Here is a 57,671-nt window from a genome sequence, read left to right on the forward strand (position 1 = left end):
GAAAATCCAGGACGCCCCGGTTCCCCCGCACCGCGCCGCCGCTTTGGCCGCCGCAAGATTTGCCGTTACTGTGCGGACAAAGGTGCAAAAATTGATTACAAAGATGTCGACAGCTTGCGTTACTACCTGTCGGAGCGTGGCAAGATCGTGCCCCGCCGGATTTCGGGCACCTGTGCGACCCATCAGCGCCATATTGCCGATGCGATCAAAAATGCCCGGCAGATTGCTCTGTTGCCCTATACCAATTCACATTCAGTCTGATTGGGTCTAACAGGGCGCTGATCTACGATCCGCACCGATCATAATACGTTTAAGCTACGGAGAAAATAGATGAATACAGATGTGATTCTGCGAGAAAATGTCGATGGCCTCGGAACCATCGGAGATATCATTAGTGTAAAGGCCGGTTATGCCAGAAACTATCTGGTGCCCCAGGGGCTGGCACACCTGGCCGATGCTCGTAACGTGAAGGCGCTTGAACATCAGAAGCGTCAACTTGCACGTAAACTGGAAAAGGTGACCAACGATGCCAATGCCCTTAAAGCTCGCATTGAGAAGGTGACCTGTAGCTTTAGCCAACGTGCCAGTGAAGAAGGTAAGCTCTTTGGTTCGGTGACTTCCATGGATCTGGAGGCCAAGCTGACCGATGCCGGCATCAGCATTGACCGTAAAAAAATTCAGCTTGGGGACCCGATCAAAACCCTGGGAGAACACCTGGTTAATATCAAGCTGGATGCCGGTGTTGTTGCTGAACTGAAGGTTGTGGTAACGCCGGAAGAAGCCTGATCCCTGGCTGGATTGCAATATCTTTACGAATCAAGGCTGCAGGGTATTATTCCGGCGGCCTTTTTTCGTCTATGACGGTGATGTTATGATGGTGCTGGTTAAGCAGCGAACGATTCCAGGAACGTTTGATCAGTGAAAGTGGGGCTGTCATGCTGATGATGAAGTGTCCAAAATGTCAGAACTATATTTGTTCTGCCTTGCTTGCTGAGTTACAGGTGATCGTCTGTGACCAGTGTCAGACGCAGGTTCCGGTTAACAATGTCCTGATTTCTTCCAACGGTTTTACCTTTGAGCGCAACGATCTGCTTAAGCGTTTCTATCGCTATCGTAAGCTTCTTGATGAGGTGATTGAGGAGCGCAATACCATGAGCACCAGGGGCAGTGCCTCTGATGTGAGTCTGCGCAGTATCGAGAAGTTCATGTCGGTATTGCAGGGGATGATGGCTGGGGCCAGGGATCACTACCGTTGCGAGTTTGCCCAACCCATTCCGGTTAAGCTACGGTATCTACAGCAGGAATGTGCCGGCACCATCTACAACATGAGCATGGATGGTGCCTGCATCGAAACTGCCGGCAGAAATCCGCTGCCACGGGTTAATGGGATTATCACCTTAAGCTTTCAATTGCCGCAGCAGGATCATACCCATATGATAACCGGTGAAGTCTGCTGGACCCAGAAGGGTGAGGGCGACGGCAAGCGCGGGCATCACTCAGGTGTGCGCTTCACCTGTTTAGATGAGCCTTCCCGCGATCTTCTCTGGCAGTATATTTCGACAATGGCGCAACAGAAATTGTCAGCAGAACAAAAATAGGATCCCGCCCCTTTCCCATTTGTTATCGATAAAAAAGGGCTGGCCCAAGTCCGGTGCCCAGTCTAATAGTTGATTCCCGCGGCCTGGATGCTCTTGGTATCATGAGCATGGCAGGGAGTGACGCCGTACACCATGCCGCAGTGCGGACAGCGATATTCCAGGGTCGTCATGGTGACGGTCTGATCACATCCACTGCAGACGATGTGAACCTCTTGCGGCAGACTGTAGTTTGAAAAACCCATCAGCCGCAATTTGTCCACTACCCTTGCTCCATCTCCTGCCTGTCCTTGACAGCCATCGTGCATTATATTTCTCCTCTAGAGTTGCTCCAACGTTTCACCGGAACGAATCCGGTTGCGTAACGCCAGAAGCTGGTTGTCCATTTCTTCGAGACGCTGCAGATTGCGGCGCTCCGCGTCGTTTGCGTTGATGACCTTGGCGATGCCACCATTTTTGATCACCAGTCGGCGATCACCCATCAGCGCCAGAATCGGATCGTGGGTCGCCATCAGGACGATTTTTTCTTCACGAATAAGCAGGTTCAGGGCCTTTTTGCGATCAATCCCGGCATTTTCGATTTCATCAATCAGGGCAATGGGGGATTTGCTCAAAAAGGCCATATCAGCGATCATCAATGCCCGCGACTGACCACCGCTCAAGGCGGTTACCGGAGTGTCGGGACGAAACTGCTCGCCGGCCAACAGATTCGCCTGTTCCAGAATTTGGGCAACCTTTTCCCGGGGGTTGGTCACCAGGCGGCTTTCGGCATGCATCTGGATGAATTCTTCAGCGGTCAGATCCATGACGAAGTTCATGTTCTGCGACAGTTGCGCCACCAGCTTGTGCTCAGTGGAAAAACGCCACTGACTGTCCGGTGCCTGATCGTTGATCAGGATTTTGCGTCCGGTCGGGGTGTCCCCCTGGGCCACCCATTCAATGTCGGCCAGCAGGCGGCTTTTGCCCGACCCGGTGGGGCCGACGATGCAGGTTACTTCCCCCGGTTGCAAGGTCAGTTCAACATCTTCAGCCTCTCCGGATTTATTGCGTCCACCGATGATGGTCAGGGACTCGACTTTGTCGAGGGGTTTGCGCAGGGCGAGCATGCCGTTCAGGAAATCATCAAGGCTGCGTCGAAGTTGCTCGCGGCTGAGGCCCAGATCCTCAAGCAGATCGGGGTTTAACTGATCAAGGTAGTGCTCAAGGCTGTCGTTGCTGGCAACCACCGTCAACCCGAACGAACTGAGAAAGTCCTCAATGTAAGGATGCTCAGCCAGGGTGGCGGGCAGGGGCTGCTGATACAGGGCTGCGTGTCTCATTAATTGTCCTCCATATCCATTTTGCGAACATTCCCGGTCTGATATTCCTCACCGATGCGGGTTTCACCGAGACAGTAGGAGCACAGGGCGGCCGGCATGGAGAAACGCAGGGTCTTGCCTTTTAAGGTGTCGATGTCGGAGGCGGCTTCAAACAGGCTGGTCAACTCAAATGCCCCCTGGCCGGTAATGCCGTTGATATTCATAATTACGGCGCCGGGGTTGACCTGCTTGACGCGGGAGGCAAAGACCTCGCGTTCGGCCTGAGAGACGATGTCGCCCTTGGTGATGACGACGATATCGGCAGATTTCAGCATCGGCCCGATTTTTCGTGGGGTATTGACCCCGCTTAAATTATCGATGACGCAGATGGCAGTAATGTCGTTGATGTGCGGTGAACAGCGATTGCACAGACCGGCACTTTCGCTGATCAGGTAATCACAATCATGTTCCTTGCCCCAGGTGACACACCCTTCAATATTGCTGACAAAATAGTGATCGGGGCACAGGGCACCCGAGAGCCCTTTTTTTACCAGTACCCCTTTTTTGGCATAGAGGCTGTCATCATCGGTGAGCAGGCAATCAAACTTGACGACGCCGATTTTATGATTGCGTGTCTGCAGGGCTTCGATAACGCGCAGGATAACCGAGGTTTTTCCCGCTGAGGGTGGGCCGGAGACCGTTAGAAATCGCATCTTAAGCTCCTTCAGTGATGCCCAGGGCATCTTCAAAGATCTTGTTGGTGTTATGGATCAGGGCGCCAATGTCATGCTGGTAGATATAGTCCCAGCCAATCCATTTCCACGGATGGTTTCCTTCCAGTTTATTGTCAACCTGGGGGTTGAGGGAAGGGAACAGACCTTTGTGGGCCAGTATTTCACCGACATCTCGACCACTTAAAAATTCGGCAATGGGGCGGGTTCTGTCAAGGGTAGAGCGCTTGGTCAGCATGAATATCGGGCTGACTACGGCACCATCCTCCGGCCAGATAATTTCCAGGCCTTTGACCATGCGCGCCATTTTGGTGAAGAAATAGGGCATGATGGTGACGTAGGGTTTGGCTTCGCTCACCCGTTTGGCATTTTTCACCATCTGTGACGGGTGCATCGATTTGAGCATACAGCGCCCCAGCTTTTTGACCCCTTCCTCACCATGCTCTTTATGGATTGCCAGTAAGATGGCATTGAAAAGATCGAAGTCGCCGACCGGTAGAGCGACCTGCTGGGCAAACTCCGGTTCGAGTAGATCGGCCCAGGTGCGCGGGATCGGCAGATCACCGCGCACATCATGATTAATCATGAAGACAGCGGGAACTGCGGCAACAATTGAGTAATCGCCTTTGGGATCACGGATATCAAGGCCGTCAAAATCGCGGTTGACGGCAACGCCGCTGATATCTTCAAATACCCCCTGATTTTTAAAGCGGCCAATGGTCTTGTGGTCGAAAAAAGTTTCAAAGCCGGCGGAAACAAAGATGTCCGGCAGCTTCTGCGGATCTTCAATGCTGCGAATATTGTCAGCAATCCAGTCAGCCCCAACCGAGGCAGCTTCCAGCTTGTAGCTGACCCGGTGGCCGGTTTCGGCAGTGAATTGTTCAATGAAAGCATCAAAGCCCTCCAGCAACGGCAGCCGGACCGGGCAGGGGAGCAGCCCGGCAATCCGAATATCGCCGTTATCATGGTTGGTTTTTTTCATGGTGATATCGGCTTGATTCCTGCTCAGGGCAATCTGGTCGCGCAGCAGGGCCATGAAGTTCTCGAGGTCATAGTTTTTTATCAGGGCGGCGCGCTCCAGTTTTAAAAAAGGAGCGATCGCGTTGCGTTGCTTTTCATCACGAAAGTTATCGAACCCGTTGGCAATGAAGACCTCCAGGGTCTCCGGCCAGTGCTGCAGAATATCTTTAATGGTCATGTCTTTATTGAGGATCATGGTGGTCATCTTGGTTCTCCTTGGCTGATGTGGGCCTGAGTGTAGGAGCAGTGCGGGTAAAATAAATTGATTCAGGTCAAGAAGAAAAAAAAGATTTTTCTGTTATGCTTTTGATCTATATCAATTTCTTTTTATTCAGATTGCGGCAATGTGGGCTTCAGGAAGCGATAGTAACAACAACCCACAACCAACCATTAAGTAAGGAGAGCGTTCTATGAGTATGTTCTGTTACCAGTGTCAGGAAACAGCAAAAGGAACCGGTTGCACCATCGCCGGTGTCTGTGGCAAGAAGGAAGATACCGCCGGCCTGCAGGATCTGCTGGTCTATACCCTTAAAGGACTGGCGGTTGTCGCCGAGGAAGCAAAGAAACAGAACAAGCTGGATCCGGCGATCGGGCTGTTCATCTGCCAGAGCTTCTTTGCTACTATTACCAACGCCAACTTTGATAACGCCCGCTTCGTTGATCTGATCAAGGCCTCTGTCGCCAAGCGTGACGCCCTGAAGGCAGCCATCGGTTACAGTAGTGACCTCGATGTTGTCAACTGGAACGGCCCCGAGAGCGATTACGCTGCCAAGGCGGCCGAGGTCGGCGTATTGTCCCAGCCCAACGAAGATGTGCGCTCCCTGCGCGAACTGCTGATCTATGGTCTTAAAGGGATGGCTGCTTACGCCGATCACGCTGCGGTGCTCGGTTTTGAGAAACCGGAAATCTATGATTTCATGATTTCAGCTCTGGCAACGACAACCCGCGATTTGAGCGTTGATGACATGGTCGGCCAGGTACTTAAGTGTGGTGAGGTTGCGGTCACCACCATGGCACTGCTTGATGAGGCCAACACCACCACCTACGGCAATCCTGAAATCACCACGGTGAACCTGGGCGTGCGCAATAACCCCGGCATTCTGATCTCCGGCCATGATCTCAAGGACATGGATGAGTTGCTCAAACAGACCGAAGGCACCGGGGTCGATGTGTATACCCACAGCGAAATGTTGCCGGCCAACTATTATCCTGCTTTCAAGAAGTACGATCACTTTGTCGGCAACTACGGCAACGCCTGGTGGCTGCAGGACAAGGAGTTCACCTCCTTTAACGGCCCGATCCTGATGACCACCAATTGTATTACCCCGGTAAAAGAAGCCTACAAGGATCGCATCTACACCACCGGCATGGCCGGCTGGCCGGGGGCGACCCATATCGCCGATCGTCCTGAAGGGGGCACCAAGGATTTCTCGGAAATTATTGCCAAGGCGAAAACCTGTGCCGCTCCGACCGAGATCGAGACCGGGACCATCGTGGGTGGCTTCGCCCATGCCCAGGTGATGGCCCTGGCCGACAAGGTGGTTGATGCCGTCAAGTCCGGAGCCCTCAAGCGCTTTGTGGTGATGGCCGGCTGTGACGGGCGTCAGCCTGGCCGAAGTTACTTCACTGAAGTAGCCGAGGCATTGCCGAGTGATACCGTCATTTTGACTGCAGGTTGTGCCAAATATCGCTACAACAAGCTCAACCTTGGTGATATCGGCGGCATCCCCCGGGTTCTCGATGCCGGTCAGTGCAACGATTCCTATTCACTGGCTTACATCGCGCTGCAGCTTAAGGAAGTGTTCGGCCTTGAGGATATCAACGATCTGCCAATCTCTTATGATATCGCCTGGTATGAACAGAAAGCAGTTGTCGTCCTGCTCGCCCTGCTCGCGTTAGGAGTCAAGCACATCCGTCTGGGACCGACCTTGCCGGCCTTCCTGTCACCGAACGTTGCCAAGGTGCTGGTGGAAAATTTCGATATCAAGCCGACGGGTGATGTCGCCAGTGATGTTGCTGCGATTATGGCAGGAAACTGATACAAAGATAAACCTCTAAGAAAAATTGTCAGCATCAACCCTGGTAATTACGCCGGGTTTGATTGGCAGGCAGCTATGGTAAAACGGGTGTCGGATTTTTTCCGGCACCCGTTTTACTTAATGCGTTGAAATGCCCGGTATTTTGGTGTTTTTTTAATAAAACTGTCCTTGAAGTTTTGAAGACTTGTTGTCAGAATGCGCGTGTTCAACATTTTTAATCTGAAGGGCGGCAGTTGAATCTATGGATAGGGACTGGTTGGAAGAGGGGCGGGAGCTGTGCATCGACTTTGCCAAGCGTGGAGGTGTTGTTCCAGCAGTTGTTCAGGACGTCGCCGATGGACGTATCCTGATGCTGGCCTATGTTAACCGCCAGGCACTGGAGGTCAGTCTGGAAAAAGGGATGGCCACTTTCTGGTCAACCTCGCGCGATGAGCTCTGGACCAAAGGGGAAACCTCCGGCGATTATCTCAAAATTATTGATATCTATATCGACTGTGATCAGGATGCGCTGATCTTCAGGGTTGCGCCTCAGGGGGGCGGGGCTTGTCATACCAGGCATCCTGAATCAGGGCAGACGCGCTCCAGCTGTTTTTATCGTAAACTTAATCTTGCGAATGGCAGTTTGCAGTTGCTTTAGCCGTTTCATAGAAAAGCTGACGTGGCTGTACAGAGCGTCCGGAGATGTGGACGCCGGTATTCTGAAAACGGTTCTTTTGCGCCGTGCTCGCGCCAGTCAGTCGGGTTGAAGCAGAGGGTCTTTTGGGGGCCCTCTTTTTGTTTTGTGTCGGTGCTTTTTCCTGTTATCTTGCCGACATCGTCAGTTGTTGGGAGAAAAATATGTCCGAATCATCTTCACATCGGTTGCCACCTCAGAATCTCGAAGCAGAAATGTCGGTACTGGGCGGGGTGATGCTGGAAAACGAGGCGCTCAACCGCGCCTTGGAAGTACTGGTGCCGAGTGATTTTTACCGTGAGAGTCACCGCAAAATATTCAATGCTCTGATTCGCCTGTCCGAGCGCAACGAGCCGGCTGACCTGGTGACCCTGACCGCAGAACTTAAAGCGCGTCAGGAGCTGGATGCTGCCGGCGGCAGTGGGTATCTGGCAACCCTGGTTGATTATGTGCCGACTGCTGCCAATATCTCCTATTACTGTAAACTGGTTAAAGAAAAGGCAGTGGCACGCAAGCTGATTGAAGTGTCAACCGATATCGCCACGCAAGGGTACGATGGCGGTGATATGGAAGAAATCCTTGATCGCGCCGAAAAGGCCATCTTTGAGATTGCTGAAAACCGTACCCGTCCTTCCTATTTTCCGGTTCGGGAAATTCTCAAGGACACCTTTCGTACCATTGAAAAACTCTATGAGCGCAAGGAATTGGTCACCGGCGTCCCCACCGGCTATCTTGATCTGGATAAAATGACCGCCGGTTTGCAGCCCAGTGATCTGATTATTATCGCTGCGCGACCATCCATGGGGAAAACCGCCTTTGCCCTTAACCTGATTGAATATGCCACTACCCATGACGACAACCCGCTGCCGGCGGTTGTGTTTTCCCTGGAAATGAGCAAGGAACAGCTGGTTCAGCGGATGCTCTGTTCGCTGGCCAAGGTTGATGCCGGCCGCTTGCGTACAGGCCACCTGGGGGAGTCAGACTGGCCTAAACTGACGATGGCAGCAGGCCAGCTCAGCGAAACCCAGATCTTTATCGATGACACCCCGGCGATTTCCGTGCTTGAATTGCGTTCCAAGGCCCGGCGTCTTAAGGCTGAGTACGGGCTGGGGTTGATTATTGTCGATTATCTGCAGTTGATGCGGGGCAGTAATCCGGAGAGTCGGCAGCAGGAAATTTCTGAGATTTCACGATCCTTAAAAGCGTTGGCCAAGGAATTGTCGGTGCCTGTTGTCGCGTTGTCACAGCTTAACCGCTCACTTGAAAGCCGGACCGACAAGCGCCCGGTGATGGCTGACCTGCGTGAATCGGGTGCTATTGAACAGGATGCCGACGTGATCATGTTTATCTATCGCGAAACGGTCTACTGTGAAGATTGCAAGAGCCGCGAAAAAACCTGTGAAAAAGGGCATGAAAAGGATGCGGAAATTATCGTCGGCAAGCAGCGTAACGGGCCGATCGGCACCGTTCATCTGACCTTCCGCGGCGAGTTTACCCGTTTTGAAAACCAGGCACGGCGCGAGGAAGGGTATTAGTACCACATGGTATTAATCACCGTTGGCGCGTTTGACCTCAATATTGAGCGTGTTGATTTTTTTGCGCAGGGTATTGCGATTAATCCCGAGAATTTCCGCGGCGCGTACCTGATTGCAGCGCGCTTTTTGCAGGACAATATTGATCAGCGGGCGTTCAATCTGATGCAGAACCATCTCATAGAGATTGTTCATCTCGGTTAAATCCATCTGTGCCAATGAGCTTTGGAGTTTACGACAGACCAGCGCTTCGAGTGAGTCCTCGTTGGGGTGCACCCCTTTCTGGGTGTCCAGATCAGGGAAATCCGTTGGTGTCAACACGTGATTGGGGCACAGCAGGGAAGCACGCTTAATGGTGTTTTCCAGTTCGCGCACATTGCCGGGCCAGTGGTGACCCTTGAGTAGCTCAAGTGCCTGGGGACTGCATTCAATGGCATCAATACCGAAATCCTGCCGCGCTTTCTGCAGAAAGAAGTCGACCAGGGCCGGAATATCCTCCCACCGCTCACGCAGCGCCGGCAATGCAATCGGGACGACGTTAAGGCGGTAGTAGAGATCCTCCCGAAAAGTTTTTGTCTCGACCTGTTCCGTCATGTTCTGATTGGTCGCGGCGACAATGCGGACGTTGACCTTGATGATTTGCTGGCCGCCGGTGCGGGTGATCTCCTTTTCCTGCAGTACCCGCAACAGCTTTGCCTGTAATTCCAGCGGCATGTCGCCGATCTCATCAAGAAAAAGGGTTCCCCCCTCGGCTTGTTCAAATTTTCCGGTCTTACGATCAGTGGCGCCGGTAAAGGCGCCCCGTTCATGACCGAACAGTTCATTTTCGAGTAATTCACGCGGAATGGCGGCACAATTCAGGGCAATAAATGGCTTGCCCAGGCGCGGGCTGTTCATGTGGATGGCGCGGGCGATCAGTTCCTTGCCGGTGCCGCTTTCACCGGTGATCAGCACAGTGACATCAGATCCTGCAACCCGGCCGAGGGTTTTGTAGACGGTCTGCATGGCCTGGCTGTTGCCGATGATGCTGCGACCGAAACTGTACTGGCTCTGAATTTCACTTTTAAGTTGATCGATCTGTTCGGTAACCTCTGCGGCTTTGGTGGCCTTTAAGATGATCGCATCCAGCGCGCTCAGATCGAAGGGTTTGGTCAGGTAATCGTAGGCGCCGTTTTTCATGGCGGTGACGGCATGTTCCATGGTTGCTTCGGCGGTCATGATGACAACCAGGGTGGCCGGATACTCTTCGCGAATAAATTTGAGAACGTCAAGGCCGTTTGTGCCGGGCATTTTGATGTCAAGAATGGCAAGATCGTAGCGGCGTTCTTGAACCATCTTCCTGGCCTGATTGCCGTCCTCAGCCACCTCAACATCGAAGCCCTGTTTTTTCAGGGCTTTGGAGAGAACCCAGCGGATGCTCTCTTCGTCATCGGCAACAAGAATGCGTGAAATAGCCATGGGTTTTTGCTCCTCGTTAGGTGCTTATTCGCCACGATCTGTGCGCAAGAGCGGAAGCGAGATCGTAACAATCGTGCCACCATCAGGATGTTCATCGAAGTGCAGCAAACCACCATGGTCGGCAACAATCTTCTGGCAAATTGGAAGTCCAAGGCCACTGCCACCTTCTTTGGTCGTATAAAAGGGTGTAAATACCTGTTCTATCTCCGTACGCGAGAGACCGGGGCCACGGTCGCTGATGCGTACCTGAACCAGGGGGGTTGGGCGAGAACCTTCGACACTGAGATAATATTCGCCATCGATTCTGGTTTCAATGGTTATCTCGGTATGATCGAAAGATGCTTCCCAGGCATTTTTGAGCAGGTTAAGAAACAGGCGGTTCAGCAGGTCGCTATCACCGTAGATAGGTGGAATGCTCGGGTCAAGGAGTAGCTTGAAATCGATGTGCTTAGCCTGGGCGCTGTGACGGTGGAGAGTGATCATCTCATTGAGCAACTTGTTGATGTTGACCGGCTCCAGACGGTTGCGGCGCGGAGCAGCGAGATCAAGCAGTTCGACAATGATGCGGTTGATACGCTCGCTTTCACGGATGATCAGGCCGGTGTATTCCTGCAGCTCAGGCTGTTCATTCAATTCCATCTGCAATAATTGCGCTGCACCTTTGATGCCTCCCAGGGGATTTTTGATTTCGTGGGCGAGTCCGGCAGCCATTGTGCCGACCATGGTGAGGCGGTCGGCATGGCGCACTGTCTCTTCCAGTGAGCGCACCTGGGTTAGATCGTGCATAATGACAATCGCCCCCTGTTGCTGCCCATCAGGGGCAAGGATCGGTGAGACACTGACACTTAAATGCCGCTTGCGACGGCGTCCCAGGGATTCAAAGGTTACGGCCTCGTGATCGGACAGGGAGCGCCCTTCACGCAGACAGGTTCTGGCAAGATCACAGAGGCTTTCCTGTTGCTGAAAACAGTCGCAAAATACCTTGCCCAGCGCCTGTCTTTCAGAAAGCCCGGTAAAATTCTGGGCCGCCGGATTAAAGAGGATAATCACCCCTGCTTGATTTATGGCAATAACCGCGTCTTCGATGTTGTCGATGATAGAATAGTAGTCTTCCAGCATCAGCCTGTTGGTCGGAGTCATCGGTGGTGATCCTGCTGAAAAAAATGATTTGTCAGGTCAACAAGTTGGGGAAGTTGTCGGCATGACTGAACCTCTGATCTGAAGTGACCGGCACCCTCCAGGCCACGCGCATACCAGCTGATATGCTTGCGCATTTCGAGTAGTGTTTTATCATCCCCAAACTGTTCGCGGTGCAGTTCAAGCTGGTGATGAATCATCGCCAGCTTGTCGGACACGCTCGGATAGGTGACCGGGTTGCCTTGCAGGGCATCATTGAGTTGTCTGATCAGCCACGGGTTACCATAGCCGCCACGGCCAATCATCAGCCCATCACAGCCGGTTTCATAGTACATGCGCAGGCCATCATCAACAGTCACAATGTCACCACTTCCAAACACTGGTATATTGAGGGCCTGCTTCAATTCACCGATATGTTTCCAGTCTGCCCGACCGGCAAAACCCTGGCAGCGGGTGCGCGGGTGAAGGGTAATGGCATCCACACCTTCCTCCTGGGCAATGTGACCAACTTCAAGGAAGTTAATATGATGGAGATCCCATCCCGATCGGATCTTGATAGTCAGAGGCCCGGTAACGCGCTGACGAACGGCCTTCAGGATGCGGGCGATCAAGCCGGGATTCTGCAGCAGGGCGCTGCCGGAACCGCTGCGAATGACTTTTTTTACCGGGCATCCCATATTCAGATCGACCAGAGCCGGTGCACCATCAATCCTCGCAACGGCCTCGGCAAGCACCAGCGGGTCACTGCCAAACAGCTGAATTCCCAGCGGATATTCATCGGGATGAGTGATCAGCAGTTGCTGTGTTCTGGCGCCATCACGAATCAAACCGTTGGCGCTGACCATCTCACTGAAGACCAGGCCGGCGCCGCAGGACTTCATAATGCGGCGATAGGGCAGGTTGGAAATCCCGGCCATGGGAGCCAGGATCACCGGGCTAGTGAGGGTCAGGGATTGTATAGTTAATGGATTTTTTTGCATAAATTTTGTGCATGGTATCATTGCTTCGGAAGCGCGCAAAGAAAAAAATCGGGGTGTTGTCGCCAAAACAACGGTAAAATACGAGGTTAGGCTCGGTGGATACAGTATACAATTTACAACTTGACAATCAAGGGGTATGTTGTTAGAACATCATTTGGGAAGTACAGCTGTTTGCAACCCCTCCGGTCGCCTCCTTGAGGTCCCGAGGTTCTGGCTTCCCGTGCATTTCTGGCATATCTGATCATGCTATGGATCGTAGGTTCTCGGTTCATGATCGTTGATCCATGTATTCCGCTAGGCGGAGTTTTTTTCCATGGCCCGTGAGGGCATCAATAAGCTGTTTATAACACCCACAAAAGGAGAGAGATCATGTCCACACTGAAGCAAGTACTGGCGCAAAAAATTGCAGATCATCGTCCTCGCACCACCAAACTTGTCAAAGAGTTCAGTGATGTCAGCCTTGGCGAAGTGACCATCGGTCAGGCCATTGGCGGCGCACGGGGCATCAAGTGTCTGGTAACTGACGTTTCTTATCTTGACCCGATGGAAGGTATCCGTTTCCGTGGCAAGACGATTCCTGAGACTTTCGAAGCCCTGCCCAAAGTACCAGGCAGCGAATACCCCTACGTTGAGGCCTTTTGGTACATGCTGCTGACCGGCGATGTGCCGACCATGGAGCAGACCCTTGAAGTCGTCGAAGACTGGAAGAAGCGTTCTCAGGTTCCTCAGTACGTCATCGACGTTCTGCGTGCTCTGCCCCGCGATTCCCATCCGATGGCCATGTTCTCCTCAGCGATCATCGCTATGCAGCGTGACTCAGTTTTTGCCGCAACCTATTCTTCCGGCAAGTTCAACAAAATGACCTGCTGGGAAGACATGTATGAAGATGCCAATAATATGATGGCCAAGCTTGGTCCTATTGGTGCCTACATCTACCGCATGAAGTATATGGGTGATACCCACATTGAAGCCGATCCGAAACTTGACATGGGTGGTAACTTTGCCCACATGATGGGTATCCCCGCGCCGTATGATAATGTTGCCCGCATGTACTTCATTGTCCATTCCGACCATGAGTCCGGCAACGTTTCTGCTCATACTACCCACCTGGTAGCTTCTGCTCTGTCTGATGCTTATTATGCCTACAGTGCCGGAATCAATGGCCTGGCCGGCCCACTCCACGGCCTGGCTAACGAGGAAGTGTTGCGCTGGACCCAGAATTTCATGAGTCATCTGGGCGGCGAAGTACCAACCAAAGAGGGCCTCAAAAAAGCTCTGTGGGATACCCTTAACAGTGGTCAGGTTATTCCCGGTTACGGTCATGCCGTTCTGCGTAAAACCGATCCCCGTTATTCGGTCCAGCGCGAGTTCTGTCTCAAGACCGAAGGTCTTAAAGACTACCCGCTGTTTAAACTGGTGAGCATGATTTTTGAAGTTGCCCCCGGCGTGCTCACCGAGCATGGCAAAGCCAAGAACCCCTGGCCGAACGTTGATGCTCAGTCCGGTGTTATCCAGTGGTACTATGGCGTAACCCAATATGAGTTCTACACCGTTCTGTTCGGTATTGGCCGTGCACTGGGTTGCCTCGCTAACATCACCTGGGACCGTGCTCTGGGTTATGGCCTTGAGCGTCCCAAGTCGGTTACCACTGAAATGCTTGAAAAAGCTGCTGGAATCAAGTAATCAGCCAACATATCAATTCATTATCGATGATTTTCGGGGGGCTCTTTTGAGCCCCCTGTTTTTTTTGGTTCATCGCATGACTGCTATGGCGGGTTAGGTTATAATTCGAAAAACGGCTGTCTGTCGAGCCGATAAGGTTAAAAGCCAATATCGCTACCAAAGCGAATAGTAATCAACCCCAAGGAGAATGATAATGATCAACAGATCTGTAATCCCGGCACTTGTTGTCACCGTGCTGGTCGGGTTAGGTGGATGTGCTGCCAACACAACCCACGAACAAACGAAAAAGGGCGCCGGTATCGGGGCTTTTCTTGGCGCCGCTTCTGGTGCCATCATTGGTTATCAGAGCGATAAAAAAAGTGGCGCGTTGCGTGGCGCCCTGATAGGCGGCGCCGCCGGTGGTGCTCTGGGTGCTGGTGTCGGTGCTTATATGGACAAGCAGCAGACCGAGTTTGAGCAGCAGCTTGCTGATGAGCAGGCTCAACATCAGATAGAAATTGAGCGGCAGCAGAATGAGATTCTTAAACTTACCATGAGCAGTGGGGTTGGTTTTGATTTTGACTCAGCGACGGTCAAGCCAAGCTTCTACTCTCCCCTCAACAAGATAGCTGATATTATGAATCGTTATCCGCAGACTGATATTGTCATTGTCGGTCACACCGACAGTGTTGGTAACCCGGATTACAACCTGGGCTTGTCCTTGCGTCGGGCCAATGCTGTCGCTGATTATCTGATGGATCAGGGGGTGGCGCGTTTCCGCCTGTCAACTGAGGGGCGCGGCCAGTTAGAGCCGATGGCTTCCAATGAGACAGCGACAGGCCGGGAGCAGAATCGGCGGGTGGAGATTTACGTTGTTCCAAACTGATTGTTGTAATCAACAGGATCTGACGATAAGAAAAAAAGAGCTTCTGACAACTTCAAGAAGCTCTTTTTTTTACCTTACTTTTTCTCTTTTTCCTTGCGCGTTGCGTAGATCAACAGCTTCTGATCAGTGAAGGTTTCAACTTCGCCGGCGAATGACTCAATTTTGAAAAAGTCATGCACCTTGGGCGATGCTTCCATGAAGAATTTGTTCAGTTCCTGGATTTTGACGCGGTTCAGTCCAGCTGTCTTTACCCATTCCTGAAAATCATGGACTTTTGGAATAATCAGCGTTTCCTGCAGGATCAGCTCGGCATCCTCAATCATCTGCCGCCATTCCCCGTCACTGAAAGCCTTGACGTGGGTGGGATTGCGCAACTGTTCCATGGTCTGGAAGAATTCTGCTATTTCAGGATCTTGCGGCAGCAGTGTGTCTATGATAACCATGCGCCCGCCGCGCCGTAAAACCCGATGAAATTCACGCAGGGCGCGGGGGACATCGGCGAAATGGTGTGAGGCGATGCGGCAGGTCAGCAGGGTAAAGGAACCGGCCGGAAAGGGAAGGTCTTCAGCGTCGGCCTCGCGAAAAATGACGTTGTCGACAAGACCCTCTTCGGCGATGTGTTCCTGAGCTTTTTTGAGCATCTGCATGGTCAGATCGGATGCAACAACCTGACGCACCATGGGGGAAAAAAACAGCGCCATATGACCACCGCCACAGGCAACATCGAGCATGTTATCATCCTGGGTTGGTTGCAGCAGCCGCGCCGCCTCCTCGAGATCCTGCCCGCCGGTAAAATGTGTTGCTTCAACAAAAGCAGTGGCTGTTCTGCCGAATTGCTCACGAATTCGATTTTTGAATTTTCTGTCCATTGGTACATCCTGTTGGGGTATGTTTTTTTTGCGCCAGTATAGCATCAGACTTTGCTATCTTAGCAGATATTGACCGGTGGAAATTGTTTTTGCCGTTAATTTTTTTGAAACCATTTTTTTTCTGCGGTTGCGGAGGTCAAGGATCTGATGCGGCGGAAGGATCAAGCGATGAAAAAATGTCTTGTGGGGCCGGAAACCAAACGCGTATTGCTACAGGGCCATCCCTGGGTGATCGCTGATCGCTACACCCGTCAATGGCCTGAAGTGATCAGCGGAGAACTGGTCATGCTGGTCGATGAGCAACGGCAACCTCTGGCGGTGGCAATCTGTGATCCACAAAGCCGTATCGTGGCCCGTCGTCTGCCTGGCGACCCGGAAAGAATCAGTACCCTCTGGCTGGAGAAACAATTTCAAGACTGCCTGACATTGCGTCACCACGCCCTGCTCGGTGATAGTGATTGCTATCGTCTGGTGAATGGAGAGGGAGACGGCCTGCCGGGAGTAACCGTTGATCGCTACGGTGACTACCTGATGCTGCAATTTTACACCACTGCATGGGAGGCTTATCAGAGTGAATTAGTGGCGGCACTGGCAAAGGTTTTTCAGCCAACCGGCATCTATCTGAAGTATCGTCCGCAACAAACCCGCAAACTCGAAGCTCAAAATCAAAGTCGCCAGAAAAATGAACTCCTGGCCGGATCTGCCGCGCCTGAGGTTTATCAGGTAAAGGAGGATGGCCTCTATTATCAGGTCAATCTTCGGCGTGGACTGCATACCGGCCTGTTTCCGGATCAGCGCCGTAATCGCCGGGAGTTAATGCCGCGGGTCGCAGGAATGCGGGTGCTTAACCTCTTTGCCTTTACCGGCGCCTTTTCAGTGGCTGCTGCGGCCGCAGGCGCCAGCCGAGTTACCAGCGTCGATGTGTCGGAAAAATATTTGGGCATAGCCCGTGAAAATTTCAGGACCAATCGGATTGACCCGCAACAACATGAATTTATTGTCGGTGACGTTTTTGCTGAATTGGCAAGGATGCAGACCGAAGGGCGCCGGTTCGATTGCATCCTGTTTGACCCCCCGTCTTTTTCAACAACCAAAAAAAGCCGGTTTTCTACTCAAGGAGGCACAGCCGATCTGGTATCAGCGGTGTTGCCATTATTGTCCGCGGGAGGCTTGCTGGTTGGATCGTCAAATCATCAGAAAGTATCCCTGGACGATTATCTCAAGGAATTGCGGCGCGGGACTGCCGAAGGAAATCGACTGAGAACTATTTTTGTCGGTGGTCAGCCCGAAGATTTCCCTTGCGATGTCGGTTTTCCGGAAGGGCGTTATCTCAAGTTTGTCATCAATGTGAAGGCATTTTAACGTCGACAAGGAGCCCTGTGTGAGCAGGATGTCCAAAAAACTTATGCTTCCCTTGGGGATCCTGCTGATAGGGACGGCTGCCCTGCTACTGGTGTGGCAGGTGAGCCGATGGGTCTACCAGGGCACTCTTGATGGGTTGATTGCCAGTGGTAATGACCGGATGACACTGTATACCGGAACACTGCGGAGCGCTCTCGATCATTATGCTTATCTGCCCTATGTCCTGTCGACGAATCAACAGGTGCATGATCTGTTACGGGGAACGCAAAGTGCTTCGGAGGTCAGTGTCGCTCTCGAACTTTTGAATAGGGAGGCAGGTTGCGAGGCGCTCTATATCATGAATGATCTGGGGACGACCCTGGCATCAAGCAACTGGCGCGATCCGCTTAGCTTTGTCGGTCATAATTACGGCTTTCGTCCCTACTTTTCGCGCTCTAAAGCAGGGGAGCAGGGACGCTATTTCGCTATTGGTGCCACTACCGGTCATCCGGGTTTTTTCATGTCCCACCCGATTCGACAGGGTGAGCGGGTTGTCGGGGTTGCCGCCGTCAAAGTTGATCTCACCGATCTTCAGGATGAATGGCGGGAAGGGGGAGAAACGGTCCTGGTCAGTGATACCAACGGCGTGTTTTTTCTTTCGAGTTATAACAACTGGAGATACCGGACCCTGGAACCTTTAACCGAGGCCCAGCGGATACTGATTCAGGCAACTCGCCAGTATGGACGGCAACCCCTTGAACTGCTTCCTCTGGAAGGGGTCGATCTGCTCGCTGACGGGCAACGGATCGTCACTTTGGAGGGAACCCGTTACCTGATGATGTCACGGTCGTTGTACGATCTCAGCTGGCAGATTCATTACCTGCTCCCCCTTGCGGCGGCGCAGGAACGCGCTCGTGCCGTGTTGATCATCGGGGTTGTCCTGTCGCTGCTGATTTTAGCTCTGGGGATGTACCTGCGGGAACGGCGGCAGAAACTGATTTCACGGCGTAAGGCACGGGATGCTGTGGCCCTGGCTGAAATGAATAAACGCCTGCAAGAAGAAATCGATGAGCACAACCGGACCGATAAAGCCCTGCGCGAGGCCCAGGCAGAGCTGGTTCAGTCGAGTAAGCTGGCCGCTCTGGGCCACATGGCGGCAGGCATCGTGCACGAATTAAATCAGCCGATCGCAGCGATCAGAACCCATGCTGCAAGTGGTCGTTTGCTGCTGGAACGACAGGAAAACGATAAATTACGGTCCACCTTGACGGCAATTACCAGAATGACCGAACACCTGGGTTCAATTACCGTGCAATTGAAAACCTTTGCGCGTAAATCGCCGACGGTACGAGAACCGATTGTCTTACAGGAGTGTCTTGAGGATGCGTTGTCGATGACGTCAGCCCTGATCAGCGAGGAAGGAGTCTCCCTGGTAAAAGATCTGCCGGATGCCCCCCTGGTGGTTCACGGGAACCGCGGACGTGTCAATCAGGTTCTGGTTAATCTGATCAGAAACGCCGTTGATGCGATGCAAGCTCAGGTGATCAAAAAATTACACATTTCCATGACCGCCGACCAACGGCAGGTCGCGCTATCAATAGCTGATAGTGGTGCCGGGATTCGTGATCAGGATCGGGAAGAAATTTTTACCCCCTTTTTTACCACCAAAGAAGTTGGTGAGGGGCTCGGGCTCGGGTTGTCGATTTCTTATCGGATTATCACCGACCTTGGCGGCTCGATTCGTGCCCTGAACAATAAAGAGGGTGGTACGACATTTATGGTGATTTTTCCAGGAGGTTCTGTAGTGGATGGTAGCGATGGTCGGTAACGGGTGCCTGGAAGTTATTCTGGTCGATGATGACGTTGAAATGCGGACAGCGACAGCGCAATGGTTTGAGCTTGCCGGCTACCAGGTCCGGAGCTACCCCCATGCCGTTTTGGCCTTGTCCGATATTGTTCAGGGGCTGCGGGGTGTTGTCGTCAGCGATGTGCGGATGCCGAAAATGGGGGGTATGGAGTTTCTGGAACAGGTTAATGGCGTTGATCCCGATATCCCGGTGGTGCTGATTACCGCCCATGGTGATGTTGCCATGGCGGTGGAGGCCATGCGCCAGGGAGCCTATGATTTCATTGAAAAACCTTTTGACCCGGAGCGACTGCTTGAAGTTATCCGCCGCGCTTGTGAGAAATATCGGTTAATTATGGAAAACCGTCAGCTGCGACGACGCCTGGCCGGCCCGGTTTCCATCGAACAGCGTCTGATCGGAACCAGTGCCGTCATGAAGCGGCTGCATGAGGAAATCCTCAATCTGGCGGATATCAACGCCGCGGTTCTGATTCAAGGAGAGACGGGAACCGGTAAGGAAGTTGTGGCACGTTGTCTGCACGATTTTGGAGCACGCCATGAACAGCGTTTTGTCGCTGTCAACTGCGCGGCGGTGCCGGACTCGGTATTTGAGAGTGAATTGTTTGGTTACGAAAAGGGGGCCTTTACCGGTGCTGATCAGCAGCGGATCGGGCGATTTGAATATGCCAACAAGGGCAGCCTGTTTCTTGATGAAATCGGATCCATGCCGCTCGCGCTGCAGGTAAAGGTGTTACGTGTTCTGCAGGAGCGTGAATTACTGAGGGTCGGCAGTAATGAATCTCACTCCCTTGATATCCGCCTGATCTGCGCTACCAATAAAAATCTGCGGGAAGAATGCGGCGCCGGGCGTTTTCGAGAAGACCTGTTTTATCGGATCAATGTGGTAGAATTAAACATTCCTCCCCTGCGGGAGCGGGGAGAAGACGTTTTACATCTGTTCGACTTTTTCGTTGGGCAGGCCGCCGAAGCTTACCGGCGCCCCTTTGTCACCCTCAGCAGTCATGACGCCGCTCTTTTGCTGGAGCATGACTGGCCGGGCAATGTCCGCGAGCTAAAAAACATGGCCGAGCGATTTGTTCTGTCATCACTACCTATGTCTCAGCGGCTGGCCTCCATGTTGTCCGGCTGTGAACAAGATGTTTCAGCAGCGCACAAGACCTCTTTGCAGGAGCTGATGCGGTTACATGAACGCGCGCTGCTGGATCATGCATTGTTGCGGCATCAGGGTGATGTTCAGGCGGTGATGGACGAACTGGGTCTGCCCAGGCGCACCCTCAATGAGAAAATGGTCCGGCACCAGCTCGATCGCAGGAATTATGTTGGGGGGTAAGCAGAATTCAAAATGCAGGAGTCGGCAAGATCTTGCCGATGGTTTTTGCAGAATGGGCAAGATCTTGCCGTGCTCTTTGTTTGTACACCCATAAACAGGTATAATGCCCTTTGGCACAATGATTGCTGTTTCACGGGAGCACATATAGAAAAGTGTTTTATTTTTTTAATGCTTCCATTAACCCAATTCCTTCAGGAGGAAAAGAATGAACAGATTGCGTTGGATTGCCTCGAGTTTGTGTCTGTTTGTGCTGATGTTTTCGTTTACACTGGTGACGCCTGAAAGGGTTGTTGCCTCAGAGCGCGACTATCTGTTGGCGACGGCATCGACAGGTGGTACCTATTATCCGGTAGGGGTTGCGCTTTCAACCTTGATTAAAGTCAAGCTGCAACCTTCTCAGCAAATTGGTATGTCGGCGATCAGCTCAGCCGGCTCAGGTGAAAATATCAAGCTGATGAACGACGGCGAGGTTCAGTTCGCTATTCTTCAGGGTCTTTACGGCGCCTGGGCCTGGAACGGCACCGGGGACTATGAGACTGTGGGTCCTCAGCGCGAGCTGCGCGCAGTGACCATGCTGTGGCAGAATGTTGAGCATTTTACCGTCCTCAAGCGTTTTGCCAAGACCGGCACCGCTGCTGATCTGGTCGCCATGAAGGGGGAGAACATGGCCATGGGGCCACGTAATTCAGGGACTCTCGGTTCCAACAAGACCCTTCTCGGGGGCCTTGGTGTTGATATTGAGACAGATTACAACCTGGCCTATGCCGGCTATGGTCCGTCCGCAGATGCCTTGCAGAATGGTCAGGTTGCCGGCATGAGTACCCCGGCCGGTGCTCCGGTCAGTGCGGTAACGCGGACTTTTGCGACTATGGGCGACGATGTTGTCGTGCTCGATTTTACCGACGAACAGATGATGCAGGCCGACAGTGGCATGGAACTCTGGACCCGTTATGTGATTCCCGCCGATACCTACCCGGGTCAGACCAAGGAGATCAATACCATTGCCCAGCCTAATTTCCTTGCTGTGCGCGCCGATATCGATGAGGATGCTGTTTACCAGATCACCAAAACAATCTATGAAAACCTGTCATTTCTTAATGCCATTCATAGCGCAACCAAGGTGATGGCGATCGAGAAGGCTCTCGCCGGTTTACCGATGCCATTGCATCCGGGTGCCTTGAAATACTACCGTGAGGTCGGTCTTAATATCCCCGCCCGCCTGATTGTTGAATAACCCTGATTTTCTCTTTACGACCGCCCGAACGGGCGGTCGTTTTTTTTCTTCGGAGCCGTCTGTATGTCTGTTAATGAAACCGAAGTCCATCCAATGGAAAGCTGGGCACTATTAATCATCGGGGTTGCAGTATCCTTGATGCATATCTGGTTTAATGTGTTTGCCGTGCTTTCCAGCCTTTGGCAAAATGCGCTGCACTTTGCCGGTTTTGCCCTACTGGCGGCTATTGCCTACCCCCTGCGTCGTAACGGGCCGTTATTGTTGCGCCTGTTTGATGTCTGCCTGGGAGTCATGGCGGCGGCTTCGGCGATTTTCCTGATTGCCCGGGAGGATGCCATCTATGCCCGTGGAATCTATCTGGTGCCGGCAGAGTGGGTCGCAGGGATTATTGTCGTTCTCTGCGCCATTGAATTCACCCGCCGGGTAGCCGGCTGGTTCATTCCGGCACTGATTGTCGTCGGGCTCACCTACGTCGGCTGGTGGGGGAGTGAGTTAACGGGCATGTTTCGTTTTGCCGGTCTTTCGCCTGAAACCCTGTTGTTCCGCAGCATCTATGGCGACGATGCGCTGTTCGGCACGATTGCCCAGATTTCCTCGTCATATGTTTTCATGTTTCTGCTGTTCGGCGCGTTTTTGTTGCGTTCCGGCGCCGGAGATTTTGTTATCGACATGGCGCGCGCGGTTGCCGGGCGGCTGGTTGGGGGGCCGGGCTTTGTGGCGGTCATCGCATCCGGGCTGATGGGAACCATTTCCGGCTCGGCGGTTGCCAATACCGCTTCGACCGGGGTTATTACGATTCCGCTGATGAAAAAAGCCGGTTTCCCGCCCAAGTTTGCTGCCGGCGCCGAAGCGGCCGCTTCGACGGGTGGGCAATTGATGCCGCCGATCATGGGTGCCGGTGCGTTTGTTATGGCAACGTACACCCAGATTCCCTATACCACCATTGTTCTGGTCAGTATTCTGCCGGCCTTTTTGTACTTTGCCAGCGTTGGTTTTTTTATCCGTATTGAAGCCAAACGCAGCTATGTGACGGCGTTAGACGACGAAAAAATTTCTTTTCTCGAGGTTATTAAAAAGGGAGGGATTGTTTTTTTGCTGCCTATCGGTATTTTGATCGGTCTGCTGGTTTACGGTTTTACCCCAACCTATGCTGCCGGTTACAGTATGATTGCGGTGGTCGTTTCTTCCTGGTTAACCCCCAACAAGATGGGTCCGAAGGCCATCATCGAAGCCATGGCCCTGGGGGCAAAAAACATGATCATGACAGCAATTTTGCTGTGCACCATCGGGCTGATCGTTAATGTTATTACCACCGCCGGTATCGGTAACACCTTCTCGTTGATGATCAATCAATGGGCCGGACACAGCCTGTTGATTGCTATTGGTCTGGTTGCTCTGGCGTCTCTGGTTCTGGGGATGGGTCTACCGGTAACCGCCGCTTATATCGTGTTGGGAACCCTTTCAGCCCCGGCTCTACAAGGATTGATCGCTGACGGGATGCTGGTGAAGGCGCTGGTCAGTGGCCAGATTCCGGAAGCGGCGAAGACCTTCTTTATGCTGGCGGTGCCGGAAAAGCTGGCACTGATTGGTGAACCCATGTCGGTGGCTACAGCGCGCTCTATTATCGACGCTGTTCCCTACGATATGGCCAATCTGGTGCGCGAATCGGTGCTCAGTGACCATACCCTCACCTTTGCCCTGCTGTCAGCGCACCTGATCGTTTTCTGGCTCAGCCAGGATTCCAACGTGACACCGCCGGTTGCTCTGGCAGCCTTTGCCGCCGCCGCGATTGCCGGTTCCAAGCCGATGATCACCGGTTTTTATTCATGGAAGCTGGCCAAGGGGCTCTATATTATCCCGCTGTTATTTGCCTATACTCCATTTATTGGAGGTTCATTGTTTCAGGATCTGTATATTTTCTTCTTTGCCCTTTTTGGTTTGTACGCTTTTGCGGCCGGCATTGAGGGATTCATGGAGGCCAGACTTAACCTGGTTTTTCGTGTGCTCACTTTGCTGTCTGCGGCGCTCTTGCTGTGGCCGACGGGCTGGTGGGTCAATGTCGGCGGCTGGTTGATGCTGATGACTATTATTGTCCTTAATAAGCGTAAGGATATCGCAGAAACAGCAAGAAAACTGGCTGCTGCCTGATTTATTTCCCCGTCTTTAATCCTTCTGCAACGCCCGGATCTGTCCGGGCGTTGTCATTAGCGGTGGACTTCCGGAACGCATCGGTTACAATCAAAACAGCTGAAAACGCTTATTTAGAGTAGTTGTTTAGTCGCTTTTTCTTTGTTGTTGAGGTTTAACTGTTCACCCGGTCACAAGGAGCGCCGCTATGATGGCGTCCGATTCGCATGACAACACTCAGCTGAACCCTGATCAGCTTGCGGTGCGCGAGACTGAAAGTTACCGCCTGACCCTGTGTCTGGCACGGGAGCAGATGGAATGTATTGCCGCGATTGAGTTGATCTCCCTGGTGCCGGAGGCGCTATCGTCGTCTCCGGTTGTTGAAGCACAGCCAACAGAAAGTCTGACGCCCGCGGCTGAGGCTACACCTGCAGATCATACAGAAGATGAAGATCGTCATCGCGTTGGCGCCACTGGGGAGAAATTGCTGAGTTCCGACGGGTTGATTGATCTTCTTAACCAGCACAACATAACTGACACCATTGATGAGGAGGCCATTAACTTTTTCTGTGCCTGCCTGGATCAGGGGCAGGAACCGCTACCGACGGTGGTTGCCCGGGGTGTCGAACCGCAACCAGGTGCTGACGGCTGGTTCGAGCTGCTGGTAAAGGTCAGCGGTGAGGATCATGAGTTCATTCCCGATGATAAAGGGCGGGTTGATCTGAAGCGCCTTAATGCCTACACCGAAATCGAACTGGAGCAGAAACTTGGCGTAATCCATCCCCCCGAGCCCGGTATTCCGGGATGCACTGTTCAGGGTCATAAGGTTGAAGCTCCGGCCGGTAAGCTCAGAACGATCATTGCCGGCGAAGGTGTACAGCTAAAGTATGGAGGGCGTATGGCCTTTGCTACCAGGCCCGGCCGTGCCCTGTTAGATAAAAACACCTTGAGTGTGGTTGATCAACTCGTGGTTCCGGGGCATATCGATTATCGCGTCGGGCACATCGATTTCCATGGGTTTGTTGAAGTCAAGGGAGATGTGCTCGATGATTTTGATGTGCGTTCTACCGGGGGAATTAAAGTCAGCGGTCATGTTGGGGCCTGTCATCTCCAGTCGCAAGGTTCGGTAGAGATCGGGGCGATGGCGGGTCGCGAAATCGGCCATATTTTTTGTCATGGAGATCTGCACGCCCGTTATCTGAATCAGGTGACAGTGGTCTGTTACGGCGATGTGGTAGTGACCAATGAAATACGTAATTCTCATATCCGTGCGACCGGTCATGTTGTGGTAGAACGCGGGGCGATTATCGGTGGTGAAGTGACTGCCCTGACCGGGGTTTCGGCAATGACCATCGGGGCGACCTCCGGTCAGCGCACCCGGATTGTTGCCGGCATTTATTTCCCTGATGCCGAACGCAGCGATTACATTCGCCGTCAGCTCGAGGTTATCGAACAACAGATGATTTCCATCAGTGCCGCCATCAAGCCGCTGATGCAACACCTGCACAAAGGATCAAAATTTATCAATGTCGTGCGCACCCGTCTGCAGATTCTCAATGATAACCTCGACTCTCTCCATAAGCAGAAAAATGCTTTCATCGCTGAGATGGCGTCATCACGCCCGGTGGAAATTGACATAAAAAATCCCAAGGTCAATGTCCAAAAAACTCTCAAGGACGGGACTGTTATTGTCCTTGGCAAGGCCAGGGAAGAAATCACCTTTGACCGCCAGGGACCGTTGTCGATCATAGAAAACACCCGTAGCGGTGGGCTGCGCTTTCTCTCCCTCTCCCCCTTGCCGATCCCTGCCGTACAACTTGAAGAAGAACAGCTTAAGCTGGAGGAGCAGGAACCCTCTTGATCCACCTGTGTTTTCGCACAATCCTGTTCCACTTTATCCTGATTGTATTGTCCACTCAGCGCTTCCTGTGCAATGATGGCGTTTTCCATTAATACTATCGACAAGGAGTCATTTCATGCGGATACGTATTATCCTGACAGTTCTTTTTTGTCTTATCACCACTCTGGCGAGTGCTGATTCGGTTGATATCGGCTTTAACAATGAAAGTTTTCACCTGGGGTACGAACGCCCGGTGGTTCAGGATGAATTTGGGGTAGTCACAGGCACTGCCGGTTTTCTTTACAATGATGATGAAGACACCACCCTGGGGCGCGTCGGAGCTGATTTTATCGGCAGTCCCGGCCAGTATCCGGGGGCCCGGTTGGGGATGGGCTTGCGTATCTATGGTGGATCAACCGCAAAAGATACCGATTTTATTCATCTGGCGTTGGGGTTGCGGGCATCTTATGCGCCCCCCCAGTTTGGTGGATTTGGTATTGACGGCGCAGTTTATCACGCGCCCAAGGTTTTCTCTTTTCGTGATGCGGATAACCTGACGCAAACAGAGATTGCCCTGACTTATGCCATGATTCCCAAGGTGCGCTTGAAGCTTGGTTATTACAATCTGCGCATTAAAGAAGACACCATGGGAAGAAAATGGACGATTGATGAAGGGTTGCGTATTGGTTTTACCGGGTATTTTTAAGCCGGACTGCTGGATTGAGTGGTGTTATTATTTTTCTGCTGATCCGGCAACTTACGCTTGACAATCCCTCTGGTTCTGACAGATAAAACACTGTCTTTTTGGCGCATCTGGTCCCGGCCTTAGTTGTGGCAGGGTATTACAAGGACAAATTCTTTAGAAATTCGAGGGCAGCAATGAATGGAAAACAGCTATTACTCAAGGCACTGAAGGAGCGTAAGGTTCGCTTCCTCTTTGGTTATACCGGTGGTGCCATTATGCCGGTTTTCGATGAAATGGAAAGAATGGGGGCCTTTGAGTTTGTCATGGCCCGCCATGAACAGGGTGCCGCCTTTATGGCGCAGGGCCTTTCCCGGGCCTCGTTGTCGACTCCGACACCGCAGATCGGTGTATGTCTGTCGACCTCCGGTCCCGGAGCGATGAACCTGGTAACCGGTATAGCTGACGCTCACATGGATTCAGTCCCCATGCTGGCAATTACCGGACAGGTAGCTACCGGGGTGATTGCTACCGATGCTTTTCAGGAAAGTGATGTCGTCGGCGTGATGATGCCGATCTGTAAGCAGACCTACATGCCTCTGGCGGCCGAAGATGTGGAAAAAACCGTACACGAAGCCTGTTACGTAGCAACCACCGGCCGTGGGGGGCCGGTTATTATCGATCTGCCCAAGGATATTCAGAACCAGCAGGCCGGCGACGATTATCGCTTTGATGCCAAAAAGTTTCGCCCCCAGCTGCCCGGTTATTTTTACACCCCAACTCCGGAACGTGAGCCGATCCGCCAGGCGATTGAGCTGATTAACAAGAGCGAAAGGCCCCTGATTTTCTGTGGGCATGGTGTTATCAACAGCAATGCCGGAGATCTGCTCCAGCGTTTCATCGAAAAGACCAACATTCCTGTTGCTTCCACCTTCCACGGCATTTCTGCAATTCCGGCCGATCATCCTCAGCACCTGGGGATGATGGGGATGCACGGTACGGTAGAGGCCAATCGTGCCATTATGGAAGCCGACCTGCTGATTGCCCTGGGGATGCGCTTTGACGACCGGGTGACCGGTAAGCTTGATGAATACGCCCGCAATGCAGCGGTGATTCACGTGGAGATTGATGCGTCAGAAATTGACAAAAATGTTCGCACTACGGTGGCAATCAACGCCGATGTCTATCGCACCCTGCATGTGTTGATGGGTGACCCCATGTTGACCTGTATTCCACGGCGGCGCTGGTGGGACAAACTCAACAGCTTTCGTGAGGTGATGAAAGAAGACCTGCGTGAAGAGATCGAGGTTGGTATCGGCAATGACAAAAAATTGCTGATGAAGGGCATTATCCATCGTCTGTCGGAAGTGACTAAAGGACGTGATCTGATTATTCCCGATGTCGGACAGCACCAGATGATGTGCGCGCGTTTTTATAATTACCAGACCAATAACAGCTGGTTCGGATCCGGTGGTGCCGGGACCATGGGATGCTCACTGCCGATGGCGATCGGCGTCAAGCTCGCCCGTCCGAAAGAACGGGTCTGGTCGATCAGCGGTGATGGCGGCTTCCAGATGAACTTCCAGGAACTGGGAACCATCATGGAAAAGAAGATTGATGTCAAAATCATCGTTCTTAATAACGGCTATCTGGGGATGGTGCGCCAGTGGCAGACGTTTTTCTTTGACGGTTGCTTTGCCGGTACACCGATGCAGAGCCCCGATTTCGGGTTGATCTCCCAGGCTTATGGTCTTCCTTATCGCAAGGTCGAACTGCTGGAGGATGTCGTGCCCGCCCTTGAGGAAGCGATCGCCTGTAAGGGTGCCATGGTTCTTGAGTTTATCTGTGATCCGGCTGAAGTGATCCTGCCGATGATCCCGGCTGGAGGCGGTTTCGGCGAAATGATTATCAGTCATCCCCATGCCCCGAAAAAAGATCAGAGCAAACAAGGAGAAGCTGCATGAAAAGGCGCGCCATACTTGCATTTACCCTTGATCACCCCGGGGTTCTAAATAAGATCTCGATGCTGATCCGCAAAAAAATGTACAATGTCGATACCCTGACGGTCTGTCGTGCGCGCATTCCCGGCGTTAGTCGGATGACCATTACCCTGCGCGAAAACGATCAGGCCAGGGTCGATCAGGTTGTCCGCCAACTGGAAAAGTTCACTGAAGTCATCTCGGTCAAAGAACTGGATACCGATCACAGTTACTGGCGTGAGGTGGCGATTATCAAGCTGGAAATCGACGCTTCAGTACTTGAGACCTTTCAGGGTCGCTACAATTTCGAGATTCTCGAACAGAAAAGCGACGATATCCATATCCTCCAGGTTGCCGGCTCAACCCGTCGTATCGATACGTTCCTGGATGAAGTCGGTCAGGAGCATATCGTTGAGATCGCCCGTACCGGGGTGACAGCGATGGAGAAATAAACGGCAAGCAGTGAGCAGAAAGCGGTGAGCGGTTCACAAATGATTGATTGTGGTATGCTGTCGGGGTGTGATGCTCGTAATTGCGTGTGTTACATCCCGATTTTTTTTACCCAGGGAGGTTTTCGATGAAACGACGCAGCAGCACCATTACCGGGGATCCCGGCGGCGCAAATTGGGTTGAACGTACTGCCGCGCGGACGATGTTGCGGGCGGTGCGTTTTAATGATGATGATTTTTCCAAGCCGCTGGTGGCACTGGCGATACCCTATACCAACGGTACCCCCTGTAACGATCATCTCCGCACCCTCGGTGATCTGCTCCAGGCTGAACTGGAAGCGGCCGGGGCCAAGGTGATTGTATTCGGCACGCCGGTGGTATCCGATGGTATCTCCATGGGAACCGAAGCGATGAAGTACTCTCTGGTCAGCCGTGAAGTCATTGCCGATGCTATCGAACTGATGACCGAAGGCTATCAGGTGGACGCGGTGGTGACCTTGTCCGGTTGTGACAAGACGATCCCGGCGGCACTGATGCCGATTGCCCGCAATGACCTGATCGGGTTGACCCTCTACGGCGGCAGTATCCGCCCTGGTCACCACGGCGGAAAGGATCTGAATATCGTCAGCGCCTTCGAAGGCATCGGAGCCTACAGCGCCGGCAAAATCGATGCTGACGAGCTTTGTCAGATAGAATGCCATGCCTGTCCCGGTGCCGGTTCCTGTGGTGGCATGTATACCGCCAATACCATGGCCGCCGCGATTGAAGCCCTGGGGATGAGTGTTCCCGGAGGGTCCTCGAATATGGCAGTGGAGCCTGATAATCAGCTGTCAATCGATAAACACGGTGATCTGCGCCGTACCGCTACAACCCTGATGGCATTACTTCAGAGCGGCATCGGTGCGCGGCAGATCATGACCCGCAAAGCCTTTGAAAATGCCCTGACCCTGGTGTGGGCGCTGGGTGGTTCGACCAACGCGGTCCTGCATCTGCTGGCCATCGCCCGCGAGGCCGACGTGCCTTTGACGCTGAGGGAAATGGCCGCTTTTACCGCCAGGGTGCCCTTAATCGGCAACTTCAAACCCTATGGTCGCTACCTGATGAACGATCTCCATCCCCTGGGCGGAGTCCCCATGGTGATGAAGCATCTGCTGGATGCCGGCTTGCTGCATGGCGATTGCCTGACCGTGACGGGAAAAACCCTGGCAGAGACCCTTCGCAACGCACCTGAACTGCCTGCCGGGCAGGATGTGGTTTTCCCGGTTTCCAGTCCCTATGCGGCTGCTGGAAAACACATTCGCATGTTGTTCGGTAATCTGGCTCCGGAAGGGTGCGTGCTCAAGCAGAGCGGCAAGGACCTTGCGACGATGCGTGGAACGGCGCGGGTCTATGAGCGCGAGGAAGAGGCCATGCAGGCGATTCTGGCAAACCGCATTAATCCGGGTGACATTGTCGTGATCCGTTATGAGGGCCCGCAAGGCGGCCCCGGCATGCGGGAGATGTTATCCCCTTCGGCGGCGTTGATGGGGGCCGGACTCGGCGACAGCGTTGCCCTGCTGACAGATGGTCGCTTCTCCGGAGGTACCCACGGTATCATGATCGGCCATATTTCTCCCGAAGCGCAGGTCGGCGGTCCCCTGGCGCTGGTGGTTGAAGGAGATCAGATTGAAATCGATCTGGATCATGAAGCGCTCAATCTGCTCGTGGATGATGCGACCCTGGCACAACGTCGCCAGGGCTGGCAAGCTCCTGCCCGGAAATTCCAGCGTGGTGTCCTGGCCAAATACGCGCGGCTGGTGTCATCGGCCTCAAGCGGCGCAGTGACATCGTAAATAACGGCATTTGCCATGAACTCCGCCAACGTTTTTTTATCAATACCTGATCACCTGCCGGATGAGCTGGTCGATCTTCTCGCAGCTAACGGTCAGGTGCGGATTGAGCGGATCGTTTCGCGGGGACACGCCTCGCCGCCAGATTTCTGGTACGATCAGCAGCAGGATGAGTTTGTGCTGCTGCTGCAGGGACAGGCGGAGCTTGAACTACTGGATCCGCAGGAACGATTGTTCCTGCAGGCGGGGGATTACCTGCTGATTCCGGCGCACCGCAAGCACCGTGTCGCCTTGACGAGCAGCGAAGTGGATTGTATCTGGCTGGCGGTTTTTTATCATGGGCACAAGTAGAGCAGGGTACCGGTGGGCAGATTGCAACCACTCAATTACTTCGAACATCATGGTTCTGTGTCTTTTCCTGTTTTTTGGTGCCGGCAGCTCCACCGCCGCCACAGCGGCGCCGACTGAGACCCTTGAACAAAAAGTTGGCCAGATGCTGATGGTTGGTTTTCGGGGAACGACCCTGGAAGATGACCATGGCATCCTGCGTGATATCCGTCGGCATCATCTCGGAGGGGTTATCCTCTTTGATTACGATGTGGTTCTTAAACAGACAGGTCGCAACCTCCGCTCGCCGGAGCAGCTGAAACATCTGATTGCATCCTTGCAGAATGCGGCAACAATACCGCTGCTGGTTGCCGTCGATCAGGAAGGTGGACGGGTTGCCCGATTGAAACCGGTATATGGTTTCGCATCAACGCCGTCCCATACCGAACTCGGGATGAGGGATGATCTGCAGGCAACCTATGCCGCCGGCGCAACGATTGCGGACGCGTTGGCCGCAACGGGTATCAACCTTAATTTTGCGCCGGTGGTGGATCTTTGCGTCAATCCTGATAATCCCGTAATTGCCCACCTTGAGCGCTGCTTTTCGAGTCAACCCGACGCCGTCATTCGCCATGCACAGCTGTTTATCCAGGCTCATAAGGATCATGGCGTGATATCTGTCGCCAAGCACTTCCCCGGCCACGGCAGCTCGCAGACGGATTCTCATCTGGGTTTTAGCGATGTCAGCGCCAGCTGGACACCTGCAGAGCTTTCCCCCTATGGTGCTCTGATTGGTGCTGGAGGTGTGAATGCGGTGATGACCGCGCATGTCTTCAATGCCACCCTCGATGCTGACCATCCCGCCACTCTGTCATATCCAATCATCACCGGCATTTTGCGCAACCAGCTCGATTTCGACGGGGTTGTCATTTCCGATGACTTGCAGATGGGCGCAATCAGAGAACATTACGTTCTAGATGATGCGGTGCGGCTGGCTCTCGAAGCTGGTGTAGATATCTTGCTGTTCGGCAACAACCTGGCGTATGATCCGGATATTGTGCCCAGGGTAGTAAATATCATCCGGGATCTGGTCGCAACCGGGGTCATCAGCGAAGGCCGGATTGATGAGTCGTATCGGCGGATTATGCGGATCAAAGGGGTTGTGGCCCGGTAGGGTGGAGTAGAGGGTAGGGGCGACTTGTGGTGTGCAGGGGGCGGAGCTTTTTTCGTTGGCAGATGAAAGTGGCAGATCACTGCCTCTTTTCACGAAAGGCAAAAAGCGCCCCCTCTCGCTGCGCTCCAAACCAGCCCCTTAGCGGGGCACTCAGCTCGGACGCGCTAACGCGTGCCGGCTAATGCATACGTTAGGTCTCTTCATGCAGTCTGTCGAAATTCGGGACGCGGTATCAGGCGACTTTGACACCATCTGCGCACTCAACCTCGCTGAGGTGCAGCATACGAGCCAGATGGACGTCGCTCGCCTAAACGACCTTCATCAGATTGCTAGGTATCACAGGGTTGGCTGTGTAGACGGGCATGTTGTTGCTTTTCTTTTGGCAATGCGAAACGACGCGCCATACGAGAACGACAACTTTGAGTGGTTTTCTCTCAAGTTCAGTCAATTCCTCTACATCGACAGAATTGTTGTCTCGTCGCAGTCGCGTGGCCTTCGTGTTGGCTCATTGCTCTACGACGACCTGTTCAATTTCGCCAGAACCCATGGTATCCCGCTAATCACCTGTGAGTACAATATTTCTCCGCCAAACGAACCTTCGCGGCTGTTCCATGATAAATTTGGGTTCAGGGAGTTTGGGGTTCAGTGGGTAGCCAGCGGTAGTAAAAAGGTTTCACTTCAGGCTGCAGAGACCTAGCCATGCGTTCAAGCGGAGCACGGGCCTACACTTCGCACTTCCGACTGCCGCGGGCCCGCGCCCTGTCAACTTAGGCGTAGGGCGGTAATATTTATATAAGCAATACGGAGTCACATATGAAAATCGTATTAATTGGCGGTGAAGGCACCATTGGCAAAAAAGTGAATGCCCATTTATCAAAAAAACACGAAGTAATCATCGCGGGAAGAAAAGCGGGTGATTTTATCGTGGATATTGCCGCCGCCGATTCTATACATTCAATGTATGAATCAATTGAAAATATTGATGCAATCGTTTGTATTGCAGGAGAAGCAAAATGGTCTGCTCTTGAATCAATGACCGAAGATGATTTTTACATAGGCATCAAAAGCAAACTAATGGGCCAAGTAAACCTCGTCAGAATCGGCCAGAAATATCTGAAATCTGGTGGGTCATTTACGCTTACCACCGGAATACTTGGAGATCATCCCGTTTCCCTGACAACTAGCGCTGCGATGGTTAATGGCGGAATCCACAGTTTTGTCAAAGCTGCTTCCCTGGAATTAAACAACGGCATGAGAATCAACGCCGTTTCTTCTGGGCTTGTTGAAGATGCCGTTGAAAAATACGCTGATTATTTTCCAGGACACAACCCAATCCCAATGCATAAAGTAATCAATGGTTATGTGAAGAGTATTGAAGGAAAAGGCACTGGGGAGATTATTAAAATGTATGACAACTGTTAAGTAAGCCTCCTGAAAAACTAATATCTTTAGGCTTTTAGTCTGCCGGGCGGGAAATGGCAGCTGCCTTTCACAAAATGCATAAACTGAATTGCGGTGGTGGCCTGAACCTCTCGTCACCACCTTTTTTCGAAGGCGCTGCGTCGGCAGTATTTGAGATTTTTACGACGCAGACATAACAAAGGCGGTCAGCTGGACGCAAAAGGCGTAGTGCTTTTGGTTCCCTCCACTGGCTGCGTGAAAGTTACTAAGTACCTGCCGGGCAACCTAGCGATTTTTCTTCAGCAGTTCTTTCTGCTTCTTGGTGTCGAGCACCATGGTCGCATCGAAATTGATCGGGTTGCGCGATTTGTCGACAAAACTGAATAACAGGCTGTGCTTGCCGATGATGATTTCGTCACCATCGAGCAGCTCGTACTTGACGATCTTCCTCTCATTGACGAAGGTCCCGTTGGTGCTGTTCAAATCTTCGATAAAGTAAGTGTTCATGACTTTTTTGACCGTGGCGTGAAAATTGGAAACCGCCATATTGTCGATCAGGATGTCGTTTTTCGGGTTGCGGCCGATGTTGAGCTGTTCGCTCTCGATTTCGTAACTGGCCAGGGTCTTGTTTTCGTATTTCAGTTCGATCTTTAACATGTTTCCTCCCTTTGTTTGACTTCTCATTTATCCCTCATTGTCACCATGAGAACGGTTACATTGTCTTTGCCGCCTGCCTGCAGGGCCTGTTTGATCAATTTGTCGCAGACAGCCTCTGGCTGTGGATTACGCGCTAGAACTGAGTGAATATCGGTATCCGAAAGCATCCCGGTCAGGCCGTCACTGCAGAGCAGGAAGCTGTCATTCTCCTGCAGCTGTTGCTCTTGCTGAAAAACGTCAAGTTGTTCGCTGGCACCGACGGCCTGCAACAGGAGGCCGCGCAGGTTGGAGTGGCCCGCCTCTGTTTCGCTGATGATCCCCTGGCGCAGCTGCTCTGCGACCAGTGTCTGATCTTTACTGAGCAGCTCAAGCTGTTGATCGCGCCAGCGGTAGAGACGGCTGTCGCCAACGTGTGCCAGCAGGGCCTGGCCGGCGTACAGCAGTAGCAGGGTCAGGGTAGTACCCATCCCGGACCAGGCCGGGTTTTCTGCCGCTGCCGTGGTAACCTCACGATGGGCCGCTTCGACCACCTCTGCCAGTTTCTGCTGTAGGACTTCCACCTGCGGCTGCTGTCGCAGCAGCGGTTCCAGTTGTCGGGTTACCGAGGTGATCGCCATGTGGCTGGCAATTTCGCCTGCTTTGTGGCCACCCATGCCGTCGGCGACGACGAACAGACCAAGGTGCTCGTCGGCGAAGAAGGAATCTTGGTTATTGCTGCGTGAGAGACCGACATCGGTCCTGCCGCAAGCGGTCAGTTTCATCCTTTCTCCATTTTCTGTTGCAGCTTTTCCAGCTCCATGACCACGATGCCGGCCGATTTATAGCGGCGCAACGGGGTCTTCTGCAGCAACTTAGCTAGTATTGCCAGGCAATCTGCGGGCAGCTTCGGCCGCAGTTCCTCCAGCGGACGATACTTACTGTTGGCAATATTGTACATCAGCGCGGCCATGCTTTCTCCCTGAAACGGTTTTTCACCGCTGAGCAGTTCGTACATCACCACGCCGAGGGAGAACAGATCGGAACGGCCATCAACCTTCTTGCCGGCGACCTGTTCCGGTGACATGTAGCTGGGGGTGCCGAGAATAATCCCGGTTTCAGTCCGCGAACTGCTGAGCATCCGGGCGATACCGAAATCGGTGACCTTGATCTGAGCGTCATCGAGGACGATGATGTTGGCCGGTTTGATGTCGCGATGCACCACGCCCTGCTGGTGAGCGTAGTCGAGAGCCTGGGCGACTTGCTTGAGGATCTTCACCACGCGCACAGGATCGAGCAGTTTCTTTGGTTGGCAGTAGTAGCTGAGTTCCTTGCCGTCGAGCCACTCCATTGCCAGATAGGCCAGATCATTTTCCTCGCCGACATCGTAGATGGTGACGATCTTCGGGTGACTGAGTTGGCCGGCCGCTTCCGCTTCGCGGAAGAAACGTTCTTTGACACTGGTCAGTTGATCCGGTTCGACCTGTGGGTAGGTCAGGGTCTTGATCGCTACCTGGCGGTTGATCTTCGGGTCGACACCAAGGTAGACAGTTCCCATCGCCCCCTGACCGAGTACTTTTTCGATCCGGTAGCGGCCGAGGGTCGGTTTTTCTCCCGGGCGGTCGAGGATCAGGGTGGCGTTCGGGTTGATCGCCGGCGGCGGGCTCTTTTCACCTACGTGCAACTGTTTGATGCGCGCCCTGGTGTCACGGAAGCGACCGCTGGCAAGCAGGTGCCGGTATGCTGTCAGTGCCTTGTGCGGCATCCGTTTGCGTTCGAAATCGATCCCGAGGTTATAAAGCATCTCTTTGCAGGAATCATCTTTCGGCTGAAACTGGAGAAACTGCTCCAGGGCCTGGTCAAGCCGGCCCTGTTCCTGCAGGGTGACTGCCAGCTGTCGGTGGTTGTCGAACATGTTGTGGCGGACAGTGCGGCGGCCAACCTTCCAGCGGACGATAAAAAAGCCACCGGAGCAAAGCAGCAGGGCGGGAGCGACCTGTAGCCGGTAACCGTAGTGGACCAGGCAGACAGCTACCGTCAACAGCCAGGTTGCGGCGAACAGGCCGAGGCTGATTAGCCCGGCCCGTGCGCTTAAACGGGGAACCAACAGCAACAGTAGAATCAGGAAGTAGACCAGTACCAGGGTTTCCAGCTGCCAACCCCAGCTTGGGCGGTGGGGCGGGTTCTGTGAGAGGAGGCTGGCGGTAGCTAAAGCGGCGAGTTCGCTGCTGCTGACCATGCCGCGGGTTGCCAGAGGCTGCCGGTCGGTGAAATCTTCACTGCTGCCGAGCAGGACCAGTTTTTCATCCAGCTTGCGATCGTCCAGCTCGCCGCTGAGCAGCTGTTTGACATTGTACTGCAGATAGGAGCGGCCACGACCGGAGAGGTCAAGCAGCAGCTGGTAGTCACGGTCGATACTGGTTTGCCAGGTTCTGTAAGTCAGCTGTCCTGGTTGTTCGGGCGCCGGCACTGTCAATTGGGATACCTGGTTCTGCAGCACCAGCTGCAGAGGCAGCGAGGGGAGCAGTTTGTCGTTGACCGGCAGCAGCAGCGGGTGGCGGCGAATTTGTCCGTCGGCGTCCACTGTGAACTGTAGGTGACCGAAGTTCGGGGTTGCCTCGAAAAAGATTTGCGCCGGTGGCAGGAAGTTATACTCCTGTTGCCGTTTGATTTGAAAACCGGCCAGCGGATTTTGCCGTTTCAGTAATAGTTGTTTCGGATCTGTCACAGGATCTGGTTGCTGGAGTAACTGCTGGTCCGGCAGTTTGCTTTTCAGTTCAGTAGAATATAAGGGCTCTACGGTTAACACTGGTCGCAGTGTTGCGAGCTGACTGGCGAGGGGGTCGTCAGTCTGTTGTTCTTGAAAGCTCAAAGGCTTGAGCAGGGCCAACCGTTGGACCCCAAGTTGCTGCAGTTTCCGGAGTATCTGTACCTGTTTTGTCCGTGAAGCAACAGCTTCACCCAATTGTTGACGGCTTTGCTGGTCGAGGGTCAGCAGAACGACCTGCGGGTTGACGCTGGTCTGGCGCACGGTTAGCAGCTGGTCATAGAGTGGCAGGTCGAGGCGGCGCAGTCGCGGGTCGTCAGTGAGCGAAGCGAGCAGCAGCAATAATGCCAGTGCCGAACAGAGTAACCAGCTGGAGGTAAGAAGGGCTTTAACGTGACGCATCAACGCTCCTGGAGTGTTGGCGATAAGTTATTAAAAAATAATCATACAGGATTTTTGGATCGATGGCAGTACTTATCTTTACCAAAGGGCAATGAAGTTCTTGGGAGTTGCGGGGGACAGGATATTTATCTTTGACACAAATCCCCTCTTTGCTAAAGTCACTCCATGGTCAGAATCGCACGCGTTATTGTTCCTGGATTTCCCCACCACATCACCTAATAAGGAAATCGTCGTCAGAAGGTGTTGATCCCGCAATGATTTTGATGGTTACCGTCTGGCAGAACAACTGCTTGAGGAAGGGTTATCCAGGTGAATCTGCTTTTTTATATGATGACGGTGCTGATCTGGGGTTCGACCTGGCTGGCGATCAAGTTTCAACTGGGCGTGGTTGATCCGTCCCAGTCGGTGGCCTACCGCTTTCTTCTGGCCGCACTGATGTTGTTTGCCTGGTGTGTGTTTCGCCGCCTGTCATTGCGTTTCGGCCGCCGTGCTCACGGCATGATTGCTCTGCAGGGGTTCTGCCTGTTTGCGCTTAATTACCTGCTGTTCTATCTGGCCGAATTACAGATCACCAGCGGCCTGGCAGCGGTGGTGTTTTCCACCATCGTGATTATGAATCTGCTCAATGGGCGCCTGTTTCTCGGTACTCCCGTCGAATGGAAGGTTCTGCTCGGTGGCGGTCTCGGATTGCTGGGACTGGTTCTGATGTTCTGGCCGGAGATGGTAGCAGTGGATTTTTCCGGGCCAGTGCTGCAGGGTCTGTTGCTCAGTGTTGCCGCCACCTATCTGGCTTCCCTTGGTAATATCATTTCGGCGCGCAATCAACAGCATGGTTTGCCGGTGGTGCAGACCAACACCATCGGTATGGCTTATGGAGGTTTGTGTATGCTGATTGTGGCGCTGGTCAGTGGGACGCCCTTTCGTATTGAGTTGACCTACTCCTATCTGCTGTCGCTTGGGTACCTGGCATTGTTCGGGTCGGTGATTGCTTTCGGCTGTTACTTAAGCCTGGTCGGCCGGATTGGCCCCGGACGGGCCGCCTATGCCACCCTGCTGTTCCCGCTGGTTGCTCTTGTGCTTTCAACCTTCTGGGAGGATTATCACTGGTCGGCCGAGGCGCTTGCCGGTATCGGACTGATTCTGGGAGGGAATTACCTGGCGCTTAAGAAAAAGAAGATGAAGGCTGCACCGGGCCTGGAAAAGAGCATAGCCCGGATTTGAACTATATGCTCAACACCTTCATCTTCGAATAATTATCACACCTTCCTTATCTCTAAGGCCCTGCGCACAACGCCGATTTTGTCTTTGTTGAATCAGCCGGCAACGCCTTAATGAACGTGGCCGCAGCTTCCACAGACAAATGCGGACTTTTCACCGGATTCCTTGACGGCTTCCGAGAACTGGTCTTTGACCGGACTCATCTGTTTGCCGGCTTTCTTGTCACCTTCAGGAATATTGTGGTGGCCACAATTGATGCAGATAAACGCTGATTTTTCACCGGATTCCTTGATAGCCTTGTCCAATTGATCGGTCATGATGCAACTCCTTTCTGATAGGTTGCGGACGCTTTACCGCCTTGACACGGGGCTTAGCAGATCGCGCATGGATTTCCTCTCAATCGATCATTGCCTTTCCATTCTATCATATCTGTCGTGATTGGCACGTACTTGGTCAGAGTCGATATGGCTTTTAGGAGTTGGTTCGATTCCAATAATTTCTCCTGGTGACTTGCCAAGGCCGGCGCTGCTGTTACAATTTAACGGTCTATCACTTTCTATCAGTTAAGGAGGATTTTCAAATGAAAGGAAACGAAAAGCTGATCAAATCACTGAATGCTCGCCTGGTTGAAGAACTGACAGCGATTAATCAGTACTTTGTTCACGCAGAGCTGTGCGAGGATTGGGGTTACGAAACCTTGCAGGCGACGATCAAGCAACGCTCTATTTCCGAAATGAAGCATGCTGAGAAACTGATCGAACGGATTCTTTTCCTTGAAGGGCAGCCGATCGTGTCCAAGCTTGACAAGATTTCCATCGGTAAATCTGTGGATCAGATGCATCAGTTCGATTTGTCTGCCGAAGACACTGCAATTAAGGGTTATAACGAGAGTATTCGTCTTGCTGCCGAAGTGGGGGACAATGGAACCAAGACCATCCTCGAAGAAATTCTCAAGGATGAGGAAGATCATCTTGACTGGTTGGAAACCCAGCAGGATCAAATCGAACAGATGGGGATTCAACTTTATCTGGCAGAGCAAATCAGATAGGACTGCTACTTTCTTTGCCTGTCAAGGTAAGGGCATTTAATTCCTTGCCATGGCAGGCAAAGAAAAATTCATCATTAAAACGCTCATGCATTATATGTACGGCATAGTCGGACAATAATCAGCCTCAGCGTTTTATCACCCCTTCCAGGGATTTTCAGTAGGCATCATCCACCTGGTCACCTTCAGACATGTAATGCCAAATTCACTTTCTTTGTAGTGCTCAGGCCGGAGCGCAATTTGCCTGGTGACTTGAGAGAAGCTGTTTTCCTGTTAGCGTTGTTGAGGGTAGCGGTTGCAAATAAAGTGCAGAATGTCACTGTGCTTGCAAGGGCTCAGGGGAAACACCCTGGAGAAAGGATGGCATGATGAGGATCTTTGTTACTGGCGGAACAGGGTTTGTCGGCAATGAGGTCATGCGCCAACTGGTAGCGCAGGGGTATGAGGTCGCTGCCTTGGTGCGTTCCGGTTCAGAGAGTAAACTGGACAGTGGCAATTCAAGCCTGGTAGAAATTCATTCAGGAGATGTAACCGATCCCGATAGTTTGCCGCGAGCCATGCAGGGCTGTGATGCTGTTATCCATCTGGTGGGAATCATCAGGGAATTTCCTGATAAAGGGGTAACCTTCAAGCGCCTGCATGTTGACGGCTCACGGCATGTTATTGATGCCGCTGTTGCTCTGGGAATCAAGCGTTTTCTGCACATGAGCGCAAACGGCGTCCGCCTGGAAGCCTCCAGCGATTACCATCAGAGCAAATGGCAGGCAGAACAGTTTTTGCGCGATACAGCGCTTGACTGGACCATTTTTCGTCCATCCTTGATTTTTGGTCGCGGGGGTGAATTTGTAGAAATGCTGGCGGGATTGATTCGTAAACTCCCGGTCGTTCCGGTTGTCGGGGATGGTCAATATCGTATTCAGCCGGTGAGTGTCCATCAGGTTGCCGAAACCTATGTCAAGGCTCTCACGCTACCGGAGGCCACCGGGCAGATTTATTATTTGGGGGGATCCAAAAGCTATACCTATGACGAAATTCTTGACCTGACGGGCAAGGCTCTTGGTAAAAACAAGGTCCACAAAATTCATCAACCGGTATCCATGGTCAAACCCTTCGTCAAGTTATTGGAAGGTTTTGAGAAATTTCCTTTGACGCAGAATCAGTTGACCATGCTGCTTGAAGGTAATGAAGGTGATATTCAAAACTGGTCAGAGACTTTTTCGATTCAACCAGTCTCCTATGCGGAGGGGATAGCAGAGTGTTTCAAAGGATAAAACTCCTCCAGTCCTAAAGGGCATGAACCTGGAACGGAGGGAAACCCTTGGTGCTCAGCAACCGCGGCAAGGTACTTAGATTGGCTGATGTGATCGTTGCTCCCAGTGTTATTTTGCTGGAACTAGTCAGATAAGCGTCGTTTGATGAGATGAAGTTTACAACAACATTCTTTCGTGTAAAGATATGAGCATCATTCAATGTGGAACGTTGAGTAATGACAGCTGTCAGCTTGAAGCCAGCCGACAATGATTCTTTTGATGGTTTCTCCCCCCCTTTTTCCAGCAGGAAGATATTGAACACAAAACTTTGCACCTATCTCAAAGATGCTCTTGGTGACTTTCTGATATTGCTACATCAAGAGCTTTTGCGGTCGAATACATTCGAAATCGAAATGTTTAAAAAGCAAGACGCGGTTGCTCTGTTTAATATTCATCTATTAATGATTGCTGATAGCTTATCCACGGGTGGTTGCCCCACGAGTCCTGGTTTCCGTATGAAATTTCAATCGGAGTTCAGGACCATCAACGAGTTGCGGCACTTTTATCAGCTCCGGGGTATTCCCTTGAGCGGCTTCATTAAATACCTCCAGGCGCTTAAGCGCTCATTACATCAGCTTTCCAAGCGTCTGGTAATCGATGAAGCAGACAGGGCTCATTTTTGGGATGTGCTGACTACCCAGGCAGAGGTTATTCAGACAGAAATTGTTGTGGATTGGGAAAAAACCAATCTTGATCAAGAATTTCGAGATCTAGAAAAATCAAATTTGCAGTTAGGTCGGGAGCGGACGACTTATAAAAATATTTATACCAACACCTCTAACCTTGTCATCATTACAGACACTCAAGGGATCATTGTTGAGGCCAACCCCAAAGCGGTAACACTTTTTTCCAATAAAGACCTTGTTGGCCAATTCTGCGCAGCCCCACTTGATCGGCCTGAGAAAGAATTAGCAAGGTTTCTGAGCCTATTCCCTCCTCACCAGACCCATGAGCTTCCTCTTCAGATTGGCGGATCTCTTTATCATTTCAATCTGAATATTAAACCGATCAGCGATTCTTTACCGGAAACATCTGGAATCATTCTGATCCTCAGCGATGTGACCTGCCTGGTTGACCATCGCCAGATGCTGGAACAGCGGATCAGGGAAAGAACCATGGCCCTGTCAAAGTCAGAAAAGTTGCTGGGCGCCCTCTTTCACGCTGTCGGTAAAGGGATTATCCTGTTAGATGCGGATGGAGAGGTGGTCAAAGCTAATCAGCAGGCCAGCGAGATGTATGGTATCCCATTAGAGGTGCTGGTCGGTAGTAAGTTCGAAGTCCTGACTGATACAGAAGGGGCAACAACCTTGCGTAGCGCCAGGCAAAAGTTGTTTGAAGGGCAGCGTTTTAACGTTGAAATTATCAGTATGTATGCCGATGGAACACAGTTCCCCTGTCAGGCTACCATGACCCGTATGGATCTGGATGGAGCTCCGTTGTGGCCGATCATTCTGCGGGATATCACTGAGTTGAAAAGCATGCAAAACAAGATCATCGCAGAAAAAGAGCAGGTAGAGGAAATGAATGTTACCCTGCGAAATGTGCTTAAATCGATTGAGGATGATCGAAACCAGACGGAAGCCAAGCTCAAAGAACGTATTCTTAATTCCCTGCTGCCGGGACTTGAAAAAGTCCGTAACGAGGAGAATCCCAGCGCTCGCGAGGGCTACCTGTCGTTGTTAAGAGAGCAGCTTGTTTCTTTGTCTGCCGGTTGCTCTGTTGAACTCGATGGTGATTTGCTCAAATTGAGTAAAACCGAATTAAAGATATGTCAGTTTATTAAAGCGGGACTGTCCGGCAAGGAAATCTGCGACACTTTGAACTTGTCTTTCGAAACAATTCAGACTCATCGCAAAAATATCCGCCGGAAACTTGGGCTAAAGGGCAAGAATAACAGTCTACACCTGTATCTTGCTGCCCGTAACTGCGATTTAAATTTTTAGCCGCCATCAGGCCAGGTCAGAAGCTTATGGACTCTAAAAACAAAAAGAAGAAACCGGGTCACTGGGATCAAGAGTACGATGTTGTCGTGATTGGCTCTGGTTTTGCCGGCCTGGCGGCTGCCATCGAAGCCAAACAGGCGGGTAGCAGTGTGCTGGTGCTGGAAAAAATGTCGATTCCTGGAGGCAACTCTGCCATTTCTGGTGGATTGCTGGCGGTTGCCGGTTCACCGTTACAGAAGCGTGGGGGAATTGTTGACTCGCCGGAATTGATGTATCGGGATATGCTGGCCGCAGGGATGGGTATTAATCATCCTGAGCTTGCACAGGCGGTGGCGGAAAAATCTCTTGAGGCCCTGCGGTGGACTGAGTCCCTGGGGGTGAAGTACAAAGACTATCTGAATCATCTCGGCGGTCATTCGGTGCCGCGTACTTATAATACTGCTTGCGGCACAGGCTTTGGCCTCCTGCAGCCAATGCTGGTTCGGTGTCGTCAGATGGACATCCCGATTCGGATGAAAACCCGGTTCAGTCAATTGCTGCAGGTCGATGGGACGACAGGCGGGATTCTGGCTTTGAGTGATTATCTGATCAACCGTGAAGATTCAGGAACGCCGATCCGAATTCGTGCCCGTCGTGCGGTGATCCTCGCCTGCGGTGGTTTCAGTAGCGATATTCCTTTCCGTCAACTCCAGGATCCTCGTCTGAATGACATGGTGGATACGACGAATCATCAGGGTGCCACGGCCGAAAGCCTGGTGGCTGCCTTGAGCTACGGCGCAACGCCTATTCATTTGTCCTGGATCCAGCTGGGGCCCTGGGCCTCATTTGATGAAAAAGGCTGGGGGGTGGGTTCAATGTTTACCATGCTGGCAGGATTTCCCTTCGGCATTATGGTGGATGCGAAAACCGGCAGGCGCTTTGTTAATGAAATGTCTGACCGGCGTTTACGTACGGACGCCATGCTCTTCAGCAACCGGGTGCCGGTGGCTATTGTTGACAGTGTCGGCGTTAAATACGCGACGACACTGGATGCCTGTTTGAAGCGTGGTGTTGTGAAACGCTTTGATTCTATTGAAGCGTTGGCCCAGGCCAATACGATTCCATTGTTTGAGTTGCAGGAGACGCTGGATAAATATCGACTTTCTTTAGCCCATGGCCACGATATTGAGTTTGACAGACCCCTGTCTGCTGACCTGCAGCCGATTGAGAATCCGCCCTTTTTCTCTATCCGTTTAAGTCCCAAGGTTCACCACTGCATGGGAGGTATCCAGATCAACGCCGACGCTGAAGTAATCTCCCTGGAAACTCGTCAGCCCATTCCCGGATTATTTGCCGCCGGAGAAATTACCGGCGGTGTCCACGGTGCCAGTCGGTTGGGTAGCAATGCCATTGTTGAGTGCATTGCTTTTGGCCGGATTGCCGGTCGTAACGCCGCCAGGCTAAAAGTTGTTGATTCTCCCTCTGCCTGATCGCCGGATGCTGGTTACGCAGCCAGGTAATCAACCACCTGTGTTCGGATAACAGGCTCAGTCAACCCACCTTACGAACCCCGATAACTTCTGGTTTTTTATATCGGGTAGATCAATATACCCGAAAAGACCCCGATACCTACCCTACAGATTTTTTTCTTCCAGGCCTACTGTGTTACCGCCCTTAGAGCATATCCACAGAAAATACCTGCAGCGTGAATGCCGGTATCTTTAACAGCCCGGCGCGGGCACATTTAACCCAGGAGGTAAGGTATGCAGAAAAGTCAGGAACAGAATGATCGGCGCAAGTTTCTGGTCGGGATGGGCGTAGCGGGTGCCACCGCGGTGCTTGCCGGCCCGGCCATGGCTGCTTCGATGAAATCAACAAAGGTTTCGTGGCAAAAGGAAAACGAAGTGGTCATCATCGGTTCCGGTTTTGCCGGTCTGGCGGCCGCGATCAAAGCTAAGCAGTTGGGTGCAAAAGATGTCGTTATCTATGAGCAGATGCCGTATCTGGGTGGTAACTCATCTATCAACGGAGGGCTTTTTGCTGCACCGGGAACCTCTCTGCAACAAAAAGAAGGGGTTGAGGATTCTCCGGAAAGAATGGCCGCTGACCAGATCAAGGCTGGTGGTGGCGTCGCTTATGAAGAGCTGCTTTTGCATGTGGCAAAACGCGCAAAGGAAGCCTTGCAGATGACCCTGGATGCCGGATCGGTTTATTTCCCTTATCTGCAGCAACTGGGTGGTCACTCCGTTCCCAGAACCTATCAGACGACCGTAACCAATGGCGGCGGCATTACCCAGCCGTTAATCAAGAAATGTCGCAGTTTAGGCGTTCGTCTGGAAACCAGATCCAAGTTCGATGGTTTTATCTTTGACGATAAGAGAAAAGTGATCGGTGTTGTGATCAAGGAGGGATATCATCGGGACTATGGCAAGGAGGGGACTCCGGTCAACGTTCGTGCCCAGCGTGGTGTCATCGTCGCGACCGGCGGCTTTGCCCAGCATATCGCTCTGCGCTCAGCCCAGGATCCGACCCTGACGGCTGAAGTGCCCTCTACGAACCTGCCGGTGTCGACCGGTGAGGCGCTGCTGGAGATGTTCCGGGTCGGTGCTATCCCGGTCCATATGAGCTACATTCAGACCGGTCCCTGGGCCTCCCCTGATGAGGAAGGTTTCGGCTATGTGTCCAACTATTCGATCTATAACTTTGCCCACTCAATGTCAGTTTACGCAAAAACCGGCCGTCGTTATATCAATGAAATTGCCGATCGTAAAACCCGCTCCGATGCCATGCTGAAGCTGCGCGATGACAGCGGTAAACCCTTGGCGCCGATTCTGATCACCAGTCTGGAACATGCTCAGGAACACCCCTCGTTTGAGAAGGTCCTTAAGTATGGAGTGGGCTGGAGGTTCGATACCCTGGAAGCACTGGCCAAACACTTCAATATCCCGCTTGAACCGCTCAAGAAGCAGATTGAAGAGTACAACGGCTACGTGAAATCAGGGGTTGATGAACAGTTTGGAAAACCGATGGGTAAAGCCAAAGGAAAGTACATCAAGGCTCCATTTGTTACCGTGCGTAACTGGCCCAAGGTTCATTACTGTCAAGGTGGTGCGCAGATCGATGTCAATGCCCGTGTTATTGATTCACAAACCTGGAAACCGATTCCCGGAATGTACGCTGCCGGTGAGGTGACCGGCGGTATGCACGGTGTGAGTCGCCTGGGCAGCTGTTCGATTCCCGACTGCATGGTCATGGGGATGACTGCAGCCGAAACCATGATGAAATCTTGAGCTAAGAGAGGTATTCGATATGAAATTTTATTGTAAAAGTTTTCTGTTGGCGATGTTGATCATGATGGTTGCCGGTATCGCCGTTGCCGAATCGACCCTGGAGCAGTTTGACGGGATTAAAGGTCGCAGTTTTCATGGCAGCTTTTATGGCGGCAAAAGCTGCACTGTCTGCCACGAAAGTAACACCCCCCGGAACCTGCCGCCCAATGATGCTTGCCTCAACTGTCATGGGCTCGATGATTTGATCGAAGCGACCAAGCGTCCGGCTGGGGAAGAGGTCCAGAATCCGCATGACAACCTCCATTGGGGGAAGGACGTTCCCTGTATGGAATGTCACGGTGAGCATCAACAGAAAAAACCGATGTGCGCCGGCTGCCACAGTTTCGATTATCCGAACTTCAAAGAATGAGAAATTACCAACAGCCCGGTTTAACACCGGGCTGTTGGCCTTTGGAACACCAACGAAAGGAATAGGACTATGTTTGGTCTCGGAACACAGGAACTGCTGATTGTCGCGGTGCTGGTTATGATCATTTTTGGCGCTGGAAAGTTACCCCAGATCGGTTCTTCTCTTGGCAAGGGTATTCGTAATTTCAAGCAGGGTGTCAATGATATCGATGCAGATACCCATAAATGTGATGATCCTCAAGGGTAGACTGAATGTTGAAGGAGTGACACATGTCCACTTGTGACATTGAAACAGCGCTGAAGGAACTTCGTCAGGGCAGGATGATTATTCTGGTCGATGATGAAGATCGGGAAAATGAAGGCGATCTGGTTATCGCTGCGGAGTTCGTTACGGCCGAAGCTGTCAATTTTATGGCCCGTGAGGGACGGGGGCTGATTTGTCTGTCCTTAACGGAAGAGCGCGCCGATCATCTGCGCCTTACGCCAATGGTTGCCAGCAATACCGCCTCATTCGGAACGGCTTTTACTGTCTCCATCGAAGCGCGCGAAGGGGTGACAACGGGAATCTCAGCGGCAGATCGGGCACGTACCATTCAGGTTGCGATTGCCGATGAGAGTAGCTCTGCTGACCTTGCCCGACCCGGGCATGTTTTCCCGTTGCGGGCAAAGGACGGTGGCGTACTGGTGCGCACCGGTCAGACCGAGGGATCTGTCGACCTGATGAAACTGGCCGGGTTGAAACCGGCAGGGGTTATCTGTGAAATCATGAATGACGATGGAACCATGGCGCGCCGGCCACAGTTGGAACGTTTTGCCCAAACCTATGACCTGAAGATCGTTACCATTGAGGATCTGATCAGGTACCGTCTGCAAACGGAAAGCCTGGTTTCGGCAGTAGCGGGAACGGTTATCCCAACGGCACACGGTGACTTTCGCATGACTGTTTTCACCGACCAAGTTCATCAGCTGGAACATATTGCCCTGGTCATGGGCACACCTGAAGAAGACCCATCCGCCATTGTCCGGGTTCATTCAGAATGTATCACCGGAGATCTGTTCGGTTCCGAACGTTGCGATTGTGGTGATCAGCTCAAGGCTGCCATGTCCCGGATTGCCCGTGAAGGTTCCGGTGTCATCCTCTACCTGCGCCAAGAAGGTCGTGGCATCGGTCTGATCAACAAAATCAAGGCCTATAATCTCCAGGATCAGGGTTGTGACACTGTTCAAGCCAATGAAATGCTCGGCTTCAGGGCAGATCAGCGCGATTACGGAATCGGAGCTCAAATCCTCAGGAGTCTGGGACTGAACAAGATCCGTCTGCTGACCAACAATCCTCTGAAGATATCCGGTCTGTCGGGGTATGGTATTGAGATCGTTGAGCGCTTACCTATCGAGATGCCGGTGAAGTTGAACAATGTGAAATATATGGAAACCAAAAAAAACAATATGGGACACCTGCTGACGAGGATAAAGACGGCAGTTTAAAAGGACTTTAACTCGCAATTAGCCCATCACACAAAAAAGCCCCCGGATGCAAATATTCCGGGGGCTTTTTTGTGTGATGGGGACATCATATTAACTTATAAAACGGTTTAATTATAACTGTCACCAATTTAAAGGGTTCAGAGCTTGAGTTGCCAGAAATTAGAACAAGATGTATATTTGTCATAGACAAATATAAAGATAACTGAATAATAATATATAAGGTGGCTATTGATTGACGATCCATCGAGTTGAAACAGGGGGTTTTTGTTAATGCAAGTCAGGCATGTCATCAGTGCATCTCCTCAGCAGGTCTGGAACATTCTGATCGATACCCACCAATGGCCGGTCTGGGGCCCTTCAGTACGGGCGGTTAAGAGCCCCCGGCAATCTATTGAGGCCGGATTAAAGGGACATATCCAGACGGTCCTCGGATTCTGGGTTCCCTTCGAGATCACTGACTTTGAGCCCTTGCATTTCTGGAGCTGGAAGGTTGCCGGCATGGCAGCGACCGGCCACCGCCTGACGAAAATTGACGAGAATCATTGTGAGCTGATTTTCGAGATGCCAGCTGTTGCTCTGCCGTATGCCCTGGTCTGTCGCCTAGCGGCTAAACGTATTGGGCGCCTGGTCCTGAGCTGACGAGGTTAACGCGATGAATCTGTTGCACCAAAAAGCCGTAGCAGCACTAAAGAACATGTTTGTGGCTGATGCTCTTGCCATGCCGGTCCACTGGTTCTACAACCCGGCCGACATTGAAAAAGCCTTTCCTGGTGGCATTACCCGTCTTGAAGCGGCACCAGCTAAACATCCCTCATCCATTATGTCACTGCATTCAACCCATGCCGGTGGTCGCGGTGACCAGGAAACAAAAGGGCGAAAGCGGGAGATCGTCGGTGATGTTATTCTCAAAGGAAAGCGCTCATTCTGGGGGCAACCGAACCAGCATTACCACCACGGGATGACGGCCGGGGAGAATACCCTTAATGCCCATTGTGCCAGAGTACTGATGCGGTCCCTTGCGGCCAACTCCGGTCGCTATGACAAGCAGCGCTTTCTTGATGACTATATCGATTTTATGACCGCCTGTCCGCCCCGGCATCCGGACACCTATGCTGAATCCTACCATCGGGGTTTCTTCGCTAATCTAGAAAGCGGCAAACCCAGGGAATGCTGTGGGGCAACGACTCATGACACCCCCTCCATCGGCGGCCTGGTAATGATTGCTCCGATTCTATTTTCCGAGCGGCTGCGAGGTGTGCCCCTTCGCAAGGTCAAAGAGCATTGTCTCCAGCATCTTTATTTGACCCACCCGGACGAGATGCTGGCCAGGGTTTGTGCGGATTATATTCAGCTGCTGGATGATTTATTGTTTCGCGATTCGCAGCAAGAGGTGGCAGAGATCCTTGCCCGTGCGGCCAAAAACAGCTGCGGAATTGATGTTACGGCCATGACAAAAAAGTCTCCGGATGACCGGCAGGTGGTTGGCAGGATATTTTCCTCGGCCTGCTACATCACGGATTCCTGGCCCAGCGTCCTTTACCTGGCGTACAAATATGCTGACATCCCCCAGCAGGCTTTGCTGGCGAATACCAATCTGGGCGGCGACAATGTTCACCGCGGGATAGTCCTCGGTGTGCTGCTGGGTGTGATAAATGGCGAGATTCTGAGTGGCTGGTTTGACCAGCTCACCCAGCACCATGAAATCAGCCGGGAAATTAGCGCTTTACTGGCGACGGGTAAGTAAGAAGGTCAACACCCCGTATTTAATAGATAGCCCCCTTTTCTTTAGATAACAGCGAGTCACTCATGAGCGATAGTCTGGTACGGATTGACAATTTGAGTAAGAGCTTTCGTGAAGGGGAGGCGGTGAGGCATGTCTTTCATAATCTGAATGTTGCTATCGCGCCGGGTGAGTTCGTTGTTCTGCTGGGCCGCAGCGGTTCGGGCAAATCGACGTTGCTGAATCTGCTCAGCGGCATCGATCAGCCCGATGGTGGCACCGTCATGATCGGTGGACGGGAGCTCACGACCTTATCCGAACGCCAACGAACATTGTTCCGCCGCCGGCACATCGGCTTTATTTTTCAGTTTTACAACCTGATTCCGACCCTGACGGTGATGGAAAACCTGTTGCTGCCTCTGGAATTGATCGGCACCAGGGACAGTGTCGCCCGGCAGCAGGCGCAGACCCTGCTTGACGAGGTCGGTCTGGCCGACCGGGCGAACAGCTACCCCGATCGACTGTCCGGCGGGGAGCAGCAGCGCGTTGCCGTCGCTCGGGCGTTGATTCACCGCCCCCGGTTGCTGCTGGCCGATGAGCCGACCGGGAACCTTGATGCCGAAACCGGTGAGCAGGTATTGAATCTGTTCACTGGGCTGGCTCAACAATACAATATGACCACGCTGATGGTGACCCATAGTCTGGAAGTAGCTGGGCTGGCCGACCGGATCCTGTCTATTCGCGATGGGCAATTGCTGGAAGAGGCAGGTGTGGAGAGCCGGCAATGATCCTCTGGCGTGCGGCCCTGCGTTATTTATTGCGCCACCCCCTGCAGCTGTTATTTGCCGTGATCGGCGTCGCCCTCGGTGTGGGGGTGGTGGTTGCCATCGATCTGGCCAACAGCAGCGCCAACAGGGCGTTCAGCCTTTCCGCAGAAGCGGTCAGCGGACGCACCAGTCACCAGGTTGTTGGTGGACCGAACGGCGTGCCGGAGGAGGTCTACCGCCGGATCCGGCTTGAGCCCACTCCATTCGCCAGCGCCCCGGTTGTCGAAGGATTGGCAGCTGTTGCCCACAAACCGGGGTTGATATTGCGCATCCTTGGTCTGGATCCTTTTGCTGAAGGCCCTTTTCGCGAGTATTCTCCAGGGATCGGACGTGACAACGATTTTCGTCGCTTGCTGACCGAACCGGGCAGTATCCTGCTCAGTGCCGCTACCGCCCGTGACCTGGAACTGCGCCCTGACATGGAACTGAGGCTCCAGATTGGCGGTAAGGGCCGCAGCGTGACCCTGGTTGGCCTGCTGCCGGCCCCGGACCAGCTCAGTTCCCAGGCCCTGCAGAATCTGATCATCACCGATATCGCTACGGCTCAGGAGCTGCTGGAACAATTCGGTCGACTGACCCGAATTGACCTGATTCTGCCGACCGGTGCTGCCGAGGAAGGAGCGCTGCAGCAACTGCAAGGCTATCTGCCGGCCGGGGTCGACGTGATCCGCGCCGATCAACGTCAACAGAGCATGGCGCAGATGACCCGTGCTTTTCAACTCAACCTCACCGCTCTGAGTATGCTGGCCCTGGTGGTCGGCATGTTTCTGATTTACAACACCATGACTTTCTCGGTGGTTCAGCGCCGACCACTGCTGGGGGCGCTGCGCACCCTTGGTGTTACCCGCCGCGAGATCGTCCGACTGGTTCTGGTGGAAGCGCTGCTGGTCGGTGCGGCCGGCACGCTGCTCGGGTTACTCCTTGGTGTGCTGCTTGCCAATGGCCTGCTCGCTCTGGTCACCCGCACCATCAACGATCTCTATTTTGTTCTCAATGTCCGGAGTCTGACTCTCACCCCTTTTTCCCTTGCCAAGGGGCTGCTGCTCGGCCTGGGCGCCACCCTCGTGGCCGCTCTGGTTCCGGCGTTGGAAGCGGGACGCACGGCGCCGCGCTCGGTCCTCTCGCGCTCGCACATCGAAAGCCGTGGGCGACGTTTGCTGCCCTGGGCTGTCGCTGTCGGCAGTGGCTTGATGGTGCTCAGCCTGGTCGGACTGTTGTTGCCGGGTAACAGTATCGTCGTCGGCTTTATCTGTATGTTTATGCTGATCAGCGGCTACGCTTTGATCACGCCGGGGCTGGCGGTCTGGCTATTGAAAGGGCTGCAGTCGCCTGTTAAAACCTGCTTCGGTATCCTCGGCAAGATGGCGGTCCGCAACCTGGTGGCGGGCTTAAGTCGCACCGGTGTCGCCACCGCGGCTCTGGTGATTGCGGTCGCCGCGACCATCGGAGTGGGGCTGATGATCAGCAGCTTCCGGGTGACGGTGGACAACTGGCTGCACAGTTATCTGAGTGCCGATATCTATATTACTACCCAGGGCAATGATTTCGGTCCCGGTCGTGTGCCCCTTGAACCTGAACTGGTGGAGCGCCTGGGCCAGGTTGACGGTATCAACAGCATCACCCGTGCCCGTCATCTGCGGCTGGAGGACGCGCACGGCATCAGCGAGCTGTTTGTTGCCGAAATTCCTGAAGACAGTTTTGCCGGCTACTGGTTTGCTGACGGCGATCGTCAGCAGATCTATCATGAGTTCAAAAATACCCGGGCGGTGATTGTTTCAGAACCTTTTGCATACCGGCGCGATCTTAAGCGTGGAGACTTACTGACCCTGCGCACGCAACATGGACAGGAACAGTTTCGGATTGCCGGGGTCTTTACCGACTATGGTTCCGACCAGGGACGGATCACCATCGCCCGCAGTCTTTACCAGCAATATTGGTCCGATCCTCAAACGGATGCCCTGGGGATATACCTGAAGGATACGGCTGATACTGATCTGCTGGTCAGGCAGCTGCGTACCCTGACCGCCGGCATACAGCAAGCGATGGTCTATTCCAACCGGGATTTGCGCGAAGCGTCACTGGCAACCTTTGACCGGACGTTTGCGGTGACATCGGTATTGAGGATACTGGCGGTGCTGGTCGCGTTTGTCGGCATTCTCAATGCTCTGATGGCGATGCAGATTGAACGATCGCGGGAACTTGCGGTTCTGCGGGCCGGTGGTCTGACCCCGCAACAACTCTGGGTGCTCGTTACTGGAGAAACCGGTCTGATCGGTCTGCTGGCCGGATTGCTGGCCCTGCCCTTAGGGATTGCCCAGGCGCTGATCCTGATCCTGGTGATCAACCGCCGCTCCTTTGGCTGGAGCATGGGCATCCAGGTCGATCCTGCGATCCTGCTTCAGGCGGTGGTGCTGGCCCTGATCGCTGCTATCCTTGCCGGGCTTTACCCGGCCTGGAGAATGGCACAGACACAGCCGGCACAAGCTTTGCGGGATGAATAACCTATGCGTATAAATAATGTGATGATCGTTGTTCTCTGTCTGTCGTTGACAGTGCTGGCGGCCTGCCAGGACGGTGGTTCGTCCTCCGGGAGGACTTCACCGGGTTTAAGTGTGACAGAGATCCTGGGCAGCGAAGACAATGATGGCTTTGCCCGGGCAACCCGGCCGCGCAGCTTTGAGTTTCCCCGGGATCATGGCCCCCATCCCGCCTTCAAGACCGAATGGTGGTACTATACCGGCAATCTGCATAACAGCGCCGGTCGCCGTTTCGGCTATCAACTGACGTTCTTCCGCAATGCCCTGCAACCGGAACCCCTGTCGCGCCAGTCCGCCTGGGCCGGTAACCAGATCTACCTGGCCCACTTCGCCCTGAGCGATCCGCAGAATGATAACTTCTACTATAGTGAACGCTTCAGCCGGGATGGGCTGGGTTTGGCCGGCGCAACGGCAGAGCCGTTCCACGTCTGGCTGGAAGATTGGTCAGCGCGGGGGACAGGAGATGCCAGTTTTCCGATGGGACTTCGGGCCGACAGTGGAGAGGTTGCGATTGCACTACAACTTGACAGCAGTAAGCCCTTTGTCCTGCAGGGCCAGCAAGGCCTCAGCCAGAAAAGCCAGGAACCGGGCAATGCTTCTTACTATTATTCCCTGACGCGCATGCCGACCAGCGGTGAAATCCGTATTGCCGGCAACAGTTATCAGGTAAGCGGCAGCAGTTGGCTGGATCGGGAATGGAGCACCAGTGCGTTGGGTCCGGACCAGGTCGGCTGGGACTGGTTCAGTTTGCAGTTCGACGATAACACCGAGTTGATGTATTATCAACTGCGCCTCAAGACAGGGCAACCCGACCCATTAAGCAGCGGGGTGCTGGTGGCCGAGAACGGTGACACTACAGCTTTAAGCACCGCCGGGGTGCGGATCGACGTGCTTGAGGATTGGATCAGCCCCCACAGTGGCGGGCGCTATCCGGCCCGCTGGCGATTACAGATTCCGGCCGCCCAGCTTAACCTCGAGATTATTCCACTGATGGCTGATCAGGAATTGCAAACCTCGGTTCGTTATTGGGAAGGTGCTGTCTTTGTGCAGGGGTCGCGCGGGCAACAACCGCTTCAAGGGTATGGTTATGTGGAACTCACCGGTTACGACAAGGGGCTGTAACTGGTTAAACTCATTTTGCAGAGGAGAATCGCTTGGATACCCTCAGACAACAGATTTATGCCCTGCTCAGTACCCAGAATCTGGGCGTGCTGGCGACCAGCGCCAAGGGTCATCCTTATACCAGTCTGGTGGGTTTTGTCGTGACAGACCAGTTGGATGAATTGTTGTTCGCTACCCATCGCGCGACGCGCAAGTTTGGCTATCTGCAGGAAGATGCTCGGGTCTCGCTGCTGATCGATAGCCGCAGCAACCAGGTCGACGACTTTCGTGAGGCCGTCGCCTTGTCCGCCATCGGCACGGCTCGTGAAGTGCCGCCGGAGCAGCGGGACCGGTTGCAGCAGCTGTTTCTAGCCCGCCACCCCTGCCTCGCTGAATTTGTGCGTTCGCCCGGTTGCGCCCTGTGTTTGATCAAGGTCCAACGCTACAGCCTGGTGCAGCGCTTTCAGGATGTGCTGGAGCTTAATTTCGATGTGCCGCATCCAACCCCTTGATCGGCTGAGTGCCGATGATTTATCGCAGTTCGGGGGTAAATCGGTGGCTCTGGCCGAACTGATCCGCCGCGGCTACAGCGTGCCCCTTTCCCTCGCCATTCCTTGCGACTGCTACCGCGATTACCTGCAGGCGACCGGGCTGGGGGGGCGGCTGACCATGGAACTCGGCCGCAAGGATTTTTCCCAGATGCGTTGGGAGGAGCTATGGGATGCCGCGCTGCGGATTCGTAACCTGTTCCTGACGACCCCGCTGCCGCCGGCTTTGGAAAGGGAAATTTTCACCGCTCTCGACAGACACTTCCCGAAACAACCTCTAGTCATCCGCTCCTCGGCTCCCGGCGAGGATTCAGTGACCCGTTCTTTTGCCGGACTGCACGACTCCTTTGTCAATGTTCATGGCAGGGGGGAGCAGCTCCTGGCGATTCGCAAGGTCTGGGCCTCCCTATGGTCTGATCGAGCCCTGCTCTACCGCCAGGAGCTGGGGCTGAGGGTGACCGACAGCCGGATGGCGGTACTGGTACAGGAGCTGGTAGTGGGAGAAAAATCGGGCGTTGCTTTCAGTGTCGCCCCCGACAACCGCCGGCAGTTGATGATCGAAGCAGTCTGGGGCCTCAATCAGGGATTGGTTGACGGCAGCGTCGAGCCGGACAACTGGCATATCGATCGGTGCAGCTTGCGGATTGACAGCTATCGTGCCGCGCACAGCAGCCACAAGTTGACACCGCAGGATGGGCGGGTGAAGCTGGTTCCACTCACCCAGACAGAACAGGGACCGGTGCTGAACAATTCGGATTTGAAGGTTGTTGCTCGACAGGTCATGGCCTTAGAGCAGGTCTTTTCCACCCCGCAGGATTGTGAATGGACCTGGCGTGACGGTCAGCTGGTGCTGTTACAGGCGCGACCTGTTACTACCGTTCCGGCGGAGGATGAGCGCTTGTGGTATTTCAACCTGCACCGCAGCCTCACCAACCTCAAGCAACTGCAACAACGGATCGAAACCGTCATCATGCCGGGGATGGAAGAGGTTGCGGCCCAATTGGCCCAGGTTGATCTGAGGAATTTGACCGACGATCTGCTGGAGGAGGAATTCAGGCAGCGTTTGCAGCAGCTGGACTATTGGGAAGAGACCTATCGTCGTGACTGTATCCCCATGGCCCACGGAATTCGTCTTTTCGGAGAGTTCTATAATGATGTCCTCCAACCTCAGGATCCCTTTGAATTCCTTGAATTACTGCGGGGTGGCGAGTTGCGGGCGTTGGTGCGCAATCGCAGAATGGCGGATTTGGCCTGTCGTTGGGATGGCAATGCTGACAGTGTAATCATGGCTGAGATTGATGCGCTGGCTGCTGAACTCGGGCTGTTGCCTGATCAGCTGGGCCGCCTGCTGTTACAATTAACTGATCAGCATCAACCACAGGCTGCATTGCCCCGTGACGATGTGGAGAGCGTTTACCGCAACCATTTTACCGCGACAGAATGGCCCCAGGCTGAGGAAATTCTTGCCATCGGCCGGGCCAGCTACCGCTTGCGGGATGATGACAATATCAGCCTGGCACAACTGCATCGGGAAGTAAAACGCGGGGAAATGGAAGTGCGTCGCCGTTGCCGGGCGGGAAGTAAACCGCAGCTTGCCCGCCTGCTGGAAGCACCGACTGATGGGAAGAGCGGTTTGCTCAGCCCGCCGCCTGGTGGCACAAAAGCAGGAGATCGTGCTGTTTATGCCCGACAGTTACAGGGGCAGCCAGCCAGCGCCGGACTGGCGACGGCTGTTGCCAGGGTGATCCGCTCTGAAGAGGATCTGGCCGACTTCAAGCGCGGCGAAATTCTCGTCTGCGATGCCATTGATCCGGTGATGACCTTTATCGTTCCCCTCGCCGCCGGCATCGTCGAACGCCGCGGCGGTATGCTGATACATGGTGCCATCATTGCCCGCGAGTATGGCATCCCCTGTGTTTCCGGTATTGCGGACGCCGCTGATATTATCAACAACGGCGATCTGCTGACCATCGATGGCTACCTTGGTCTGGTCTTTTTTCCCGTAACATCGGGTCGCCTGGCATCGTCCCCACAGCCTCACCAGCTCCGTAAAGAACTGGATGACGCCGTGCGTCAGTAGCTTATGTATGGTGGGCCCGGGGCACTATCGGGGGAACAGGATTTATTCACCATGCGGATTACTACAGATCGCTGCGAATTAAGCACGTTCTTTGATCAGCAGTTCAGCCATTTCATCGGCAATTTGAATGCACTGTTGAAAATCTTTGTCTTTCGGCGATGACCTGGCCTCAACGGAATTACCAACCTGTTGCCATTTTATTTTTTCAGCAAATTTATTTAAGCTTGAAACCCCACCGCCACTCCAGGAGGCGGTGCCGAAAATGCCCAGCAGCCGGTCTTTAAGCTGTGAGTTTTCGAGCTTGTTGACCAGCGTTTCCATGGTCGGGAACAAGCCTGTATTATAGGCACAGCTGCCGAGAATCACGCCTTTAAAACGCCAGAGGTCGCTGATCAGGTAAGAGACGTGGGTTTTTGAAGCATCATAAATCCGGATGTTTTTGATGCCGTTTTCAGCCAATCTACGGGCAATGACATCGGCCATTTTCTGGGTGTTGCCATACATGGAACCATAGACAATCACCACCCCTTCTTCGGTTTCAGCCCGCGACCAGCGGTCGTAATGATCGATGATAGATTGGGGATCACTGCGCCAGACCGGGCCATGGGTGGGGGCGATGATGTTCATGGGGATGTTGGCATCTTTGAGTTTTTTCAGCGCTTTTTGCACCATGGCGCCGTATTTTCCAACAATATTGGAATAGTAGCGGCGGGTTTCATCCATATAGAATTCAAGGTTCACTTCGTCGTCGAAGATGCCGCCATCCAGGGTGCCAAAACCACCAAAGGCATCCATGGAAAACAAGGTGCCGGTGGTGGATTCATAGGTCATCATGGTTTCCGGCCAATGGACCATGGGGGTTAAATAAAAATTCAGGGTGTGTTTGCCCAAAGATAACTGGTCGCCATCCTTGACAAC

51 protein-coding genes (2 of these 51 running past the window's edge) are annotated in these 57,671 nt (G+C 53.1%); 38 read left to right on the top strand and 13 right to left on the bottom strand.

Annotated features, from left to right (window positions below):
- From rpsR to AC1931_RS12265, 3 genes are all read left to right on the top strand, one after another.
- On the top strand, positions 1-261 hold the 3' portion of the coding sequence (rpsR, locus tag AC1931_RS12255; protein WP_483877556.1) for a 30S ribosomal protein S18. 9 nt of this gene lie to the left of the window's left edge; 261 of the gene's 270 nt are visible here — the last part of the coding sequence; its start codon lies off the left edge, out of view; the stop codon is at positions 259-261.
- A 69-nt stretch (positions 262-330) separates the two neighbouring features.
- Positions 331-786, top strand: coding sequence for a 50S ribosomal protein L9 (gene rplI, locus AC1931_RS12260; protein WP_483877557.1), 456 nt, complete (start codon positions 331-333; stop codon positions 784-786).
- Positions 787-935: 149 nt separating this feature from the next.
- Positions 936-1,598: a PilZ domain-containing protein gene (locus tag AC1931_RS12265; RefSeq protein WP_483877558.1), complete on the top strand. Its 663-nt coding sequence runs from the start codon at positions 936-938 to the stop codon at positions 1,596-1,598.
- Between the two features lie 62 nt (positions 1,599-1,660).
- Here AC1931_RS12265 and AC1931_RS12270 read toward each other — a convergent pair whose 3' ends face one another.
- Genes AC1931_RS12270 through AC1931_RS12285 form a run of 4 tightly spaced genes read right to left on the bottom strand, consistent with a single transcriptional unit; the run spans position 1,661 to position 4,849 of the window.
- On the bottom strand, positions 1,661-1,903 hold the full coding sequence (locus tag AC1931_RS12270; RefSeq protein WP_483877559.1) for a hypothetical protein: 243 nt from the start codon (positions 1,901-1,903) through the stop codon (positions 1,661-1,663).
- 12 nt (positions 1,904-1,915) lie between these two features.
- Positions 1,916-2,914, bottom strand: coding sequence for an ATP-binding cassette domain-containing protein (locus AC1931_RS12275; RefSeq protein WP_483877560.1), 999 nt, complete (start codon positions 2,912-2,914; stop codon positions 1,916-1,918).
- Positions 2,914-3,606, bottom strand: coding sequence for a GTP-binding protein (locus tag AC1931_RS12280; RefSeq protein ID WP_483877561.1), 693 nt, complete (start codon positions 3,604-3,606; stop codon positions 2,914-2,916). The genes AC1931_RS12275 and AC1931_RS12280 overlap by 1 nt, the downstream gene beginning before the upstream one ends.
- A 1-nt stretch (position 3,607) precedes the next feature.
- Positions 3,608-4,849, bottom strand: a complete 1,242-nt coding sequence (locus tag AC1931_RS12285) for an ABC transporter substrate-binding protein (protein WP_483877562.1) — start codon at positions 4,847-4,849, stop codon at positions 3,608-3,610.
- A gap of 205 nt (positions 4,850-5,054) precedes the next feature.
- On the opposite strand from AC1931_RS12285, the gene hcp reads away from it, so the two are divergent.
- From hcp to dnaB, 3 genes are all read left to right on the top strand, one after another.
- Positions 5,055-6,683, top strand: coding sequence for a hydroxylamine reductase (gene hcp, locus AC1931_RS12290; protein ID WP_483877563.1), 1,629 nt, complete (start codon positions 5,055-5,057; stop codon positions 6,681-6,683).
- Positions 6,684-6,924: 241 nt separating this feature from the next.
- Entirely contained in the window at positions 6,925-7,320 is a 396-nt protein-coding gene (locus AC1931_RS12295) for a phosphoribosyl-AMP cyclohydrolase (protein WP_483877564.1), read from the top strand.
- A 200-nt stretch (positions 7,321-7,520) separates the two neighbouring features.
- Complete coding sequence (dnaB, locus tag AC1931_RS12300) at positions 7,521-8,891, top strand: replicative DNA helicase (protein ID WP_483877565.1); 1,371 nt, start codon at positions 7,521-7,523, stop codon at positions 8,889-8,891.
- A 12-nt stretch (positions 8,892-8,903) separates the two neighbouring features.
- On the opposite strand, the gene AC1931_RS12305 is transcribed toward dnaB, so the two are convergent.
- The 3 genes from AC1931_RS12305 to dusB are packed head-to-tail and all read right to left on the bottom strand — an operon-like array spanning position 8,904 to position 12,463.
- On the bottom strand, positions 8,904-10,346 hold the full coding sequence (locus tag AC1931_RS12305) for a sigma-54-dependent transcriptional regulator (RefSeq protein ID WP_483877566.1): 1,443 nt from the start codon (positions 10,344-10,346) through the stop codon (positions 8,904-8,906).
- Between the two features lie 24 nt (positions 10,347-10,370).
- Positions 10,371-11,486 (bottom strand): two-component system sensor histidine kinase NtrB, encoded by a 1,116-nt coding sequence (locus AC1931_RS12310; RefSeq protein WP_483877567.1) that lies wholly within the window; start codon positions 11,484-11,486, stop codon positions 10,371-10,373.
- Complete coding sequence (gene dusB / locus AC1931_RS12315) at positions 11,483-12,463, bottom strand: tRNA dihydrouridine synthase DusB (RefSeq protein ID WP_483877568.1); 981 nt, start codon at positions 12,461-12,463, stop codon at positions 11,483-11,485. The genes AC1931_RS12310 and dusB overlap by 4 nt, the downstream gene beginning before the upstream one ends.
- 369 nt (positions 12,464-12,832) lie before the next feature.
- Between dusB and AC1931_RS12320 the strand changes: the two genes are divergently transcribed.
- Together AC1931_RS12320 and AC1931_RS12325 are read left to right on the top strand one after the other, a co-directional pair.
- Entirely contained in the window at positions 12,833-14,146 is a 1,314-nt protein-coding gene (locus AC1931_RS12320; RefSeq protein ID WP_483877569.1) for a citrate (Si)-synthase, read from the top strand.
- A gap of 193 nt (positions 14,147-14,339) precedes the next feature.
- Positions 14,340-15,011 (top strand): YiaD family glycine zipper/OmpA-like lipoprotein, encoded by a 672-nt coding sequence (locus AC1931_RS12325; RefSeq protein ID WP_483877570.1) that lies wholly within the window; start codon positions 14,340-14,342, stop codon positions 15,009-15,011.
- A 74-nt stretch (positions 15,012-15,085) separates the two neighbouring features.
- Here the strand turns inward: AC1931_RS12325 and AC1931_RS12330 are convergent, their stop codons facing one another.
- Positions 15,086-15,880 carry a class I SAM-dependent methyltransferase gene (locus tag AC1931_RS12330; RefSeq protein WP_483877571.1) on the bottom strand — a complete coding sequence of 265 codons (795 nt, stop codon included), beginning with the start codon at positions 15,878-15,880 and terminating at the stop codon, positions 15,086-15,088.
- Positions 15,881-16,048: 168 nt separating this feature from the next.
- Here AC1931_RS12330 and AC1931_RS12335 point away from each other — a divergent pair, with 168 nt between their 5' ends.
- The 14 genes from AC1931_RS12335 (at position 16,049) to AC1931_RS12400 (ending at position 33,481) form a co-directional block, all read left to right on the top strand.
- The gene (locus AC1931_RS12335; RefSeq protein WP_483877572.1) at positions 16,049-17,242 is read left to right on the top strand and encodes a class I SAM-dependent rRNA methyltransferase; all 1,194 of its coding nucleotides are present in this window, start codon (positions 16,049-16,051) and stop codon (positions 17,240-17,242) included.
- A 28-nt stretch (positions 17,243-17,270) separates the two neighbouring features.
- Positions 17,271-19,049, top strand: a complete 1,779-nt coding sequence (locus AC1931_RS12340) for an ATP-binding protein (RefSeq protein ID WP_483877611.1) — start codon at positions 17,271-17,273, stop codon at positions 19,047-19,049.
- Positions 19,030-20,418, top strand: a complete 1,389-nt coding sequence (locus tag AC1931_RS12345; protein WP_483877573.1) for a sigma-54-dependent transcriptional regulator — start codon at positions 19,030-19,032, stop codon at positions 20,416-20,418. The genes AC1931_RS12340 and AC1931_RS12345 overlap by 20 nt, the downstream gene beginning before the upstream one ends.
- A gap of 205 nt (positions 20,419-20,623) precedes the next feature.
- Positions 20,624-21,652: a TAXI family TRAP transporter solute-binding subunit gene (locus AC1931_RS12350; protein ID WP_483877574.1), complete on the top strand. Its 1,029-nt coding sequence runs from the start codon at positions 20,624-20,626 to the stop codon at positions 21,650-21,652.
- 63 nt (positions 21,653-21,715) lie between these two features.
- Positions 21,716-23,800 (top strand): TRAP transporter permease, encoded by a 2,085-nt coding sequence (locus AC1931_RS12355; protein WP_483877575.1) that lies wholly within the window; start codon positions 21,716-21,718, stop codon positions 23,798-23,800.
- Between the two features lie 187 nt (positions 23,801-23,987).
- The gene (locus AC1931_RS12360; protein ID WP_483877576.1) at positions 23,988-25,640 is read left to right on the top strand and encodes a DUF342 domain-containing protein; all 1,653 of its coding nucleotides are present in this window, start codon (positions 23,988-23,990) and stop codon (positions 25,638-25,640) included.
- 115 nt (positions 25,641-25,755) lie between these two features.
- Complete coding sequence (locus AC1931_RS12365; protein ID WP_483877577.1) at positions 25,756-26,325, top strand: YfaZ family outer membrane protein; 570 nt, start codon at positions 25,756-25,758, stop codon at positions 26,323-26,325.
- A gap of 173 nt (positions 26,326-26,498) precedes the next feature.
- Positions 26,499-28,265, top strand: a complete 1,767-nt coding sequence (gene ilvB, locus AC1931_RS12370; protein ID WP_483877578.1) for a biosynthetic-type acetolactate synthase large subunit — start codon at positions 26,499-26,501, stop codon at positions 28,263-28,265.
- Entirely contained in the window at positions 28,262-28,732 is a 471-nt protein-coding gene (gene ilvN, locus AC1931_RS12375) for an acetolactate synthase small subunit (protein WP_483877579.1), read from the top strand. The genes ilvB and ilvN overlap by 4 nt, the downstream gene beginning before the upstream one ends.
- A 125-nt stretch (positions 28,733-28,857) precedes the next feature.
- Positions 28,858-30,561, top strand: a complete 1,704-nt coding sequence (gene ilvD / locus AC1931_RS12380) for a dihydroxy-acid dehydratase (protein ID WP_483877580.1) — start codon at positions 28,858-28,860, stop codon at positions 30,559-30,561.
- Positions 30,562-30,576: 15 nt separating this feature from the next.
- Positions 30,577-30,909 (top strand): cupin domain-containing protein, encoded by a 333-nt coding sequence (locus AC1931_RS12385; RefSeq protein WP_483877581.1) that lies wholly within the window; start codon positions 30,577-30,579, stop codon positions 30,907-30,909.
- The gene (locus AC1931_RS12390; protein ID WP_483877582.1) at positions 30,896-32,059 is read left to right on the top strand and encodes a glycoside hydrolase family 3 protein; all 1,164 of its coding nucleotides are present in this window, start codon (positions 30,896-30,898) and stop codon (positions 32,057-32,059) included. Before AC1931_RS12385 ends, AC1931_RS12390 begins: the two co-directional genes overlap by 14 nt.
- Before the next feature lie 202 nt (positions 32,060-32,261).
- Positions 32,262-32,756 (top strand): GNAT family N-acetyltransferase, encoded by a 495-nt coding sequence (locus tag AC1931_RS12395; protein WP_483877583.1) that lies wholly within the window; start codon positions 32,262-32,264, stop codon positions 32,754-32,756.
- A 116-nt stretch (positions 32,757-32,872) separates the two neighbouring features.
- Positions 32,873-33,481: a short chain dehydrogenase gene (locus AC1931_RS12400; RefSeq protein ID WP_483877584.1), complete on the top strand. Its 609-nt coding sequence runs from the start codon at positions 32,873-32,875 to the stop codon at positions 33,479-33,481.
- 264 nt (positions 33,482-33,745) lie between these two features.
- Here the strand turns inward: AC1931_RS12400 and AC1931_RS12405 are convergent, their stop codons facing one another.
- From AC1931_RS12405 to AC1931_RS12415, 3 genes are read right to left on the bottom strand one after another with little or no spacing between them, the layout of a single operon-like run.
- Positions 33,746-34,117 (bottom strand): FHA domain-containing protein, encoded by a 372-nt coding sequence (locus AC1931_RS12405; protein WP_483877585.1) that lies wholly within the window; start codon positions 34,115-34,117, stop codon positions 33,746-33,748.
- 23 nt (positions 34,118-34,140) lie between these two features.
- On the bottom strand, positions 34,141-34,878 hold the full coding sequence (locus tag AC1931_RS12410) for a Stp1/IreP family PP2C-type Ser/Thr phosphatase (RefSeq protein ID WP_483877586.1): 738 nt from the start codon (positions 34,876-34,878) through the stop codon (positions 34,141-34,143).
- Positions 34,875-37,262, bottom strand: a complete 2,388-nt coding sequence (locus AC1931_RS12415) for a protein kinase domain-containing protein (protein ID WP_483877587.1) — start codon at positions 37,260-37,262, stop codon at positions 34,875-34,877. Before AC1931_RS12415 ends, AC1931_RS12410 begins: the two co-directional genes overlap by 4 nt.
- 309 nt (positions 37,263-37,571) lie before the next feature.
- Between AC1931_RS12415 and AC1931_RS12420 the strand changes: the two genes are divergently transcribed.
- A complete protein-coding gene (locus AC1931_RS12420; RefSeq protein ID WP_483877588.1) occupies positions 37,572-38,483 on the top strand; it encodes a DMT family transporter in 912 nt (303 codons plus the stop codon).
- Positions 38,484-38,590: 107 nt separating this feature from the next.
- On the opposite strand, the gene AC1931_RS12425 is transcribed toward AC1931_RS12420, so the two are convergent.
- Entirely contained in the window at positions 38,591-38,797 is a 207-nt protein-coding gene (locus tag AC1931_RS12425; RefSeq protein ID WP_483877589.1) for a hypothetical protein, read from the bottom strand.
- Positions 38,798-39,060: 263 nt separating this feature from the next.
- Here AC1931_RS12425 and bfr point away from each other — a divergent pair, with 263 nt between their 5' ends.
- The 15 genes from bfr to AC1931_RS12500 all read left to right on the top strand — a co-directional run bounded on the left by bfr (position 39,061) and on the right by AC1931_RS12500 (position 56,753).
- The gene (gene bfr, locus AC1931_RS12430; RefSeq protein WP_483877590.1) at positions 39,061-39,528 is read left to right on the top strand and encodes a bacterioferritin; all 468 of its coding nucleotides are present in this window, start codon (positions 39,061-39,063) and stop codon (positions 39,526-39,528) included.
- A 362-nt stretch (positions 39,529-39,890) separates the two neighbouring features.
- Positions 39,891-40,796 carry a complex I NDUFA9 subunit family protein gene (locus AC1931_RS12435; protein ID WP_483877591.1) on the top strand — a complete coding sequence of 302 codons (906 nt, stop codon included), beginning with the start codon at positions 39,891-39,893 and terminating at the stop codon, positions 40,794-40,796.
- A 215-nt stretch (positions 40,797-41,011) separates the two neighbouring features.
- On the top strand, positions 41,012-42,778 hold the full coding sequence (locus tag AC1931_RS12440) for a PAS domain S-box protein (RefSeq protein WP_483877592.1): 1,767 nt from the start codon (positions 41,012-41,014) through the stop codon (positions 42,776-42,778).
- A gap of 26 nt (positions 42,779-42,804) precedes the next feature.
- On the top strand, positions 42,805-44,247 hold the full coding sequence (locus AC1931_RS12445; RefSeq protein ID WP_483877593.1) for a flavocytochrome c: 1,443 nt from the start codon (positions 42,805-42,807) through the stop codon (positions 44,245-44,247).
- 273 nt (positions 44,248-44,520) lie between these two features.
- The gene (locus AC1931_RS12450; RefSeq protein WP_483877594.1) at positions 44,521-46,047 is read left to right on the top strand and encodes a flavocytochrome c; all 1,527 of its coding nucleotides are present in this window, start codon (positions 44,521-44,523) and stop codon (positions 46,045-46,047) included.
- 19 nt (positions 46,048-46,066) lie between these two features.
- Entirely contained in the window at positions 46,067-46,456 is a 390-nt protein-coding gene (locus AC1931_RS12455; protein WP_483877595.1) for a cytochrome c3 family protein, read from the top strand.
- Positions 46,457-46,525: 69 nt separating this feature from the next.
- A complete protein-coding gene (locus AC1931_RS12460; protein WP_483877596.1) occupies positions 46,526-46,702 on the top strand; it encodes a twin-arginine translocase TatA/TatE family subunit in 177 nt (58 codons plus the stop codon).
- Positions 46,703-46,725: 23 nt separating this feature from the next.
- On the top strand, positions 46,726-47,940 hold the full coding sequence (locus AC1931_RS12465; protein ID WP_483877597.1) for a bifunctional 3,4-dihydroxy-2-butanone-4-phosphate synthase/GTP cyclohydrolase II: 1,215 nt from the start codon (positions 46,726-46,728) through the stop codon (positions 47,938-47,940).
- Positions 47,941-48,210: 270 nt separating this feature from the next.
- Complete coding sequence (locus AC1931_RS12470) at positions 48,211-48,579, top strand: SRPBCC family protein (RefSeq protein WP_483877598.1); 369 nt, start codon at positions 48,211-48,213, stop codon at positions 48,577-48,579.
- 13 nt (positions 48,580-48,592) lie between these two features.
- The gene (locus AC1931_RS12475; RefSeq protein WP_483877599.1) at positions 48,593-49,684 is read left to right on the top strand and encodes an ADP-ribosylglycohydrolase family protein; all 1,092 of its coding nucleotides are present in this window, start codon (positions 48,593-48,595) and stop codon (positions 49,682-49,684) included.
- Positions 49,685-49,746: 62 nt separating this feature from the next.
- The gene (locus AC1931_RS12480) at positions 49,747-50,448 is read left to right on the top strand and encodes an ABC transporter ATP-binding protein (RefSeq protein ID WP_483877600.1); all 702 of its coding nucleotides are present in this window, start codon (positions 49,747-49,749) and stop codon (positions 50,446-50,448) included.
- Positions 50,445-52,988 (top strand): ABC transporter permease, encoded by a 2,544-nt coding sequence (locus AC1931_RS12485; protein ID WP_483877601.1) that lies wholly within the window; start codon positions 50,445-50,447, stop codon positions 52,986-52,988. The genes AC1931_RS12480 and AC1931_RS12485 overlap by 4 nt, the downstream gene beginning before the upstream one ends.
- Positions 52,989-52,991: 3 nt before the next feature.
- Complete coding sequence (locus AC1931_RS12490) at positions 52,992-54,146, top strand: lipocalin-like domain-containing protein (RefSeq protein ID WP_483877602.1); 1,155 nt, start codon at positions 52,992-52,994, stop codon at positions 54,144-54,146.
- A gap of 32 nt (positions 54,147-54,178) precedes the next feature.
- On the top strand, positions 54,179-54,637 hold the full coding sequence (locus tag AC1931_RS12495; RefSeq protein ID WP_483877603.1) for a pyridoxamine 5'-phosphate oxidase family protein: 459 nt from the start codon (positions 54,179-54,181) through the stop codon (positions 54,635-54,637).
- Positions 54,615-56,753, top strand: coding sequence for a PEP/pyruvate-binding domain-containing protein (locus tag AC1931_RS12500; RefSeq protein WP_483877604.1), 2,139 nt, complete (start codon positions 54,615-54,617; stop codon positions 56,751-56,753). Before AC1931_RS12495 ends, AC1931_RS12500 begins: the two co-directional genes overlap by 23 nt.
- Before the next feature lie 78 nt (positions 56,754-56,831).
- Here the strand turns inward: AC1931_RS12500 and AC1931_RS12505 are convergent, their stop codons facing one another.
- On the bottom strand, positions 56,832-57,671 hold the 3' portion of the coding sequence (locus tag AC1931_RS12505) for an FprA family A-type flavoprotein (protein ID WP_483877605.1). The gene runs 366 nt beyond the window's last position; 840 of the gene's 1,206 nt are visible here — the last part of the coding sequence; its start codon lies beyond the right edge, outside the window — the gene reads right to left on this strand; the stop codon is at positions 56,832-56,834.

It is taken from the genome of Pelovirga sp. C15f, from assembly GCF_057178085.1.

Excerpts from the sequence above, each read along its gene's own strand:
- AC1931_RS12320 (WP_483877569.1), top strand. The coding sequence starts at position 12,833 with ATGTCCACACTGAAGCAAGTACTGGCGCAAAAAATTGCAGATCATCGT.
- ilvB (WP_483877578.1), top strand. The coding sequence starts at position 26,499 with ATGAATGGAAAACAGCTATTACTCAAGGCACTGAAGGAGCGTAAGGTT.
- AC1931_RS12275 (WP_483877560.1), bottom strand. The coding sequence starts at position 2,914 with ATGAGACACGCAGCCCTGTATCAGCAGCCCCTGCCCGCCACCCTGGCT.
- AC1931_RS12485 (WP_483877601.1), top strand. The coding sequence starts at position 50,445 with ATGATCCTCTGGCGTGCGGCCCTGCGTTATTTATTGCGCCACCCCCTG.
- dusB (WP_483877568.1), bottom strand. The coding sequence starts at position 12,463 with ATGCAAAAAAATCCATTAACTATACAATCCCTGACCCTCACTAGCCCG.
- AC1931_RS12450 (WP_483877594.1), top strand. The coding sequence starts at position 44,521 with ATGCAGAAAAGTCAGGAACAGAATGATCGGCGCAAGTTTCTGGTCGGG.
- AC1931_RS12490 (WP_483877602.1), top strand. The coding sequence starts at position 52,992 with ATGCGTATAAATAATGTGATGATCGTTGTTCTCTGTCTGTCGTTGACA.
- AC1931_RS12410 (WP_483877586.1), bottom strand. The coding sequence starts at position 34,878 with ATGAAACTGACCGCTTGCGGCAGGACCGATGTCGGTCTCTCACGCAGC.
- AC1931_RS12460 (WP_483877596.1), top strand. The coding sequence starts at position 46,526 with ATGTTTGGTCTCGGAACACAGGAACTGCTGATTGTCGCGGTGCTGGTT.
- AC1931_RS12475 (WP_483877599.1), top strand. The coding sequence starts at position 48,593 with ATGAATCTGTTGCACCAAAAAGCCGTAGCAGCACTAAAGAACATGTTT.
- AC1931_RS12390 (WP_483877582.1), top strand. The coding sequence starts at position 30,896 with ATGGGCACAAGTAGAGCAGGGTACCGGTGGGCAGATTGCAACCACTCA.
- dnaB (WP_483877565.1), top strand. The coding sequence starts at position 7,521 with ATGTCCGAATCATCTTCACATCGGTTGCCACCTCAGAATCTCGAAGCA.
- ilvD (WP_483877580.1), top strand. The coding sequence starts at position 28,858 with ATGAAACGACGCAGCAGCACCATTACCGGGGATCCCGGCGGCGCAAAT.
- AC1931_RS12385 (WP_483877581.1), top strand. The coding sequence starts at position 30,577 with ATGAACTCCGCCAACGTTTTTTTATCAATACCTGATCACCTGCCGGAT.
- AC1931_RS12360 (WP_483877576.1), top strand. The coding sequence starts at position 23,988 with ATGATGGCGTCCGATTCGCATGACAACACTCAGCTGAACCCTGATCAG.
- AC1931_RS12405 (WP_483877585.1), bottom strand. The coding sequence starts at position 34,117 with ATGTTAAAGATCGAACTGAAATACGAAAACAAGACCCTGGCCAGTTAC.
- ilvN (WP_483877579.1), top strand. The coding sequence starts at position 28,262 with ATGAAAAGGCGCGCCATACTTGCATTTACCCTTGATCACCCCGGGGTT.
- AC1931_RS12285 (WP_483877562.1), bottom strand. The coding sequence starts at position 4,849 with ATGACCACCATGATCCTCAATAAAGACATGACCATTAAAGATATTCTG.
- AC1931_RS12305 (WP_483877566.1), bottom strand. The coding sequence starts at position 10,346 with ATGGCTATTTCACGCATTCTTGTTGCCGATGACGAAGAGAGCATCCGC.
- bfr (WP_483877590.1), top strand. The coding sequence starts at position 39,061 with ATGAAAGGAAACGAAAAGCTGATCAAATCACTGAATGCTCGCCTGGTT.
- AC1931_RS12395 (WP_483877583.1), top strand. The coding sequence starts at position 32,262 with ATGCAGTCTGTCGAAATTCGGGACGCGGTATCAGGCGACTTTGACACC.
- AC1931_RS12435 (WP_483877591.1), top strand. The coding sequence starts at position 39,891 with ATGATGAGGATCTTTGTTACTGGCGGAACAGGGTTTGTCGGCAATGAG.
- AC1931_RS12310 (WP_483877567.1), bottom strand. The coding sequence starts at position 11,486 with ATGACTCCGACCAACAGGCTGATGCTGGAAGACTACTATTCTATCATC.
- AC1931_RS12500 (WP_483877604.1), top strand. The coding sequence starts at position 54,615 with ATGTGCCGCATCCAACCCCTTGATCGGCTGAGTGCCGATGATTTATCG.
- AC1931_RS12355 (WP_483877575.1), top strand. The coding sequence starts at position 21,716 with ATGTCTGTTAATGAAACCGAAGTCCATCCAATGGAAAGCTGGGCACTA.
- AC1931_RS12345 (WP_483877573.1), top strand. The coding sequence starts at position 19,030 with ATGGTAGCGATGGTCGGTAACGGGTGCCTGGAAGTTATTCTGGTCGAT.
- AC1931_RS12295 (WP_483877564.1), top strand. The coding sequence starts at position 6,925 with ATGGATAGGGACTGGTTGGAAGAGGGGCGGGAGCTGTGCATCGACTTT.
- rplI (WP_483877557.1), top strand. The coding sequence starts at position 331 with ATGAATACAGATGTGATTCTGCGAGAAAATGTCGATGGCCTCGGAACC.
- AC1931_RS12330 (WP_483877571.1), bottom strand. The coding sequence starts at position 15,880 with ATGGACAGAAAATTCAAAAATCGAATTCGTGAGCAATTCGGCAGAACA.
- AC1931_RS12455 (WP_483877595.1), top strand. The coding sequence starts at position 46,067 with ATGAAATTTTATTGTAAAAGTTTTCTGTTGGCGATGTTGATCATGATG.
- AC1931_RS12400 (WP_483877584.1), top strand. The coding sequence starts at position 32,873 with ATGAAAATCGTATTAATTGGCGGTGAAGGCACCATTGGCAAAAAAGTG.
- AC1931_RS12350 (WP_483877574.1), top strand. The coding sequence starts at position 20,624 with ATGAACAGATTGCGTTGGATTGCCTCGAGTTTGTGTCTGTTTGTGCTG.
- AC1931_RS12365 (WP_483877577.1), top strand. The coding sequence starts at position 25,756 with ATGCGGATACGTATTATCCTGACAGTTCTTTTTTGTCTTATCACCACT.
- AC1931_RS12265 (WP_483877558.1), top strand. The coding sequence starts at position 936 with ATGCTGATGATGAAGTGTCCAAAATGTCAGAACTATATTTGTTCTGCC.
- AC1931_RS12445 (WP_483877593.1), top strand. The coding sequence starts at position 42,805 with ATGGACTCTAAAAACAAAAAGAAGAAACCGGGTCACTGGGATCAAGAG.
- AC1931_RS12465 (WP_483877597.1), top strand. The coding sequence starts at position 46,726 with ATGTCCACTTGTGACATTGAAACAGCGCTGAAGGAACTTCGTCAGGGC.
- AC1931_RS12470 (WP_483877598.1), top strand. The coding sequence starts at position 48,211 with ATGCAAGTCAGGCATGTCATCAGTGCATCTCCTCAGCAGGTCTGGAAC.
- AC1931_RS12425 (WP_483877589.1), bottom strand. The coding sequence starts at position 38,797 with ATGACCGATCAATTGGACAAGGCTATCAAGGAATCCGGTGAAAAATCA.
- AC1931_RS12270 (WP_483877559.1), bottom strand. The coding sequence starts at position 1,903 with ATGCACGATGGCTGTCAAGGACAGGCAGGAGATGGAGCAAGGGTAGTG.
- AC1931_RS12325 (WP_483877570.1), top strand. The coding sequence starts at position 14,340 with ATGATCAACAGATCTGTAATCCCGGCACTTGTTGTCACCGTGCTGGTC.
- AC1931_RS12440 (WP_483877592.1), top strand. The coding sequence starts at position 41,012 with ATGACAGCTGTCAGCTTGAAGCCAGCCGACAATGATTCTTTTGATGGT.
- AC1931_RS12340 (WP_483877611.1), top strand. The coding sequence starts at position 17,271 with ATGTCCAAAAAACTTATGCTTCCCTTGGGGATCCTGCTGATAGGGACG.
- AC1931_RS12280 (WP_483877561.1), bottom strand. The coding sequence starts at position 3,606 with ATGCGATTTCTAACGGTCTCCGGCCCACCCTCAGCGGGAAAAACCTCG.
- AC1931_RS12335 (WP_483877572.1), top strand. The coding sequence starts at position 16,049 with ATGAAAAAATGTCTTGTGGGGCCGGAAACCAAACGCGTATTGCTACAG.
- AC1931_RS12480 (WP_483877600.1), top strand. The coding sequence starts at position 49,747 with ATGAGCGATAGTCTGGTACGGATTGACAATTTGAGTAAGAGCTTTCGT.
- AC1931_RS12415 (WP_483877587.1), bottom strand. The coding sequence starts at position 37,262 with ATGCGTCACGTTAAAGCCCTTCTTACCTCCAGCTGGTTACTCTGTTCG.
- hcp (WP_483877563.1), top strand. The coding sequence starts at position 5,055 with ATGAGTATGTTCTGTTACCAGTGTCAGGAAACAGCAAAAGGAACCGGT.